This window comes from Sulfurospirillum diekertiae (genome assembly GCF_002162315.1).
Classification (GTDB): Bacteria; Campylobacterota; Campylobacteria; order Campylobacterales; family Sulfurospirillaceae; genus Sulfurospirillum.
Genome location: NZ_CP021416.1, coordinates 2646831 through 2704501 on the forward strand (window position 1 = coordinate 2646831; position 57671 = coordinate 2704501).

A 57671-nucleotide genomic window follows, 5' to 3' on the forward strand; every position below is an offset into this window, starting at 1 on the left:
AAATGAAGCGGCATCTACGCCTTTATACGAAGCTGCTGCTGCTTTGATAACATCGTATGCCATAACGGAGCAGTGCATTTTTTGAGGTGGAACCGCAGGAACATCAGGTGTATCACGCATTGCATGTTCAACATCAATATTGGTAATTTTAACCGCTTCAGAAACCGTTTTACCGATACAAAGTTCTGCCATGGTGTCTGAGCTTGCGATCGCAGTACCACAGCCAAAGCTTTTAAATTTAGCTGCCTTGATAATTTCGGTTGCTTCATCAACGATCCAGTAAAGTCTTACGGCATCGCCACAACTCTCTGCACCAAAATCAGCAATGATGAGCTTACCACCCATATTTTTTGCATCTTCTTCGGTCAACTCACCCATATTTTGTGGATGGTTCATCAAATCTTGTACTTTTTGGCTGTATTCCTCCCAGATGGAGCCGCCAATCAAACTATTTTTTGCCATTTTTTTATCCTCTATCGTTATTGAATTATAATTTACTAACGTGCCATGATGGCGCGTATGCATATGTGCTTGAAATAGCACGAAGGCGTGTTACTGCATTGTTTAAAACTTCTATTGTATAGTCTATCTCTTCCTCCGTTGTAAAACGTGAAAGAGAGAGTCTTAATGCCGTATGAGCCAAATCAGCCTCTGCTCCAATAGCTTCCATAACAGGATTAGACTCTAAGGCTTCACTTGCACACGCACTTCCTGTACTAGCAGCAATGCCACTTTTATTTAAATCCCATAACATCGCTTCACCTTCAATACCTTTGACGCTAACTAAAATGGTATTAGGAACTCTTTGCTCTTTAGTACCAATCACTAACGTTTCGGGTATAAGCGCAATGGCATCTTCAAGTTTATCGCGAAGGCGTCGGACATTATTTTTTTCAAAATCAAGGCTTTCAACAGCAAGTTCCATCGCTTTTCCCATGCCTACGATGCTTGGAACATTGAGCGTACCACTACGACGTCCGCCCATGTGCTCTCCACCATGAAAGAAAGGAGTCAGTTGTTGTCCCCCTCGAATATAAAGCCCACCAATACCTTTAGGTCCGTGGAATTTATGTGCAGAAAAACTAAGAAAATCAACATTGGCTTTTTTTACATCCACAGGAATTTTACCAACGGCTTGAACAGCATCGGTATGAAAAAGTACACCTCTTTCTTTACAAATCGCACCAATTTCTTCAATAGGGAAAATCATACCGGTTTCATTGTTTGCCCACATAATAGAAACAAGTGCTGTTTTATCAGTAATAGCATTTTTAAGGTCTTCCACATTGATAACACCATTGGTATCAACAGGTAAATAGGTGACTTTAACACCAAGCGTTTCTAAAAATTTACAGGAAGCGCCCACAGCGGGATGTTCGACTTCGCTGGTAATGATATGGTCTTTATCACCATTCAAAATATAGTCGTTATAGATACTTTTAATCACCCAGTTATTGCTTTCAGTGGCACAGGATGTCACGACGATATCATCATCGTCACTTGCATTAATGCCCGCATAAAGCTGATCCATCGCTTTGCGAAGTGCAGGATGACTCTCACTACCAAATTGGTGCAAAGAATTTGGGTTACCATACATCTGGCAAAAATAAGGAACCATCTCTGCAAAAACTTTAGGATCAACTATGGTTGTCGCGTTATTATCTAAATAGACTCTCATTGTCTTCTCTCTCCATTTCTATATAGGATAAAGTTTATCCTAATTAATTTTTGAATACTATTACTTTCTATATTAAAAAATACTAAAGAAATTTAGGCAATGATCTGTTTTAACTCAGCAACCGTTGCTTCAAACTCAAAAACCTCTTCTGGAGCTTGTTGCAAAAAGCCATTCATTTTCTCTTTTTTATTAATTGCCATATCTAACTCTTTATCGTTCCCTTTTTCGTATGCACCGATACGAATGAGAACTTCGTTCTCTTTTAAAATGGAATTAAGCCGTTTAAAACGCATTGCTGCTTTTTTATGCTCGCCATCAATGACATCACCCATAACCCTTGATGCACTGTTTTGAATGCTAATCGGCGGGTAAATACCATAATCTGTCAATTCGCGACTGAGCACAATATGCCCATCCAAAATACTTCTGGATTGATCCGCAATCGGATCACTGAGGTCATCACCCTCAACCAATACGGTAAAGAACGCTGTAATCGAACCTTTCCCCTCTTCTTTTCCCGCTCGCTCCATGAGTTGTGGCAAAAGTGCCAAAACAGATGGCGGATACCCTTTAGACGTTGGAGGTTCGCCTAAAGCAAGACCAATTTCACGCTGTGCCATCGCAAACCGTGTCACAGAATCCATCATAAACAAAACATCTCTTCCTTGATTTTTGAAATACTCGGCAATGCTCATCGCACTAAACGCACCGTATTTTCGCATCAAAGGAGAATCATCACTGGTGGCAACAACGATTACGGTATTTTCAAGATTACCCCCCAAGTTTTTTTCAATAAACTCAGGAACCTCACGTCCACGTTCCCCTATGAGTGCCACCACTTTAATTGAGGCTTCCGCACCACGAACGATCATACCCATGAGTGTGGACTTACCCACACCACTTCCTGCAAAAATACCCATTTTCTGACCCTTGCCACACGTCAAAAGACCATCAATGGTTTTTACCCCCACACGAAACGGCTCATTAATTAACCCTCTTTTCATAGGATCCAATGGAGCTTTCATAATAGGTGCCATAGACTTTGCACCTATTGTTCCTTTGCCGTCTTTTGGGCGAATAAAAGGGTCAACCACGCGTCCAAGTAACTCTTCTCCTACGGGGATCATCATGCCTTGCTCGCTAATAAACACTTTATCGCCTGTTTTAAACCCTTCAATAAAACCAAAAGGTGAGATAAAAAAGGAGTTTCGATCGACTTCAGTGACCATTCCAAGCTCACTTTTTTTACCATCTAAGGAGGCAATTTTAACAATGTCACCAATACTCGGTCTAAGTCCACACGCCTCAATGGTCGTGGAGCTAATTTTGGTGATCGTGCCAAACATGGGAGAGAGGCTTTTGCCGTGAAGTTTTTCTTTAAGGCGAGCTAATGGCATTAGTAACGATTAGCCTGTGGTGCGTTGATAATATCAAAAAACTCTTTTCTCGTGTCTGCTTTAAGAAAGAGTCCACGAAGTGCGGAGGTTGTAGTGTTGGAGTGTGTTTTTTCAACGCCTCGCATCTCCATACACATATGGCGCGCTTGAATAACGACACCTACCCCTTTGGGAGCAATCACATCATCGATCGCTTTAGCAATTTGTTCGGTCAGTTGTTCTTGAATTTGAAGACGGCGTGCAAAAATATCCACCATACGAGGAATTTTAGAAAGTCCAACAACTTTTCCATCAGGAATGTAGGCAACATGAGCTCGTCCAATAATCGGTAAAAGGTGATGTTCACACATCGAATAAAACTCTATATCTTTAATCAATACCATTTGATTATTGTCGCTCTTAAAAAGTGCTTCGCCGAGAACTTCATTTGGGCTTTGGGCATAGCCTTGCGTCATATATTCATACGCTTTAAACACACGCTCTGGTGTTTTTAAAAGTCCCTCACGCTGGGTATTTTCCCCAATAATTTCAAGCATCGTTTTGACGGCTTGTTCAAACTCTTCTCTTCGTTGCATTTTGATTCACTTCTGTTAAAATTAAGACGAGATATTTTATCTCCATTTTGCTTTTTAATGGATAAAAAGCGACTTAAAAGCAAATTTTTGCTATATTTGAGCAAAATTTTATATCGAAAAGGGATTTTATGCAAATTAAAGTTAACCGTACAAATAGTGCTAATGCTGCAGTTGAGGCAACCATTTCACCCGCGCTATTACAAAAAAAAGAAGAAAAGATGATTGCATCTGCGGCTTCAAATATGAAAGTTGATGGTTTTAGAAAAGGAAAAGTTCCTGCACATATCGTTAAAGCACGCTACGGCAAACAACTCAAAGAAGATGCACAAACAGAAGCACTGAGAGAGCTTTTCACTAAAGCATTGACTGAGCTTGACATCAAAGCTGACCTTGTCGTTGGCGAGCCAAGTTTCTCAAAATTTGAAGAGAAAGATGGCGGGCTAGAGCTTGTTATGAAACTTTCATTTAAACCAACGATTGTTGTTGAAGGATACAAAGAGTGTGTGCCTGAGTACAAAACTCCAAAAGTAACCAAAAAAGAGATTAGTGAGCGATTGGATAAAACATTAGCTCTTGTTGCAGAGCTTAAAACGGTCGAAGAAAAACGTGCTGTTAAATCAGGTGATTTTGTTGTGATTGATTTTGAAGGCTTTATCGATGGCGTCGCATTTGAAGGTGGCAAAGCAGAAGGATATACACTTGAAATTGGAAGTGGTTCATTTATCCCTGGTTTTGAAGATGGCATTATCGGACTCAAAGTCAGCAGTAAAAGCAAAGATATCGAAGTAACATTCCCAGAAACATACGGCAATAAAGACCTTGCAGGAAAACCAACGGTATTTAAAGTCACCGTTAAAGAGATTAAAGTCAAAGATATTCCGGAAACTCCAAATGAAGAGATGATCAAAAAATTGCTTCCAGGTGTTGAAAATCCAACACTTGAAACACTAGAAGGTCAAATCGAAGATGAAATCCGCAATGAGAAATTAGCAAAACTTTTCAATGAAGATGTTAAACCTAAGTTTGTTGAAAATGTTTTAGAGAAAATCACATTCGACCTTCCTGAGAATATTGTTGATCAAGAGATTGACCTACAAATGAGAAGCGTTTTTGGTAAACTCAGTGAAGATGAAATTAAAGAATATTCTACTAACCCAGAAAAAATTAAAGAAAAAAGAGAAGAGTTTAGAGCAGAGTCAGAAAAAAGTGTTAAACTCACTTTCATTGTTGATGAGTTAGCAAAGCAAGAAAGTATCAATGTGAGTGATCAAGAAGTGCTTCAAATGATCTACTTTGAAGCAATGCAACAAGGTGCAAATCCAAAAGAATACTTAGAATATTATGAGAAACAAGGTGTTCTTCCAGCGATTAAAATGTCTATTATTGAAGAGAGACTCTTCACAAAGCTTTTTACAAAAGGTAAATAATGAGCTACTATGTTCCTGTTGTTATAGAAAAAACTGGTCGTGGTGAGAGAAGTTACGATATCTACTCTCGCCTTTTAAAAGATCGTATCATTATGCTCAGCGGTGAAATTAATGATGTTGTTGCTTCTTCGATTGTAGCGCAACTACTTTTCCTTGAAGCGGAAGATCCTGAAAAAGATATCTATCTTTACATCAACTCCCCAGGTGGCGTTATTACCAGTGGTTTTAGTATCTACGATACGATGAACTATGTTAGACCCGATATTAGCACGATTTGTATTGGACAAGCAGCATCAATGGGAGCATTTTTACTCAGTTCTGGAGCCAAAGGTAAGCGTTATGCGCTTCCTAATGCACGTATTATGATTCACCAACCACTAGGTGGTGCTCAAGGACAGGCAACAGATATTGAAATTCAAGCTAAAGAGATTTTAAGAATGAAACAAGTCTTGAATGAAATTTTGGCAAAAAACTGTTCACAAAAACTTCCTAAAATCATTAAAGATACAGAGAGAGACTTTTTCATGAGTGCGGCAGAGTCCTGTGAATACGGTTTGATTGATAAAGTATTGGATAAAAGTTTTAAATAACCTATCAAAGAAGGCAAGCAATGGTTCGTTTTAATAAAGAAAAAGGAAAAACAGGAGTTTATAGTATCGATGCAAAAGATGATGTCGTCGAACCAACTCCACCTCCACCGCCTCTCAAAGAGCCTATTGTAACGCAAGCTTCCAATGTTGAGCTTGAAAAATTTGCCGCCTTAGTGTTAAAGGTGTTGGGAGATGAAAGCATCCCTCCAACACCCACTAATTTTCAAATCTATTTCGACAAACTTTTAGAAAGCAAACCTGCCTCATTGAAAAAACGTATTAATGACTTTTTAGAATTAGAAAGTACCAATAATGATGAAAATCATGCACGCATTGAACGTGAGGTCAAAGAGGGATTTTCGCAAATTAAAAACATTATGCAAGTGGTCTCAACCGTCTATCGAAACCTCAATGTCATGCAAGAGATCATTAAAAAAAGAACTTCACAATTAGAGACCAACGCTAATCCTCTCTCTATTCAAAATATTATCTCTTCACTGAGTGAAGATCTTAATAAAATGTTTGGCTTAACGACTAAACAAATTGATCTTTTAAAAGATTATTATCAAAAGACGACAACCATTTTGCAAGAGGTTGATAACCAATCTATTTTTGATGTGAAGTATGGTGTTTACAATAGGCGTTATCTTTTAAAAACACTTCAAGATGAGATTAAACTGATTAAAAATTATGCTCATTCAAGTTCTTTAGTGCTTGCCCGCGTTAAAGAGAGCTCCTTGGAAAAAGTCATTAATAAAAAAGACAAAGACACCGTTGTGCGCAATATCGCAAAATTACTGCTCAAAACATCCCGTAGAAGTGATATTGTTGCTCATTTTGGCGATGGTGTTTTTGCAATGATTTTAAAGCATACAGATATTGTTAGTGCTAAAAAAGCATGCGATCGCATCAGTGAATTGGTGTACCAAACAAGCTTTTTTGTAGGGACAGGAGAGGTAGAGACCGATATTGAACTCTCTATTGTTGCACTCGATACAGATCATAATGCCGAAGAGTTTATTGCTGCAACCCTTGAAGAATTACCACATACAGGAAAAAGGCTTGTCCCTTATATCGTTTGTGCGCCATCTCTTCCAAGCGAGGAACAATGATTTTAGAAGTATTAGTTTATCCCCATAAGCTTTTACGAGAGTCTTCAAAAGACGTCGTACACTTTGATGCACAACTCCATGCCCTTTTAGACGACATGTATGAGACCATGGTAATAAAAGAAGGTATTGGACTTGCTGCTATTCAAGTCGCTGTGCCACTGAACGTATTGGTGATTAATCTTGTCGATGAAGAAGGTGTGCAAAAAAGAGAAACTCTCTACGAAATCATCAACCCTGTCATTCTTGAAAAAGATGGTAGCACTATCTACCAAGAGGGTTGTCTGAGCGTACCTGGCTATTACGATGAAATTGAACGTGCCGAACATATCAAAATAGCCTACTATGATCGACATGGCAACCGATGTGAAGCAGAGTTTACAGATCTTATGTCCATTGCTGTTCAACATGAGATGGATCATCTCAAAGGTCGCCTCTTCATTGAGAAACTCTCTTATCTCAAACGTAAAAAATTCGAAAAAGAGTGGAAAAAAAAGCAAAAAGCAGGTAAATAATTGTGGAAGAGGCTATTGCATTATCTAAGGTCAAGCATGCCAAATGTGCAACCTTATATGGCAATAAAGCCTATGAGGTCGATGTTGAGTCAACTTTAGTGCGGGCACTCCCTGGATTTAATATTGTGGGGATTACCGACATTTCCATCCAAGAGTCGCGCGAGCGCGTAAAATCTGCTCTTGCAAGCATCGATTTTCAATTTCCTGCTCAAAAAATCACGATTAACCTCTCCCCTTCTGATCTTAAAAAAGAAGGAAGCCACTTTGATTTGGTCACGGCCCTGCTGATTGCCATACAAAAAGAACGCTTTACATGTAAAGATTTTTTCATCTTTGGTGAGCTGGGGCTTGATGGTAAAATCAAGAAAACCAACTCTATATTTCCTATTATTCTCTCCTTAGCAACCCATACACCCAATCTTCGTGTCCTTGTTCCTAACGAGCTACTGAACAAAGTGCAACAAATCCCCAATATTGAGGCTTTTGGAGTTGAAACGCTGAGTGAAGCGCTACTTTTTTTCAAAGAAAAACGATTTAACACAGAAGTACAAATTCCCCACCAAAGTTTTTGCGAAAATCACTTAGAAATTGGATCAAAAAGCTATTTTTATGCCACGCAGTTTCCCCTTGATTTTAGCGATGTTCTAGGTCAACACCGAGCCAAACGTGCGATGGTGATTGCGGCGGCGGGCATGCACAACCTTTTGATGGAAGGAAGTCCAGGGTGTGGCAAAAGTATGAGCATTAAACGACTTCGCTACATTTTGCCACCTCAAAGCATTGAGGAAATACTAGAGTCAAATGCATATCAATCACTCCAAGAAGAGGATGTTGAACTCAGCCCTCTGCGCCCGTTTAGGTCTCCCCATCACACCTCTTCGCGTCCATCCATCTTTGGCGGTGGTAGTTCGCAAAGTCGTGCGGGTGAAATTGCCCTCGCCCACAATGGCATTTTATTTTTCGACGAATTTCCCAACTTTTCTAAAACGGTTTTAGAAAGCCTTCGAGAACCTTTAGAAGATCATCGCGTCCTTATCTCACGTGTTAATACTAAAGTGAGCTACGCAACTAAATTTCTGTTTGCTGCCGCTCAAAATCCTTGCCCCTGTGGCAATCTCTTCAGTCAAACCCATGAGTGCCGCTGTAGTGAAGTAGAGATCAATCGCTATAAAAACCGCATTTCCGAGCCGATTCTGGATAGAATTGATCTTTATATCCAAATGAGTGAAGAGAGTTCGAAAGAGCAAGGACTGAGTTCTCATGAGATGTTTGAGCAAGTCTTAAAAGCCTTCATGATGCAAAAAAAACGTGGACAAAATGAGCTCAATGGCAAGCTAGATGAGCATAACACCATGCGTTTTTGTACCCTCGAAGCAAAAGCCAATGAGAGTTTAGAAATGGCACAAAGCCGTTTGGGGCTGAGTCAAAGAAGTATTCACAAAGTACTGCGCATTGCACGCTCTATTGCTGATTTGGAGCAAAGTGAATTGATCTTGCAAGAGCACCTTCTTGAAGCCCTGAGCTTCCGTAAGCGTTAGGAGAAACCGATGCATTATGTCTACGAAGAAACAAATAGTTTAGATGATCGTTGTTATACCACTTTTGGATTAACCCCTGAAATTCTAATGGAACATGCGGGGCTTGCTCTGGCTCATGCCGTCAAAAAAAAACTTACATGTAAAAAGAGTGCGCTCTTTGTATGTGGTATGGGAAACAATGGAGCCGATGGTATTGTCGCCGCACGATTATTGCATGGTGCGTACAATGTCAGTCTCTATCTGCCCTTTAAGATCAAATCTGAACTTGCAAAACTCCAACTGGAACGTGCCAAAAAAGTGGGTGTTATCGTCGTGGATGAACTGATTGATGCCGATATCTACGTTGATGCACTCTTTGGTGCAGGACTTAACCGCCCTTTAGATGATCTTACATGTAAACTGCTCGAAACACTCAATGCAAAGCAAGGCTACAAAATCGCCTGCGACATTCCCAGTGGTATTTTGAGCGATTTAACACTCAGTTCTGTCATTTTTCAAGCCAATGAAACTGTAACGATGGGCGCTTTGAAACTAGCTCTTTTAAATGACAATGTTAAAGACGCCATAGGTGATATCAAAGTTGCAAATCTAGGCATTTCCCGCAATCAGTATGAAACACCTAGCTCCCTCTTTTTACTTCATAAAAGCGATCTTAGACTACCCTTTCGCATCAAAAAAAATGCTAATAAAGGCACCTTTGGGCATGTTGCGATTGTACAAGGCTCGAAAGAGGGGGCAGCACGACTTGCGGGCATGGGAGCGTTTCATTTTGGCGCAGGACTCGTGACACTCATAGGCGAGAAACCAAAAAAATTACCTATTTATTTGATGAACAGCGAAACACTGCCTAAAAATGCCAATGTGATTGTGGCAGGGATGGGGCTTGAGATGCCTTTTGATGAAGTAGCACTCAAAACACTTTTACTCTCCAATACTTTGCCCTTAGTGATCGATGCATCCTTGTCACAGCATCCGCTTCTTTGTGAGATCATTGCATCCCAAAAACCTCTGGTTTTAACACCACATCCCAAAGAATTTAGCTCGATTTTAGAGCTTACATGTAAAGAAAAAGTGAGTGTTGAAGCGATTCAAGCTAACCGCTTTGCGTATGCCAAACGCTTTAGCCTTGCATTCCCGCATGTGGTATTGGTTCTCAAAGGTGCCAACACCATCATCGCACACAATGGTGAGCTTTTTATCAACACGTATGGTACGCCAGCTTTAGCTAAAGGCGGCAGTGGCGATGTCATGTCTGGCATGATAGGCGCCCTCATCGCGCAAGGATATACCCCAAAAGATGCTGCTATTAGCGGCTCCCTCGCGCATGCTCTCGTCTCACGAAAGTTTACATGTAATAATTTTGCGCTTACCCCGATTGATATTTGTAAAGGTCTTAAATGGTTATAAAGAAAATTGCTATTTTATTCAGTGGAGAAGGAAGTAATTTGGAAAAATTGCTCGCTGCTGTTCACAACAAAGTATTTGAGCACTGTAGAATTGAAGTTGTAACTACCATTTGCAATCGCCCCAACGCGGCAGGAATCGAAAAGTCACGAAGTTATGGCATAGAACCTCTTATCATCGATCATACGCTCTACGGAAGCCGTGAGAGCTTTGATGAAGCCCTTGTAGAGGCTATTTTAAAAAGCGGTGCGGAGCTTACCGTACTGGCTGGATTTATGCGTTTCCTCACTCCTTATTTCACAGAGCATGTTAAAGCGATCAATTTACATCCTTCACTCCTTCCACTTTTTAAGGGTGGCAGTGCTATAAAAGAGAGTTTTGATTCACCGATGAAGGTCGCAGGCATCAGCGTTCACTACGTCAGCGAAGAGCTCGATGGTGGTGAAATCATTTCCCAACGCTGTTTCGAGAAAAGTGAAGATATGAGTTTTAAAGATTTTGAAACTAAAATTCACGCCTTAGAGCACGAACTCCTTCCCGAAACCGTGAAAAATTTACTCAATAGGAACTAAAAATGAATGACACCCTCAAAGTAGGAAATATCGAATTTGCAAGCCGTTTGATCGTAGGAAGCGGTAAATACCCCGATTTTCAAACGACCAAAGACGCAACGCTCGCAAGTGGTTCTAAACTCATCACGGTTGCTGTGCGTCGTGTTAATATTACCAATCCTAATGAAGAAAATCTGATGGACTATTTCAAGGGCACAGACATCAAACTGCTTCCAAACTCTGCTGGATGTACCACCGCAGAAGATGCCATTACACTTTTTCGTATGGTCAGAGAAGCAACAGGTCTTGATCTGATTAAACTTGAAGTCATCGGCGATACGGCAAAAACACTCTACCCTGACGTGATGGAAACGCTTAAAGCGTGTGAGGTTTTAGCCAAAGATGGCTTCACGATCATGACGTACACCAATGACGACCCTATCATGGCGAAACGCTTAGAAAATGCGGGTAGTGCGGCAGTAATGCCTTTAGCATCTCCTATTGGTAGTGGTCTTGGTATCCAAAACCGTTACAATGTCCTTTTTATCAAAGAGGCTGTTAAGATTCCAGTCATCGTTGATGCAGGTATTGGTTGTGCCAGTGATGCTGCAATTGCAATGGAAATAGGCGCGGATGGTGTTCTTACAAATACTGCTATTGCGCAAGCTAAAAATCCTATCCTGATGGCAGAAGCAATGAAATACGCCGTACTGGCAGGACGTTCAAGTTTCCTTGCAGGACGTATTGCAAAGAAGCCTTTTGCAACGGCTAGCTCACCAACGGAAGGACTTATCGAGTTCCAACCAAAGGCTTAAAAAAATTTCCTTGACAAAAGGCTGGATTTTGGCTAGAATTTCAGCCTTAAAAAGACCAATAGGTTTTTTTAAATGTCGGGGCGTAGCGCAGTCTGGTCAGCGCACCTGGTTTGGGACCAGGGGGTCGAAGGTTCGAATCCTTTCGCCCCGACCACTTATTTCTCAGAATTAAATTTAGATGGTGAGTGTAGCTCAGTCGGTTAGAGCATCAGGTTGTGGTTCTGAGGGTCGTGGGTTCGATCCCCATCACTCACCCCATTGTTTTGTGTGGCGCGGTTTATGCGCTCGTAGCTCAATTGGATAGAGCAACGGACTTCGGATCCGTAGGTTGTAGGTTCGACTCCTTTCGAGCGCACCACCTAAAACCGAGAGAAGATGCGCTCTTAGCTCAGCTGGATAGAGCAACGCCCTTCTAAGGCGTAGGTCACACGTTCGAATCGTGTAGGGCGTACCACCCTTAAAGACGGAGCTTCAGCTTCGCAAAATTTACTACTGTTGTGTGCGGATATGGTGAAATTGGTAGACACGCCAGACTTAGGATCTGGTGCCGAGAGGCATGGGAGTTCGAGTCTCTTTATCCGCACCATCCCTATTTTAGGGACTTTCAAACAAACTTCTCAACTTCTTTTTTTTACTATTGCTAAAAAATATAGGATACGGCGTTAGATTTGTAATAATCAATTTTTTCTTATTATTTATCTCAAAATCAATAGCATAACAAATTTTCTTATATGTAATTAGGCATATTTCTACTTCTAAATAGTTATTTTAGTTTAAATATATTTTTCTAAATTGCCAATAAAGTATCGAAATTCTTTTTAATATACTCTGCAACGCGAAAGGCATTGGCGTAAATCGTCCATGTATAAGGGACACTTCCTCCCGTTGGCATGAAGCTACCGTCGGTTACAAAAAGATTGTGTATGTCATAGCTTTGGCAATAACGATTGAGTACGTGTTTTTTCGGATCATTTCCAAAACGACATCCTCCTGCTTGAAGATTTTGTGGAGGCAGTGGTGAGATAGCGTAGGTAATATTTTTTGCTCCCATTTTTTCAAGTACCTGTACCGCTTTTTGGGCTAAAAATTCTCCTACTATGACATCTTGAGGGTGTGCGCCTATACGAATGTTTGCAACAGGAATACCGTATTTGTCCTTGTATGCTTCATCAACAGAGACAAAACAGTTGTCATTGGGCATCCAATCATTAAAGACTTCAAAATTGAGTACCCTTTTTGTTGTTAAGGTTTGAAAAATTTTATCTTGAAGTTTTTTCCCAAAGATCAATGTCCCATCTTCTCTTTTCAGGCTGTTTGCACGTCGTATTGGATTGGCATGTTCAAATAAAAAATCAACAACGCCCCCTTTAAACTCTTTCGTAAAATACCAATCTTTGAGCGCACGATTGACAAAAAGCCCTGCTTGGAAAAGTGTCTCTTGCTTGAAATGGCTTAAATCAAACTCTCCTGAACCAATACCTCCGCCTGAAAAGACCATATTTTTTCCAACAGCCCCTGATGAGTTAGCAAGTCCTTTTGGAAAGGCCTTGTTTTTTGAATTTAATAATAAGCGAGAACTCTCCACTGCTTGTGCTGCAAGGATAAAAAGCTTAGCATTGACATACTTTTTAGTCCCTTCTTGTGTGAGGTACTGTGCTCTTTTAATGGTGCTGGTATTATCTGTTTCTAATTTCACAACAAACGCATTGGCGATAATATGCAGATTTCCCGTCGCTAAAGCGGGCTGAATAAGCGCAGCGCGTGAACTTCCTTTTGCTCCACTCGAACAGGCATATGAGCCACAGTAATTGGAGTAATAACAAGGGTTTCGCCCTTCCTTGGGCTCTGAGAGAATAGCCCTAGGCGTTTTAAACGGAGTAAAATGCAAAGCCTTACAAGCCGTGTCAAAATTTTCAACAATAGGATGTTCCGCTAAAGGAGGGTACGGATATTGCGTGGTACTGCGTGGTTCTTGGTGCGCGTACTCTGTTATCTCTCCTGAAACACCTACGATTCTCTCTGTGCGTTCATAAAAAGGTTCAAGCTCTTCATACGTAATAGGCCAATCTTCAATATTGGCTCCTTCATAATCCCCATAAAGAGATTTTAATTTAAAATCATTGGGTTTAAGGCGATGAAAAAATCCACTCATAAAGTTTGAAGAACCTCCTAAAAGGCTACCATTCCAGAAACTCCAGTTATTTTCATACGAAGGTGTTTTGACCCATTTCCCCTCTTCAAAGCTCTCAATGACATGGTATTCGTCTCTTAATTTTGGTGTAAAAACATCACGCTTGGTATAGGCTATCTCATCTTTTGAAAAATCTTTTTCACTGTAAATGTCTCCTTTTTCAAGGATCACCACTTTTTTACCCACACGAGAGAGTTCATAAGCAAGAGGTCCAGCACCTGCGCCGCTTCCTACAATACACACATCATAATTCATACTTTGCTCCCATAGGTACTTTTCGGACGAGGTTCTCCCTTTACATGTAAAACAGATTTCCATCCTATTTCCTCTGTGTTTCCCCCGTAAATTGGATCACAAAACATTGCTTCAAGCGTGTAATAAATCAGCCGTGAGAGCCATTGCTCCAAATAAGCATCTTCGCTTGCTAGCTCTACGATACGGTATTGAGCTTCTGCATTTTCTTGAAAAAAATGAGAAAATTTTTGGTTAAAAACAGAAGCCCCTTCAATCAAAAGTTCCAAATCATTTTGATCAAAATAGGGGCTGGTGCTATTGACGATTAAAAAAGAGAGGGCATTGACATTTTTTGCAGAGGGCATCTGCTCTGTTGCAGGCAATAAAACTTCTTGGACACTTTCGATGGTTTTCCACACAGAAGCAGGAACATCTTTAGCATACGCGTCTATGCTTAAAAAAAAAGGTGATGAAGCACTCAGTGCCATAAATGTACGTCTATTCATAGGGTGCATTCTAACACATGCATGTAAAACTTTTGTGTAATACGACTACATATTCACTACACAAAATGTCATTATACTGTCACTATCCAAACCCAAAAGGAGATCTACAATGCAAGTATTTTCAAACGTTAAACCTCTCGCAGCACTCTTCATCGCTGCTATGTTCGTAAGTGGCGCTATGGCAGCTGATAGTAAATGTGGTGGTGATATGAACGCTACGAAAGATGCGAAAGAGATGAAAAAACCAGCTGACGCTAAATGCGGAGGCGACAAAGCGAGTGATGCTAAAAAACCAGCTGATGCCAAATGTGGTGCTGCTAAATGCGGTGGCGAAAAGAAATAATCTGCAATGCGGTTATTTCTTGTTAACACAATGCAATCAATCGTATTGTTGAGTGTAAGAGTTATGTTGGCATATGGATTTTATGAACCATCTGTACGGAAGTGGAGCGATATTCACTCCGTTGCAGAGTGGTTTGAAACACTTAATATTCCTTTGCCTTTACTCAACGCTTACCTTTGCGCAAGCATTGAGAGCGTGGGTGTTGTTTTACTAATTTTAGGCTTATTAACCAGATGGATTTCACTACCATTAAGTGCTGTTATGGTGGTTGCAATTCTAAGCGTTCATTTAAGCAATGGCTTTAGTGCAACCGATGGAGGTTTTGAAATTCCTCTTTACTATCTGCTATTTCTTGGTGTACTATGTGCCTTTGGCGCAGGAAAAATCAGCGTAGATTATTTTCTTTTTGAGAAAAAAAAGCCATCATCGTGTATGCCATAGCTTTGCAAAAGGCTATGGTATAATTGGCTTAAAAGGAAATGGTCGATGAAAATTTTATTGCTAGAAGATGATCCAATTTTATCTGATATTCTACTCTGTCATCTGAATCGCCATCTTCATCAAACGACTCACTTTAGCGATGGGCAGTCGGCTTCTGATGCACTCAGTGCCCAAAAATTTGATCTTTTAATTCTTGATATTAATGTTCCAAAACTCAGTGGTATTGATCTTATTAAAGAAATTCGTACCTATAAAGACACGACACCTGCTATTATCATTACCGCATTTCAAGATACGGCTCATTTGAAAAAAGGATTTGAAAATGGTTGCGATGATTACATCAAAAAGCCTTTTGATCTTGAAGAGCTTGACTTGCGCATTAAAAACATTCAAAAACGATTTAACCTTATCAATGAACAAGCCATCATTATTGATTCTCATCTTTCATTAATGGCTTCTAAAAACCGCTTGTATGTCAATGAAGTACCTTACACCCTGACGCGTAAAGAGTGCAAAATCTTACTCTATTTAAGTAAGCAAAAAAGTAAGGTTGTCTCCTCAGAAGAGCTGATACAAAATTTATGGGACTATGATGAAATGCCTAGCGAAGCGACGATTAGAGTTTACATTAAAAATCTACGCAATATTATTGGAAAAGATAAAATTCAAACCGTTAGAGGGAATGGATATATTTTTGAATAAAGAAGAACAGGGCGCATTATGGCGATTTTTAATCATCTATGTCACTTCTGCACTCTTTCTCATGAGCATTATTGCTATTTTGTACTACAACAATGAAACCAATAAGCTTCATGAAAAACGTTCAATGGAAATTAAAACCGTTGTGATGAGTTACGAAAAAGAGTTGATGCAAGCGGAGATGGATAAAGTGCCGTATCTGTTTCATCCACCCAAAGAATTTTTCACGGTTGCTCTGTTAAAAGAAGATAAACAGACTCTTTTTTCAAGCTTTAAAACTCCGTTGCTTGATTTAAATACAACACCCTATGCTGTTCATCGATTAGCAACTCCTATTAATGGAGTAGCTTACATTGTTGTTGATGAAGAAATGAGCGAACGAGAGATACTCAGACTTAAATTAATTATTTTGTTTACGATGGTTATATCCGCGCTCTTTGTGGGTGTTGAAGGCTATTTTTTAAGCCGCTTGCTGCTTAAGCCTGTTCACTTGCGCATTGAAAAGCTCAATCATTTCATTAAAGACAGTTCTCATGAACTAAATACACCCGTCGCCGCTTTAATGATGAGTGTTTCAAACTTGAAGCAAAGCTCGTTTAAAGATGTACGTGTTATCAATCATATTTCCATTAGCACAAAACTCATTTCTCAAATTTACAATAGCCTTAGTTATATTGCATTTCATGATATTGATGAAGTGTTTGAAGAGTCATTTGATCTTGCCCTTTTAATTCAAGAGAGTGTTGGATTTTTTAATGAAATAGCTTCCACAAAGGACAATATAATTACGGCACAACTTCAAACAACATTTGTTTACATGGATAAATCACGTATTCAAAAAGTTATCCATAACCTTCTCTCAAATGCTATTAAATACAGTTATCCAAAAACAGCGATTTGCGTTGAGCTTTCAGAACATCTTTTAACCGTTAAAAATGAAGGTGTTGGCATTCATAAAGAGAATCAAAAGAGCATTTTTAAGCGTTTTGAGAGACGAAGCAATGCGGTGGGAGGCTTTGGTATAGGGCTGGATATTGTCAATTCTGTTTGTAAAATGTATAACATTAAAGTTTGGGTTGAATCCATTCCAAATCAAGAAACAACTTTCTTTTTACAATTTCCTTTTACTCAAATCCTCAAGCAAGAATATTAAACTTCATTCATCAGCCAAGACATAGTGTCAAACGAAGCACAGAAGTAGCCGTGCACTTTTAAAGGTCTACTTGTATTTTAGGCTTGTAAAAGAATTTCATATGCCCAAAATTGCTCTTCTTTGACAGATACCACTTTGCAACAAGTTGGTTTAGACAACAACAATACTTCTCAGGTCATTTTTTGACTCATTTCATTAAAGTTAGTTAACATTTCATTGATATAATACCTCGCAAATACCAAATGCTAATCTTTGGTTTGGTGAAAACGTGTCAAAGACTCTTTATTTCATGAAAAGGTCAATTTTATGTCATTTTCAACTCCTTCTAAAACTAAAAAATGGGCTCTCATTCTCATTGTAGGTGCTTTTATTGGCATAGCAAGTTACTTTACTGTTTTTAAAAGTCAACCTACTACAAGCAATGATCCTAAAAAAGCTTTTGCTACACGAGTAGCATCTGTTTCAACTGCCCCCGTTCAGCAAGGTGCTATTAAAATCTTTTTTCAAAGTCTTGGGACGGTAACCCCTTTGTCGAATGTTGTCGTGAAAAGTCGTGTGGATGGGCAGTTAATGGATATTTTATTCACTGAAGGGCAGATGGTTAAACAAGGCGATATTCTTGCAAAAATTGATGCAAGAAGTTTTGAAGTACAGCTCAAACAAGCGCAAGGACAACTGTTAAAAGACCAAGCACTTCTTGAAAATGCACTGATTGATTTGAAGCGTTATGAAGTGCTTTTACAACAAGATTCTATCTCCAAACAAGTTTTAGATACCCAAACAGCCCTCGTGCATCAATACCAAGGTACGATTAAAGTGGACGAAGCATCCATCGACAGTGCCAAACTACAACTAGACTACAGTACGATTACGGCACCTACGAGTGGACGTATCGGTCTTCGCTTGGTTGATAAAGGCAATATGATTCACGCGTCCGATACAACGGGCTTAGCGGTGATTGCCCAAATCAATCCGATTTCGGCTACCTTTACCTTACCCGAAGATAAAGTTCCTGCTATCACACAAGCTTTGCAAGAAAATAAAACACTCGAAGTTGAAGCGTATGATCGAAGTGATTCCATATTCATCATCAAAGGGCATCTTGCAAGTATGGACAACCAAATTGATACAACAACAGGCACGTTAAAATTCAAAGCAGAATTTAATAATCCCGAGACCAAACTCTTTCCAAATCAATTTGTGAATATTCATCTTTTAGTAACAACGAAACAAAACGCACTGTACGTTCCAAGTGCGGCCATACAACATGGCGCACAAGGCACTTTTGTATACCGTGTCAAAGAAGATCAAACGGTGAGTGTTCAACGTGTTAAAGTCAGCTCCACACAGAATGGCAATTCGATCATCGAAGAAGGCTTAAGCCTGAGTGACATCGTTGTCGTCGATGGTGTTGATAAATTGCGTGAAGGAAGCAAAGTCGACATGAACACGACGAAAGAAACTCCTTTGAAAGCTTCTCGTACTAAAAGCGATTCGCAAAAATGAATCCTTCTCGCATTTTTATTTTAAGACCTATCGCAACATCGCTTGTGATGCTTGCTCTTTTATTAGCAGGTAGCATCGGTTATAGGATGCTTTCCTTATCGGCATTGCCTGAAGTTGATTATCCGACCATTCAAGTTGTAACCCTTTACCCAGGGGCAAGTCCTGATGTCATCACCTCTTCAATTACCGCTCCATTAGAAAGACAATTTGGTCAAATGCCTGGGCTCAATCAAATGTTATCCACCAGTTCGGGTGGATCTTCTATCATTACGTTGCAATTTGATCTTAAATTGGCCTTGGATGTTGCCGAACAGGAGGTTCAAGCGGCCATTAATGCCGCCACATCTATGTTACCAACCGATCTGCCCGCTCCTCCAATTTACAATAAAGTCAACCCTGCCGATACACCGATTTTAACACTTGCCGTTACGTCAAAAACCATGCCACTGCCTGCAGTGCAAAATTTGGTCGATACACGTATTGCTCAAAAGATTTCACAATTAAGCGGTGTCGGGTTAGTCAGTTTGAGTGGGGGACAAAAACCAGCCGTTCGTATTCAAGTCAATCCAAAAGCGTTATCTGCCTATGGCATCTCTTTGGAAACGCTACGAACCATCGTTAATAGCGCTAATATTAATCAAGCTAAAGGTGGATTTGACGGCCCTAAAAATGCCTCAACCATCGATGCCAACGATCAACTAAAATCTGCCAAAGAGTATAAAGACATTATTATCGCCTATACAAATGGAAGAGCTATTCGTCTTAGCGATGTTGCAACTGTCATTGACGATGCAGAAAATGTACGTTTGGCGGCATGGAAAAATACCACTCCTGCTATTTTGATCAATATTCAACGCCAGCCCGGTTCCAACGTGATCGAAGTCGTTGATCGTGTCAAAAGTCTACTCCCCCAACTGCAAGAATCCTTACCTAATGCGGTGGAAGTTTCGTTACTCACGGATCGTACGACAACCATTCGTGCATCGGTACAAGATGTTAAACAAGAACTGATATTAGCCGTTATCTTAGTGGTTATGGTCATCTTTGTTTTTTTACGCAATATCCCTGCAACCTTGATTCCAAGTGTCGCCGTACCCCTTTCACTGATCGGAACGTTTGGCGTGATGTATTTTTTGGGCTTTAGTCTGAACAATTTAACGCTGATGGCATTAACCATAGCCACAGGATTTGTCGTCGATGATGCTATTGTTATGATTGAAAATATCGCGCGCTACATAGAAGAGGGAGAAAATCCCTTAGATGCGGCGCTCAAAGGTTCAAAACAGATTGGGTTTACGATTATCTCTTTAACCATCTCTTTGTTGGCTGTTTTAATTCCACTTGTTTTTATGCAAGATGTCGTAGGAAGACTATTTCGTGAATTTGCCATTACACTGGCGGTGGCCATCTTAATTTCGGCGTTTATTTCTCTCACATTGACACCGATGATGAGCGCTAAATTGTTGGGTAAAAAACCGATGAATGAGCAAGGGAAATTTTACCGTTACAGTGGCGCTATGATTGATGCAATGATTCAAGGTTACGCCAAGATGCTGACATGGGTACTTGATCGTCAAAAAATGATGCTTACCATCGCCGTTTTAACAATGGTCTTAAATGCCTTGTTGTACATCTATGTCCCCAAAGGATTTTTTCCTGTGCAAGATACGGGCGTTATTCAAGGCATCACCGAAGCGCCGCAATCCATCTCTTTTAGCGCTATGTCCCAAAAACAGTGTGAACTCGCTGATAAAATCCTAGAAAATCCCAACATTGAAAGCATCTCCTCGTTTATCGGTGTTGATGGGGTGAATACAACACTCAATAGTGGACGTATTCTCATCAATCTCAAACCACATGCTACACGTCAAAAAAATGCGCAAGAGGTGATTCAAGAGATTCAAGCACAACTGCATGATGTAGCGGGCATTACCCTTTACATGCAACCCATTCAAGACCTCAGCCTCGAAGATAGAGTCAGTCGAACACAATACCAATTTACCTTAGAAAGTGCTAATGCTAAGGATTTGGAAGCATGGACACCCAAAATTATTGAAGCACTCACTAAACTTCCGCAATTAAGAGATGTTGCAAGCGATCAACAAGATCAAGGGCTTCAAATTTACGTCGATATTGACCGCGCTACTGCAAGTCGCTTGGGCATTAGTGTCGCAGCCATCGATGCGGCACTCTACAATGCGTTTGGGCAACGGTTAATCTCAACCATTTACACACAAACCAGCCAATATCGCGTTATCTTAGAAGTGGCTCCTTCTTATCAGATGGGACCCAGTGCGCTTGAACATCTTTATGTGACAAGTAGCACAGGATCTGCCATTCCACTCAGTGCCATTGCCCATATTAGCGAGCGACAAACACCTTTAGTCATCAATCATCTGGATCAATTTCCGACCACAACCATTTCATTTAACCTTTCCCCCAACTCCTCTTTAGGCGATGCAACAGAAGCAATCCAACAACAAAAAGATGCCCTTGGATTACCGCCTAGTATGGAATTACGCTTTCAAGGAGCGGCTGCGGCATTTCAAAAATCACTGACCAATACACTCCTGCTCATTCTCGCTGCCATTGTGACCATGTATATTGTGTTGGGTGTTCTGTACGAAAGTTATATCCATCCGCTCACCATTCTCTCAACGCTTCCCTCCGCGGGGGTGGGTGCTCTTTTGATGCTATTATTTACTAAAAATGATCTGGATATTATCGCGATCATTGGTATTATTTTATTGATTGGTATCGTTAAAAAGAATGCCATCATGATGATCGATTTTGCCCTTGAAGCAGAACGTCATCAAGGGCAATCACCACGCGATGCCATCTATCAAGCCTGTTTATTGCGCTTTAGGCCTATTTTAATGACAACCTTAGCCGCACTTTTTGCCGCAATCCCTTTGATGGTGGGAACAGGTGTGGGCTCTGAATTAAGACATCCATTAGGTCTTGTAATGGTAGGTGGTTTAATGGTCAGCCAAGTCTTAACCCTGTTCACAACACCCGTCATTTATCTCTTTTTTGATCGTTTGGCTACGCGATTTCATTCTTTACATGTAAAGCATTAGCCATGCATCTTAGTGCTCCTTTCATCGCAAGACATGTCGCAACAACACTGTTAACCATCGGTATTGTTCTAGCGGGTGCTCTTGCGTTTGGATTACTGCCTGTCTCTCCCTTACCGCAAGTCGCATTTCCTACGATTTCCATCTCTGCCTCTTTGCCAGGTGCGAGTCCTGAGACGATGGCAGCAACGGTGGCAACGCCTTTGGAGCGTAGTCTTGGACGCATCGCTGGGGTAACGGAGATGACCTCTTCAAGCTCCATGGGCTCAACGCGTGTCACCTTGCAATTTGATTTAGATCGTAACATTGATGGGGCTGCACGCGATGTTCAAGCAGCGATTAATGCCTCTTTATCGCTCTTGCCCACAGGTATGCTCAGCAATCCTACCTACCGAAAAGTAAACCCTGCCGACGCTCCCATACTGATCCTGTCCATGACATCCGATACCCTCACACAAGCACAAATGTACGATGCGGCTTCAACGATTTTAGCGCAAAAGCTTTCACAAATTGACGGCATCGGGCAAGTCATTGTAGGTGGGAGCTCTCTGCCAGCGGTAAGGGTTGAAGTCAATCCCTCAAGCCTCAATCATTACGGCATTAGTTTTGAAACACTCCGTACAAGCATTAGTGCAACCAATGCCAATCGACCCAAGGGCAGTGTAGAAGACAATGAGCACCATTGGCAAATAGGAGCGAATGATCAAGCTAAAAAAGCGGCTGATTATAGGCCTCTTATCGTCTCGTATCACAATGGAGCGCCCATTTTGCTCAAAGATGTCGCAACCGTTGTTGATTCAAACCAAGATTTGCACAATGCGGGCTCTGCCAATGGCAAGCCTTCGGTCTTACTCATCTTATTTCGTCAACCTAATGCCAATATCATCCAAACCGTCGATGCGGTTATTAGTACACTACCATTACTCTCTTCATCCATTCCTCAAGGGATTGATTTAAAGATTGCCATGGATAGAACGCCGACCATTCGCGCATCACTTCATGAAGTCGAGCGAACGCTCATTATCTCTCTTTTGCTTGTAATTGCCGTCGTCTTTTTATTTTTGCGCAATTGGCGTGCGGCGCTAATCCCCAGTGTCGCTGTGCCTGCTTCCCTGATAGGAACGTTTGCCATCATGTATTTGCTTGGTTACAGCCTTGATAACCTCTCATTGATGGCATTAACCATCGCAACAGGATTTGTTGTGGACGATGCTATCGTTGTGTTGGAAAATATCTCCAAAAAGATGGAACAAGGGATGAGTGCTTTTGAAGCTGCTCTTGTGGGTAGTAAAGAGGTTGGCTTTACTGTTTTATCGATGAGCTTATCATTGATTGCGGTCTTTTTACCTATTTTGCTGATGGGAGGTATTATAGGACGATTATTTCGAGAATTTGCGATTGTGCTCTCCATTGCCATTATTATTTCACTGATTATTTCGCTTACGACAACACCGATGATGTGCGCCTATTTACTCAAACCTCCTGTGAAAAAACAAGGTCGGTTATCGGATCTCAACGAAAAAGTATTTACTAAAATTCTCAAAGCGTACGAGCGCTCTTTAGCATGGGCGATTCGTCATTCTAAGTTGATGCTCGCCCTCTTTTTTACCACCATTGGCATCACCATTGCTTTATACATCATCATCCCTAAAGGGTTTTTCCCCCAACAAGATACAGGACGTATTATGGGAAGTATTCAAGGGGATCAATCTATCTCGTTTCAAGCCATGTCCCAAAAACTCAATACATTTGTCTCCATTGTAAAAGCCGATCCTGCCATTGAAAATGTCATTGCGTACACAGGAGGTCAACAGGCCAATAGTGGGCGAATGTTTATTAGTCTCAAGCCTCTCTCAGAGCGTAAAATTTCGGCGGATAAGGTCATCGCTAGACTCAGAGGAAAACTCGCACATGTTCCGGGCGCTAATCTCTTTTTAGTTCCCGTACAAGATATTCGTATCGGCGGAAGGCAATCGAATGCGCAATACGAATACACCCTGCAATCGGATGACTTGAGCACCTTGCGCGAGTGGGAACCAGTGATTCGCAAAACATTTATGCAACTGCCTCAAATTATTGATGTGAGCAGTGACCAAGAGATCAAAGGTTCGCAAACGAAGCTGGTGATCAACAGAGATGCAGCTTCAAGACTAGGCATTACGGCCAGTATGATCGATGCCGTTTTAAACGACTCCTTTGGACAACGCACGATCTCTACCATCTATAACCCTCTCAACCAATACCGTGTGGTGTTAGAAGTCGATCCACAATTTTCACAGTACCCCAATGCTTTAGATTCGGTCTATATCATTACCAGTGATGGCTCGCAAGTGCCCTTATCAGCATTCAGCCATTATGAGCCTGCCCTCACCTCTTTGGGAGTCAATCACCAAGGACAATTTGCCGCAGCAACACTCTCGTTTAACCTTCCTGTTGGTGTTTCGCTCTCCCAAGCCTCCGAAGCCATCACTTCTGCGGTTGAAAAATTGAATTTACCCGTTTCCATCCATGGAAGTTTTCAAGGGAGTGCCAATGCCTTTAAAGCGTCACTTCAGAGCCAACCGCTGTTAATCTTAGCCGCCATTTTAACGGTGTACATTGTCCTTGGTATTTTGTATGAGAGTTATATTCACCCGCTTACCATTCTTTCAACACTGCCTTCCGCAGGTGTGGGCGCTCTACTCGCATTAATGGCATTTCGCACGGAATTTAATATCATCGCGCTTATTGGTGTCATTTTACTCATCGGTATCGTCAAGAAAAATGCCATTATGATGATCGACTTTGCGATTGCGGCTCAAAGAAATGAAGGGTTACCCGCGATGGATGCCATACAAAAAGCCTGTAGTTTACGTTTTAGACCTATTATGATGACAACAATGGCGGCACTTTTAGGGGCTATTCCTCTTGCCATAGGATTTGGTGATGGTGCAGAATTACGCCAAGGTCTTGGTATTTCAATCGTTGGTGGGTTAATCTTGAGTCAGCTTTTAACGCTGTACACAACACCCGTCATTTATCTGTACGGTGAAAAAATGCGTTCAAAATTTTCCAAAACACCTCAATCTATAAAAGGTTAATTGCTTATGAGATACTCTATTTTATCAATACTCCTTGTTACCAATGCATTCTTTGTGGGTTGTGCCCAACAAAATACACCGTCTGTACCCACGACTGTGACGATTCCGCAAGCCTATCATGAAGAAGGAAATTGGAAAAAAGCAACGCCTAATGATAATGCTGTTCGAGGCGCGTGGTGGGAGATGTATCACGATGCTGAACTGAACACCTTAATGGAAGCATTATCGCGCTTCAATCCATCCATCAGCAAATACGAAGCCTTGTACAAACAAGCTTTGGCTGTTGTTGAGTCTTCACAAGCATCCCTCTTTCCAACCCTTAGTGTGGGAGCAGACATATCTCGGTCACAAACCTCTGCTGGTGTCAATTCAACCAATAAACAAAAACGCTCAACGGATTATAAACTCCCCCTTCAAGCTTCATGGACACCTGATATTTGGGGCGATACACGCCATTTGGTGGACGCTTATTCACTCAGTGCGGAAGCGAGCTTGAACGATTTGGAAGCCGCAAAACTTTCAGCGCAGACACTTTTGGCACAAAATTATTTTCAGTTGAGAAATGTGGATGTACAAGAAGCCTTTTTACACCAAACGCTGGAAGCCTATGAAAAGTCCCTTAAAATTACACAAAATCAATACAATGCGGGTATCGTCACCAAAAAAGATGTCATCACCGCTCAAGCTCAAATGAAAAGTGTTGAAGCACAAAAAATTGACTTACACGCACAAAGACAACAGTTAGAACATGCGATTGCCGCATTAATTGGTAAAACACCTTCGGAATTTTCAATACAAGCCAATCCCAAACTACCGATCGTTCTGCCCGATATTCCCTATTCTTTGCCTTCGGAACTCTTGGAGCGACGACCTGACATCGCTGCGGCGGAACGAAGGATGAAGCAAACCAATATTCAAGTGGGTATTGCTCAAGATGCATGGTTTCCCACCTTCAATCTGACCGCTTCAAGTGGCTACGAAAGTAACGTGCTCTCTTCGTTGATTTCCAAACCAAACCTTATCTGGGCTGTGGGAGGAGCGCTTTCAGAGACCATTTTTGACGCAGGGCTGAGAGAAGCCAATTTGAAACAGATACAAAGTACATATGAAGCCAATATTGCGACCTATCGCCAAAGTGTCTTAACCGCTTTCCAACAAGTTGAAGATGCCCTTGCCACCCTTGAAACACTCTCAAGAGAAGTGAAAGTACAACAAGAAGCTGTTGATTTAGCGCAACAAGTATTTGACTTTAACATGTACCAATATCGACAAGGCATTGTAAACTACACAAGCGTTGTTGTGGCACAAACATCGCTTTTAAACAACCAAATCACTGTTCTTAACCTTCAAAACAGACAAGTGCTTGCAACAATTTCATTGATCTCTGCCTTAGGGGGTAATTTTCAATAATATATTAAAAAGTATTCATTTTGAATTCATCTAAATCTTCTACTATATCATCAAAGATTTTTGTTAAGAAGAACGTGACAATAACCCACTAACGTTTAGGTTAAGATCAATTTTTTGAGTATGATTTTTAGGGAGTCTGATGTGGATTGGAAACAGCTTAAACGTTTTGTTATGAGTGGTGGTGGGGCTACACTTCTTCATCTCTCCAGCATGACTTTGTTAGTCTGGTTAGGTGTCAATGCCATTTTTGCAACCGCTTTTGGAATGGTGTTAGGGGCTGTGGTTAACTACATTTTCCAATATTATTATACGTTCGATTCCAATACCAAACACCACACATCGATTTTCAAATATTGTCTGAGTGTCGCCATATCGTTTGCAAGCAATATGCTTCTTTTTACACTCTTCTATACGCTCTTACATTTTAATGCTCTTGTATCACAGCTCATGACGTCAGCTCTCGTGGCAATACAAAATTATTGCATCTACAAAAAATTTGTTTTTCTTAGGAATAGACAATGAAACTTCCATTGGTCAGCATTGTCATCTCTTTATACAATGAAGAGGGCAATCTTGTTAAATTGTTTCAAGAACTTTTCAAAGTAGAAACGGCACTTAAAGACGTGGTTACATTTGAATACATGTGTGTCAACGATGGCAGTACCGATGCAACACTTAAAACGCTCCAAACATTAACTTCAACCTATCCCAATATCAACATTTATAACTTGTATCGAAACTTTGGACATGAAGTGGCAATGAGCGCTGGTATGGATAATGCGCAAGGAGCTTGTGTTGTTTTCATGGATGGCGATTTACAACATCCTCCTTATTTGGTGGAAGAGATGATACGTTCATGGCTCAATGGTCATCAAGTCGTCTTAACTAAGAAAATCAGCAATGATGTCGAGAAATCTTACATGTATACTATTTTTTCAAAAACGTTCTATTGGGTGCTTGATAAGCTCTCCGATATTAAAATTCCCAAAAACTATCCCGATTTTAGGCTACTCAGTCGTAAACATATTGATACGCTTAAAACTATGAATGAAAACGACAGGATGTTTAGAGGGTTGCTCAATTATATTGGGTACGCAAACTGTAAAGTCCTTGAATTTGAAGTTCCAAAACGTTTTTCGGGACACACCAAATACAATTTTAAAAAATCGTTTGGACTAGCGATTGATAGTATCATGCAATTTTCCATTAAGCCGTTGCGCTTTGCCATCTATATCGGCGTGCTGACCGCTTTTATCTCAACGATGTTAGGAGCATATACTTTTTTTGATTATATGCTTTTTGATGTTAAGCGTACCGGCTATGCAACAACGTTGATTGTGACTATTTTTATGAATTCAATTCAACTCGTTGTTTTGGGAATTATTGGCGAGTACATTGGGAAAATTCATCTTGAAGTGAAAAAAAGACCCCTTTATTTTGGAGAATTAGTTGAACATCATCATTAATGCCGACGATTTTGCCAATTCTATGGCGATGAGTGAAACAATCTGTCGCTGTTTTGATGAAGGTATGCTCACATCCACCAGCATGATGATCAACACTCCCTATGTTGAGGATGCGTTAGAAAAATTACGTCAAAGACCTTCTTTGAGAACCTCTTTGCATCTGAATATTGCTGAAGGAAAACCGCTTTCAGATATTAAAAAGATAGCCTATTTAGTCGATGAAAAAGGGCTTTTTTGTAAACGCTATGAAACAATACTCATCAATTACTATTTTGGGAATCTAACCCAAAAGAAAATCATCAAAGCAGCGATCAAAGCTGAATATACTGCTCAAATCACACACTATGCAACGCTACTAAAAACACCAACGATTCATCTTGACTCCCATCAGCACTATCATACGATACCCTTTATCAGCGATATACTGATCGAATTGTCTCAGGAATTACCCTACCAAGTGACATATGTACGTGTGCCCAAAGAACCTTTTTTCTTTGAAGTTTCTTCTTTACGTGATCTGAAAAATTATTGCGGACTTAATCTCATTAAACATTTTTTGCTCAATCTATTTTCGAATCAGTTAGCGCGAAAACTTCATGAACACCACATTACATGTAATGCCTCTTTTATTGGCGTTCTGTTTACAGGAAACATGACGCTCTCTTCCATTCAACAAGCGCTGCAAAAATGTCATCAAGAGGGTTTGATTGAGATTTTGCTGCATCCTGGCTTTTTAGCAGAATCTGAAGCTAAGGTATGGACAGAATCGCCTTTTAAAACATTTTATGCTCATCCTCATCGCAAAGAGGAGATGGAAATTTTACTAAGCCCTACGTTTAAATCATTGATACAAAGCATCACAGGGAATCATTATGCAAAACACATTTAAAAACCTTATTCTGGCGTTATTTTCTCTTATAGGTGCTCGTCTTATTGTCATGTATTATTTTCCTTTAACGGACAGTACCGAAGCACGCTATGCCAATACCGCCCTCATGATGGCAAAACTGAACGATTGGATTAGCCCTTATTATGATTATGGTGTTCCATTTTGGGGAAAACCACCTTTGTCATTTTGGGCAGAAGCACTCTCCTACAAGCTTTTAGGCATCAGCGATTTTGCACCACGCCTGCCCTCCTTGTTAATAAGTTTAGCAACCGCTTGGTTGATGTATCACCTTGTCAAAACATTAACAAACGCAAAGAGTGCTTTGTGGTCCGTTGTCATCTATTTTGGCATGCTCCTTTCCTTCCAACTCAGTGGTGCTGTATTAACTGATCCGTTTTTGAGTTTTAGCACAACCTTATCCTTGGTTGCCTTTATGATGTTTACCCTTACAGGAAAGTGTTCTTGGGGGTATCTTTTTTTTTATTGGCCTAGGATTGGGACTTCTTGCCAAAGGTCCTTTGGCAGTGGTTATTGTAGGTGGCATTCTATTTTATGGATGTTACCTTCCGTTAAAACGCGTTTTAGGCTGTTGAAACCACTTCCGTGGATGAAAGGTACGCTTTTAATGTTAATCATTAGCGTCCCTTGGTATATTATTGCTGAAATGAAGACACCTGGATTTTTGAATTATTTTATCATTGGAGAACATTTTGGTCGCTTTTTAGATTCAGGATGGCATGGTGATAAATATGGCTATGTGCATAAAAATCCACACGGTGCTATTTGGTTGATGTGGTTAGCTGCCTCTTTACCATGGGGTATCAGCGCTTTTTTCTTTGGTTATCAAAGCCTTTATCAGCACACTAAACGAGAGATGTTTTTAAAACTATTCAAAGATCCTATTATGTGTTTACTAGTGATTTGGGCACTCTTTTTAATCCTGTTTTTTACGTTGGCGAGTAATGTCATTTGGACCTATGTCTTGCCATCACTCCCTGCCTTTGCTATTCTTCTTGCCCTGTTGTTAAATCAAAATGAGGGTAGTTTGATTCAAAACTATCCTAAAATGATTGCTTTTAACATCTGGTTTGTGCCTGTTGTATCATTGATTGGGTTGGTTATTGTCTTATGGTTTCCCACCCTTGTGATGAGCGAAAAATACCTTATTGAGTTTTATCACCATCACGCTTCTTCACAAGAACCTATTTACTTTTTTAGAAAAGAAATCCTTTTCTTCTATGTATTATATGAATGAACCCATTCAAACAACCTCTCTTGAAGCGTTTAATGATCTCAATCTCTCTAATGAATCGCATTATTTTGTCGTTGTGAACAAAGGAGATGAAAAACATATCACCCATCAAGCAGACTTGCATAAACTTTATAGCAGTAAGAGTTATGTTCTCTATGAAGGGAAAAGCGCTTCTTCAAATATAGAAAAATAGAGAACTTAACATAACAAAAATATGAATGAAAGTGAGTGATTCAGTACGATGATTTCAAATTTGGAAACAATAAATTTAATATGGTTTCAGAGTATAAACGCTTCTGCAAATGCCTCTGAATTGATTGTTGGTATTGCAAAATTTTTTGCGCAGTATCTGTTATATGCTCTCCCTATTTTTTTCATACTTCTTTGGCTCTTTGGGAATGAGGCTCAAAAAGAAATGGTTCTAAAATCAATTTTTGTCATTATAATTTCCCTTTGCATTGGGCAACTCATAAGCATACTCTTTCCACATTCAAGACCTTTCATGATGGGGGTTGGAAGAACATTGATTTATCACGCTTCAAACGCTTCATTCCCCAGCCATCATATGATATTTTTTAGTGCTGTATTCATCAGTATTTTTTTGGCAAAAGAGTATAAACTAAGCATGATTTTTTTTTATTTTAATGCTTCTTGTTGCATGGTCTAGAATTTATTTGGGTGTACATTTCCCTTTTGATATGATTGGAGCATTTTTAATATCGTTATGCGTTTCACTGTTGTTTGAGCCTATTTGGGTACATATAAGAGATGTTATCATAGATTTTTTGATAAGATTCAAGCTCATCCAAAAGTAATATTAAAGACTAGAATAAGCTTTGCGCGTTCTTAACATGTTAAAATTCAAAATGATTGAACCTTTTTCACGCTAAAGGAAATTCTGATGCAAAAAATTTATCTTGCAGGTCCTGAAGTCTTTTTACCCAATGCTCTTGAAATGGGTAAAGCGCATAAACGTCTGTGTCAACATTATGGTTATGAAGGACTTTTTCCACTTGATAACACCATTTCAGGGAATAATCCCAAGGAGATAGCAGAAGCGATTCGGCAGGCTAATCAAGCAATGATACGCATGTGTGACATCGTCATCGCCAATCTCTCTCCATTTCGTGGTCCAGAACCCGACAGTGGCACGGTTTGGGAAGTAGGTTACGCACAAGGGTTAGGTAAAAATGTGGTGGCGTATTCGACGGACATGCGAACGCTCAAAGATAAAACGCAATCCATTCTTCATTTAGGGGATGCCCCCTGTGATGCTTTGGGTATGTCAATTGAAGATTTTGGACTAACTCACAATCTCATGTTTTCACCTATCGTCATTGCAAATAGCTTTGAAGCTTCTCTTCAGTACCTTGCACTAAATCACTTATAGATATTTAATCCAACCTAAAAAAATAGTTAGTTGCCACTTTGTCTTTGTTGTTAAAGCTAGCTGCTATAGAGTTACTCAAGAGATAATTATTATCTTTTAATTCTATTATTAATAAAGGTGCAAAAATGGCATATTCAAGACCTACATATAAACCTCGTTATGAGAACTTTATCGGCGGCGAGTGGGTTGCTCCACTTAGCGGTGAATATTTCGACAATCTTTCCCCTGTTGATGGCGAATTTTTAACTAAAATCCCTCGCTCCTCTGAAGCAGATGTTGATGCAGCAGTTGCAGCTGGCGTTAAAGCGTTTGAAACCTATAAACATACCTCCGTTATTGAACGAAGCACATTACTTAACAAAATTGCTGACGCTATCGAAGCCAATTTAGAAGCTCTTGCTATTGCAGAAACACTCGACAATGGTAAAGCGATTCGTGAAACTCTCAATGCAGACGTTCCTTTAGTTGTGGATCACTTTAGATATTTCGCTTCTGTTATTCGAGCAGAATCAGGAACCGTTTCAGATTTGGATGAAAACACAATTTCCCAAGAAATTCATGAACCACTCGGTGTTGTTGCGCAAATCATTCCATGGAACTTCCCACTCTTGATGGCAGCATGGAAAATCGCTCCTGCTATTGCTGCTGGTAATTGCGTTGTTTTGAAACCAGCAAGTGCGACACCAATGTCTATTTTAATTTTGATGGAAACCATTCAAAATATATTGCCAAAAGGCGTTGTTAACATTATCAATGGTGCAGGTGGAAAGATTGGTAAACACCTTGCAACGCATCCTGACATCAAAAAAGTAGGCTTTACCGGTGAAACGACGACAGGTCAGCTTATCATGCAATACGCTACTGAAAACATCATCCCTTCGACATTGGAACTCGGTGGTAAATCGCCTAACGTTTTCTTTGAATCTATCATGGCAAAAGACGATGAATTTTTTGACAAAGCGATTGAAGGACTTGTTTTATTTGCCTTTAATAGTGGTGAAGTCTGCACATGCCCATCACGTGCCCTCATCCAAGAGTCTATTTATGAGCCGTTTATGAAACGTGTTTTAGAGCGTGTAAAAGCAATCACTCAAGAAAATCCTCTTGATCCAGCAACTAAAATGGGAGCACAAGCTTCTGTCAATCAAAAAGAGAAAATCTTAGATTACATCCGCATTGGTAAAGAAGAAGGTGCAGAGTGCCTCATCGGTGGTGCAGAATACAAAAACAAAACCTTCCCAAAAGGAAATTACATTCAACCTACTATCTTCAAAGGTCACAACAAAATGCGTATCTTCCAAGAAGAGATTTTTGGACCCGTACTATGTGTCACAACCTTTAAAGATGAAGCGGAAGCACTTGCCATTGCCAATGACACAATTTATGGTCTAGGCTCAGGCGTTTGGTCAAGGGATGCGCATCAACTTCATAGCATGTCACGCGGCATTGAAGCGGGACGTGTATGGGTAAACTGCTACCATCTCTACCCATCTCATGCCTCTTTTGGTGGTTATAAAAAATCAGGTATCGGACGTGAAACACACATGATGATGCTTAACGCTTATAGACACACCAAAAATATCTTGACATCATTCAATAAAAATAAACTCGGATTTTTCTAAACCGCAAGAACGCATGGGCTTTTACGCCCATGCACTTTTTTTAAAGGAGCCTTCATGACTATTCATCGACTTACTGCAACCTCTGAAGCTCTCAAAGTTATCGAAATGCTTAAAAATGAATATGGCGAACTCGTTTTCAACCAAAGTGGTGGCTGTTGCGATGGCACAGCACCGATGTGTTATGAAAAAAAAGACTTTCATGTTCCCTCACGCAATATTAAAATGGGCGAAGTCGGAGGATGTGAGTTTTTTATCGATAAAGACCAATTCGAATACTTTCGTTATTCTCAAATTGTCCTAGATGTGAAAGAAGAAAAAGCCGCTTTTGGAAACTCCTTTTCATTGGAAATTGATGAAGGGTATCAGTTTATTACACGTTCGCGTATCTTTAGTGATGAAGAAAACAAACTTTTAGCAGAACAAGAGAAGTGAAATTCACTTCTCTTACATGTTAGAGTTTATCTTTAAAATCAATAGCCGTAACATTGAGATTATTAAGTGTAATGATGGTGATTTGATCCTCTTTTTTAGGAAAATACGCCACATCTTTTTCATTTTCTAAAAGTCCAATAGCATAAGAATATTTTTTAAATTTTGGTAGCATAAACATACTCATCACCATGCTAGGAACTGCTGTTGCATCCATCAAATAAAGTGCACTGTTCTCGCTTAAATAGTTTGGATTTGCTTCCAAAAAGCTCTTTAACAGATCCCCTTGAGCTTTAGTATATGCGATGATAATCTGCTTGGTTTGAGGTGTAATGTCCACCGTTTTTTCAAACTGGTCTTTAATAACAGGTGCTTGTATTGTCGTACCCTCTTTCAGCGTATCGGCAAAGAGTCCAAACGGTAGAAGAAGCATTACTGCAAAAAAAAGTTGTTTCATAGAGTTCCTTTATTGATAATAATTATCTGATTGTATCTTTTCAAAGTAAATAGCAGATTAACAAAAATTGATCAATCTTCTCAATAAAGTTTCTCAAAAGCATGCTATACTTTTTAAAAAGATGTTTTACATGTAAAAGGAAATTTCATGAAAATTGCTGTTATCACACCCCTCTTTTCTCGCTCATCCGAACTCATGAATGAACTTACATTTCATTTTCCAGATGTTAAAAACAACGCCGACAACAGACTGAAAACCAAAAAAGATATCATCGCTTTTTTGCAAGACATGGATGGTGCCATTGTTGGTCGTGAAGAGATAGACGATGAGATATTAAGCGCTTGTCCAAAACTCACAATACTCTCCCGTTATGGTGTAGGACTGGACAATTTAGATCTTGATACAATGAAAAAAAGAGGTGTCAAACTCGGTTGGAGTGGTGGAACAAACAGTAACTCAGTTGCAGAAATTACTTTGAGTCTCATGCTCTCGCTCATTCGAAACTTACATATAGCCACAACACTTCTTAAACAGCATGTTTGGAAAGTTAACGGAGGCAGCGAGCTTACAGGAAAGACTATTGGCCTTTTTGGCTTTGGCAACATTGCAAAGCGTGTCATAGAGCTTTTAGCCCCTTTTCACTGTACCATTTTGGTCTTTAATCGTACTCAAGATGAAGCAGAAGCCCAAAAATATGGCATTACCTTTGCCAGTAAAGAACGCATCTTAGAAGAAGCAGACATCATCTCCATTCATCTGCCACTTACATCGGAGAGTAAAAATCTCTTCTCAACAGCCGAATTTAAAGCGATGAAAAAGAGTGCGTTTATTATCAACACAGCCCGTGGCGGTATCATCGATGAAGAAGCCCTCAAAGTGGCACTCAAAGGTGGTGAAATTGCAGGCGCTGGCCTGGAAGCCTTTTTGGCTGAACCAACACAAGATTGGGAACTGATCGATCTACCTAATCTTGTCTGCACTCCCCATCTTGGAGGTAACTCAAAAGAGAGTATCTTGGCAATGGGATATAGTTGTATTGAACATCTTAAAGCCCATTTTGCACATTAAATGTCACCAAAATTTTATTATTTTCAGGTACAATGAAACCGATTTTACACAGATAGGGAAGTTATGGAAGAGTCATCATTTAGTCTTGTTGAAAAAACAATTGAAAAATTTTTTGAAAATTTTGAGCCGAAAGAGTATTTATATCTGGATGTGTTGTACCGTTTTGAAGAAGAAAATATTGAAGAGATTCTTACCAATGCGCGCAGTTGTAAGCTACCCAAAAAATACCATTCATACAAAGACCTTTTACAAGAGCAGATCGCTAAAAAACTCTCGTTAACCAACAATGATCTCTTTTTATATACGGAAAATGTCATTTATGTCAAACGGTTTTTTCAAGTGGAAACCCCTGCAGATGGACCCGATAGAAGAGCATGTGGTATTCCTCCTGAAATGTTACAAGAGTATAAAAAACGTTTTTTCCCGAACGATGAGTACAAAGCACGTATGTTGGAACTGCTCACTTTTGCACTTGATAGTACCTTGAATATTAAAAAAATAAATCCGTCTGAATTTCGTGCTCTTTTTATCCCAGTCTTTGTTAACATCTCCGATATTGTTGTAATTGAGTCCAGCGAACTTGAAGATTTGCGGGAAATTCGAGGACTAAGCTACTTTTTACTGCGTGAGATGTTTGAAAAAATGATGCTTAGCATCGCTGAAATTATTTTATTTCACTTTTCAAATCAAGAGAAAAAAGCCATTGAATTTTTAAGTCACTATGGTATTCATGAGACCATCGACGCCAAAGGCAATCATTACAAACCAAACCCTATTTTAGACGAAAGCAATCGTGCATGGAATATGACAACCATTCGCTCTACAATGATTCAGCACAAAAAATCCAAACAAACACTTTACGATAAAACGAAAACGATATTATCGCTATTAAAAAAGAAACTCAACACTTACCGAAATGAACACAAAGAGCTTACAAAACACCTTTATAAAGAACATAAGGAATTTGAGAAAGTTGAAGAGAAGCTAGATCATATCCATCAAACACTTGATAGACTTGAATATACCGATGCTAAAGAGGTAAAATTTTTAGAAAATGGCGAAGAAAAGTTGTATGAGCGTAAACCCTTAATCACACATCTTTTCAAAAGTGAAGACCTACTGCTAAACCAAAAAGCCCAGCTTCATAAATCCACCAAAGAGCTCGAACTTGCTCTTTCAAATAAACAAAAAGAGATTTACGTATGGGAGAAGAAACTGGCAGAAAGCGAAAGCGCCCTTAAAAATCTTGAATCACATGGACACCCCATAGATTCACAGTATGAGAGAATTCAGCGAGCACTGGCTAAAACTCTCTCACAGAGATAATACTTAAGCGTTAAGCTTCTCTTTGATCTTCTCAAAAGCCTCTTCGTCAATCTCACCACGGGCAAAACGCTTACGGGCGATTTCTAACGCTTCGTCTTCCTTTTCATGATGATGACACGATGCTCTACCGCCTCGCATCACCATAAAAAACACTAAAAGTATTATGGGAAATATAATCATCCACGGCATAAAAAACCCATGTCCCATCCATTCATATCCATACATTGTGACTCCTTTGAATCAGATTACACTATTGTAACCCTTTTGTGTGAACAGCATGTTAATTAAAAGAATTTAGCTAAAATAGCGCTACTTTTAAGATAGGAACTTTCGATGCCTCAACATTTTGTTCACATATATTCCAGGACTATCGCACATGACTGATATCGCCTCAATCCTTCAAAACAGTTCAGGTAACGCATGGCTTTTTCTACCTAGCGCTATTCTTCTTGGTGCCCTGCATGGCTTAGAACCAGGTCACTCCAAAACGATGATGGCGGCGTTTATTATCGCGATTAAAGGAACGGTGAAACAGTCTATCATGCTCGGACTTGCTGCGACACTTTCACATACTGCGGTAGTTTGGGCTATCGCGCTTTTGGGTATGCATTTTGGTGCTCGCTTTGCAACCGAAGCAGTAGAGCCGTATCTTGAAATTGTTTCAGGTTGTATCATGACGTTTATCGCACTTTGGACGCTTTGGCAAACACGAAAAAATGAACGTGCCTGCTTCACCACACATGAACATGACGACCATCATCATTCGCATGACCACGATGAGCACCATCATCACGAGCACCACCACAGCACAGAAGAGATCATCTTTGAAGAACTTGGAAGTTGCAGTGATCCCCATGAACTCGCACACGCCAAAGATATTAAAAAGCGCTTTTCAAACAAAGAGGTTACCAACGGACAGATTTTGCTTTTTGGACTAACGGGCGGACTTATCCCCTGCCCTGCGTCGATCACGGTGCTTCTCATCTGTCTACAACTCAAACAGTTTACACTCGGTGTTGCGCTTGTGTTAGCCTTTAGCATTGGTCTTGCACTTACGTTGGTAACATCAGGTGTCATCGCCGCGTTGAGTATGCGCCATCTCTCAAAAAGATGGAATGGCTTTGGGGAATTTGCCAAAAAAGCGCCTTATTTCTCAGGCGGCCTTATTTTGCTTGTGGGCTTGTATATTGGGTATCAAGGCTTGCACCATTTTTTCTAAGGGATCTTTACATGTAAAGTATTTCATGTCGAGTTATTTACTTGATTAATAAATAGGCAAATAGCGTTTTTATTCACATCAAAATATTTCAAAATTGATTATTTATTAATCAGCCAAGGATGACCTAGCATTTATTTCTCCTGTAAAATACGGCGTAGCATTTGAAATTTTACAAAGGATCTTTAATGTTTAAGTCCATCACCATAAAACTGCGGCTTTGGGGTATTGCAATTGTCTTTATCTCAGGCTCATTTTTATTTGCATTTTTTGCCTATACAACCATTCATGAAGTTAAAATCAATGGTAAACTTTACAATGAAATTATCCTCGCCAAAGATTTGGTTGCTGATATCCTACCACCACCTGAATATATTATTGAAACGCGTCTGGTTAGCTTAGAGATGTTACGCACCGAGAACAGCGCTGAACTTGCCACTTTTATCGCAAAAATCAAAACATTAAAGCAAGAATACGAAGAAAGACATGCCTTTTGGGTCAAAAACCTTCACCATGAGAAAATAAAACCGTTGATGGTTGAAAAAGCATATGCTCCAGCGATGCGCTATTTCACACTTTTGGAGACAGAGTTTATCCCTGCTGTGCAAGCAGGAGACTTCAAACAAGCATCTCTCTTAGCCTCTGGAAAACTGAAAGATGCCTATGTAGAACATCGAAATATTGTTGATCAAATTGTTGTATTAGCCAATGAATATGCCAGTGCCAATGAAACCAATGCCAGTGATCTTTTGCGCAATGAAAGTATCATGCTTAGTTTTATATTCGCGTTTATCTTTCTTGCGACCATTACTTTAATTTATCTCTCCATTAAAGTTATTTTGCACCGTATTAAAGCCATTTCCTTCTTAGCTCAAGAGTTCCAACAAGGCAACCTTCTTTACCAAGTGACCTTAGATGGAAACGATGAAATTTCAAATGCTACCGACAATTTTAACCATTCCATTGCCAAAATGCAGAGCATTATGCACAATGTCAAAGAGGCTTCTGAAAAAAATGCCCTCACGGCTGCAGAGCTGAGTCAAACGTCCCATACCATTGGCATGCATATTGAAGATAATGCCAAAGAGATCAATCTCAATCAAGTAGAATTACTCAAACTTGAAGAGGTCATAGAAGCAACAACAGAGCAATCCGTCATGATGGTTCAAGAGATTGATAATGCGAACACCATGTTGCAAGAAGCAAAAACTAAAATCAGTCGCATGGAAGCGGACATCCAACAAAGTTCAGAATCCGAAAATGCCCTTGCTGGCGACTTAGAGAGGCTTTCACAAGAGACGGAACAAGTACAATCCATCTTAACCATGATTAGCGATATTGCCGATCAAACCAATCTTTTAGCGCTCAATGCCGCCATCGAAGCGGCGCGCGCGGGTGAACATGGGCGTGGATTTGCCGTGGTAGCCGATGAAGTACGAAAACTCGCAGAACGAACCCAAAAAAGCTTACTGGAAATCAACGCGACCATTCAGGTCATCGTCCAGTCGATCAATAGCGTCAGCGAAAAGATGAGCGTCAATGCTCGTTTTATTCAAGAGAGCTCAGAATCTTCTAAAACGGTTCAAAAGGTCATTACCTTAACAGTCGATACGATGTCAAAAGCGAAAGCCAAAGTCGAAGTCACTGCCAATAATTCTACACAGATCAAACTTGGCATCCACAATATCTTAGCACTCTTTGAAAAGATCAATACTTCTGCTGCCTCAAATGTTGTAAGCATCGAACAGATCGCTGCAACTTCGCATGATCTTGATGCCATGAGTGAAGCACTCAACGCTCAACTCAAACAGTTTAAAGCCTAAAAAACGAAATGGAGCTACCGACCTACGGTAGCTCTTTAAGACTAAGACTCACTTTGCCTTTTTCTTTATCCACTTCAAGGACGCGAATACGTGTGAGTTGTTGGTTGATGCTGAGCACTTCCAAAGGATGAGCGATGCGTTTGTCGCTCATTTGCGAGATATGAATGAGTCCGTCGTTTTTAAGCCCAATGTCCACAAATGCCCCAAAATCAGCAATGTTTCGTACCACACCTGAGACGATAGAACCCTCACTCAGCTCGCTGATGTCGGTCAAATCCGAGCGAAAGGCAATCGGCGGCAAGCTCTCTCTAGGGTCAAACCCTGGTTTTAAAAGCTCGGCAATGATGTCTTGAAGCGTTGCTTCGCCAATGCCCTGCTCTTTGGCTAAAGCGATAATCTGTTCTTTGGAAAGTGTTGCCAAATCAGCACGCGCCAAAAGCTTTTGTGCAATGGCATAACTCTCAGGGTGAACGCCTGTGTTATCAAGAACACTTTTCCCCTCACGAATACGAAAAAACCCCGCACACTGCTCGTACGCTTTCGCCCCTAAACCTTTTACATGTAAAAGTTCAGACTTACATGTAAACGCCCCTTTACTCTCACGGTGCTCGACTATGGCTTTGGCAAGTTTCGCGCCAACGCCTGCCACGTAGGAGAGTAGTGAAATCGAAGCGCTGTTAGGATCAACCCCGATGCGATTTACCAAATCTTCGATCACTTCATTCAGTTTCTTCTCGAGCTGTTTTTGATCGACATCGTGTTGGTACTGACCAATGCCAAGCGATTTTGGGTCGATCTTGACGAGTGCTGCCATCGGGTCACGTAGACGTTGCGCGATGGAGATCGCTCCCCTGATCGTCACGTCAAGGTTCGGGTACTCTTCGGTGGCAATTTTCGACGCGGAGTAGATCGAAGCCCCTGCTTCGGAAACGACGGTATAGGCAAGATTCAATCCCTCTTCACAATTCAGGCGCGCGAAAAATTCTTGGCTTTCGCGCGAACCCGTACCGTTGCCAATCGCCACGGCGGTGATGTGGTACTTTTGTGTAAACTCTTTAATAACTTTGGCAGATTTTTCATAGTCACTTTGGGGTGGTGTCGGGTAGATAACAGCATGCGTCAGGTATGTGCCATGCTCATCCACGACGGCGAGTTTACACCCAGTGCGATATGCGGGGTCAACGCCCAAAATCACGCGCTTGGTAACGGGTGGTGTGTTGAGCAGTTGCGAGAGATTTTTACCAAACGTCGCAATCGCTTGTGTATCGGCTTTCTCTTTGATAAGTGCGTGAATTTCGCGCTCTAACGAAGGAAAGAGAAGCCTTTTAAACCCGTCAAAATAGGCTTCCAAAAGATAGCTTTTCGAGCTTTTGGCGTTACGAGGAATGCGGTAACGCTCTATCGCACTCTCCACCCTTTCCATGTCATGCAATATCTTTACATGTAACTCTTTTTCCGCAACACCTCGCATCATCGCAAGGTAACGATGCGAAGGAATGGAGGCGATTTTCTCGGCTTTGCCTGCGAGCTTGGCGTAAAGTCCATCAGGCTTGAGCGTTTTAGTAGCTTTGATCTCAAATGAAGCGTAGTCATGCAGTTGCGCTCTCCAATACTCACGCTCTTTCGCATCATCACTGTAACGCTCCGCGATGATGTCCTGCGCCCCTATGATTGCTTCTTTCACGCTTTTAACCGTGTCATTCACAAAACTCTGCGCCCTCTTTTCAAACGCTTCGAGTTCTAACTCTGCCCTCTCCAAAACATCCGCCAATGGTGTAAGCCCTGCCGCAATAGCCAACGCCGCACGGGTATTTTTCTTCTCTTTGTACGGTCTGTAAATGTCTTCCAACTCTTGAAGTGTTTGCGCTTTTTCCACCGCTTTTTTTACCTCATCGCTTAACTGGGCTTTTTCAGCGATGAGGCGTAAAATCTCCTCTTTGCGCTCATGCAGTTTTTTTTGCATACGCATAAATGCTATCAAACTCCCGAAGCTGCTCATCGCTCGCCCCACCTGTCATCTCCTTGCGATACCGTGCGATAAAAGGGATGGTCGAGCCTTCATCTAACAGCTTTAAAATGTTGATAATGTTCTCTTTGGCAATGCCAGTTTTTTTGCACTAAAATGGGAATAAGTGGGTTCATACTTTCTGCTTTCCTAGGTTTTACATGTAAAGATTTTTTGGAGAAGTATTTTAGCGGAAATGAGCCAACAAATTGGACATAGGGTAATTTGTTGGCTTCAATGTTTTGTTATAACTTAGTGCTAATATCATCCATAGTTAAATCCAGTTCCTCTATTAGTCTAAAATATTGGTTTAGGACAGCTTCCCATTTTCATCCAAAAACGCTTCAAGCTCCTCATCTGGTAAAGGACGACTAAACAAATATCCTTGAAAGAATTGGCATCCATTGGCAAGGAGAAACTCTTTTTGTACTTGTGTTTCCACGCCCTCGGCAATAACATTTATCTCCATTCCTTCTCCCATGGCGATGATGGTTCGTGTTACCATCTCATTGTTTTTTTCCCCAGGAATATTATCGATAAAAGATTTGTCGATTTTAAGTTGGCTGAGTGGAAGTTGTGTAAGATAGGAGAGTGATGAATACCCCGTTCCAAAATCATCCATTGAAAACGTCACTCCCAATTTTTTGAGTTCATACATCTTTTCAATGCTACCTACACTATCTTCCAACACAAGGCTTTCGGTTAATTCAAATTTTAGCAGTGCTGGATTGACGCCGCTTTTTTTGAGTACTTCTTCTACTTCAGATACATAGTTTGGCTGTCGAAATTGTCTGGAGCTTACATTGATAGCCATTTTAAATGTTTGTCTGTTTGGGTGTTTTTCCCACTGCTTAAGCTTAGCACATGCGCTCTCGAGTACCCACAGACCAATAGGCAAAATCAATCCTGTATCTTCAGCAAGTGATATAAAACTCAAAGGCGACACAAATCCTCATTTTGGATGGTTCCATCGTATAAGAGCTTCAACACCAGTGCAATGACCCACTTTATCAACTTGGGGTTGATAATAGAGACAAAATTCTTGAAATGCGATAGCAGAATGAAGGTCTGACTCTAAAGTTGTGCGTAGATTTATCGCTTCTTGCATTTTAGGGTCAAAGAAACGGAGTGTATTTCGACCTGCCTCTTTAGCATGGTAAAGCGCAATATCTACATATTTGAACAGTTCTTCAATACTACTGTCTTTTTGAAATAAGGAGATACCTGTACTGATTTTACAATTATATTCAAATCCATTCAAGTCAAAAGGTTTTTCAAATATTTCATATATTTTTCGACCAAATTGCAATGCCATGGCTGCCGCCTCTGTACTTTCCACACTCAGATTGCTTAAGAGGATAATAAACTCATCGCCCCCTTGACGTCCCACTGTATCGCCAAAACGTATATTTGAACGCAAACGATTCGCTATTTCGATGAGGAGCAAATCTCCAACATCATGACCTCTCGTATCGTTAAGTGACTTGAAGTAATCTACATCTATAAAAAGAAGTGCCCCATAAAGTCCACTGCGCGCTACAGCACCGATGGCTTGAACTAAGCGGTCTTGCACTAAACGACGATTGGGTAATTGAGTGAGCACATCATAGTAAGCAAGAGTATAGACGGTGGCTTCAAACTCAATTTGAGCTTCTTTTTGCGAGGAGATGTCACTTAGCATAAGGTGCAATGCCACGACGCCATGCACATCATGCTGAATAGATACATCCAAATGAGCCCAAAATAGCGTACCATCTCCTTTGGCCATCTGCAACTCACAGGGCTCTGTTTTGTGCGTTTTAAGAAGTTTCTGGAGGTATAGATACCACGTATCTTGATTTTCACGAGAAATAAAGGTCTTGATAGACTGTCCCAACAGTTTGCCTCTAGGCAAAACAAGCAATGTTGCCATCGTAAGGTTTGCTTGAAGAATTTTTCCCTCTTCGCTGAGCGTACAATAGCCAATAGGAGCTTGTTCATACAGATCAAAATAGCGTTCTTTTACACTGTAAAGCTCTTCTTTACTCTGTAGCAACTCCTCATTTTGCATCTCAAGTTCGATTTGATGAATACATAATTCTTGAAGAACTTTTTGAATCATTTCAAGAGAGTTTTCTTTTTTTTGTAAATTAACCTTCTTAAAAAAAAGATATTCTGCCTTTTCGCGCAATGTGGGTTGTAACGCTTCTAGATTACTCATTTCTTTCATTGGGATACACCTCTAAGGTAGGATCAAACAAGCGCTCTGTAGTCGCTACTGCATACATTTTACCCGTCTCATCAACCAGTGCCGTTGCGGTAATCCAAACATCTTTTATCGACCCATCTTTGGCGAGGCGTTGTGTAAGATAGGGCGCTAAAATCTCATGACGACTGAGCTGAATAATTTTTTTCAGCGCTTCTTTGCGTGTGGACTCAGGGACATGGTCGTTCATCATTAACGTTAACGCCTCTGTTTCGCTCCAACCGTACATCTGCGTTGCACTTTTATTCCAAGCAAGGATATTTCCTTCTAAATCATGCATAATGATGGCATCATTGGCATCATTCACAATCACCGCCAAACGACGCAGAGCTTTAATCTCCGTGATATCAACAAAACTCACCACCACGCCCTCAACGATATTTTCAAGGGTTCGATAGGGAATGATGTGCATCATATACCACTTATCTGTCGTCGAGCATACTCTTATCTCTGTGGGGATGAGCGTATCCAGTACGCCTTGGGCATCCGCTTGTAAAGTGGTGTAATTAATGAGGTTGGGGACGATATGCCCAATGGGTCTGCCAATATCACCCGTAATAAGATTGATGATGAGCGCACACGAAGGAGTAAAGCGCATCACATTAAGCTTTTTGTCTAAAAAGAGTGTCGCAACACCTGTGCCTGAGAGTAAATTGTTCATGTCATTGTTGGCTTGGGAAAGAGCGATAATTTTTGTTTGAAGTTCGGAATTGACCGTGGAAAGCTCTTCATTGAGCGATTGCATCTCTTCTTTGGAGGTTTCTAGCTCTTCATTGGTTGATTGAAGCTCTTCGTTGATGGATTGTAACTCTTCATTGAGCGATTGCAACTCTTCTATGGCTGTTTCTCCATTTTTCAAAGGAGAACTTTTTGGCGCTAATCCTGCCTCGCTATAAAGATAAAGCTTATCGCCTCCAGCGTTAACAAAGACATTGGCTAAAGGTTGCTTGTTTTGTTCACGCACCAATGGAATGTTAGAGGAAGAAAAGCGTCTGCTTTCCAAAGTAGGAAGAGGCAGAACATGCTCCATCAGCTTTCGTCTTGAATCATCTGGGTTGACAACACAGCGATAGAGTTTTGCTTTTTGGTCGATGACGGAGAAAAGATGTTCAAATTCGCCAACACCCTCAGAATTACCTAAAAAAAGCACGCCGCTAGGATTGAGGGCATACTGAAATAAGGGAATGATTTTTTTCTGCAAAGAGGGATTCATGTAAATCAAAAGATTGCGACAGCAGATGAGATCAAGTTTGGAAAAAGGTGGGTCTCTGGTGATATTTTGTTCAGAAAAGATGACCATATCGCGAATATTTTTATTGATGCGGTATGTTTTACCATCAGACCCTAGCGTGAAATAAGACGCAAGTCGTTTGGGTGAAACATCCTCTGCGATATCCGAAGTATAAAGACCTGAACGCGCGTTTGCAATGGCTCGCTCATCAATGTCGGTCGCAAAGATTTGAATCGCAAAAGAGAGTTTAGATACCTCTTTGTATTCGGCTAAAAGTATTGCCAAAGAATACGCCTCCTCGCCACTCGAACAACCACAAGACCAAGCTCGAAAAGGGTTGCTCATAGACTTGCTCCTTAAAAGTTCAGGAATGATTTTTTCCAATGCTTCAAAGGCGCTTTTGTCACGAAAAAAATGCGTGACGCCTATGAGGACATCTTGAAACAACGCCTCAACTTCATCAGGTGTTGTTTGCAGATAAGTAAGATAATTTTTCAATGACTCAATGCCTACAACATCCATCCTTCTCGCAATGCGGCGATGAATGGTATTGGGTTTGTACTGTGAAAAATCATGCCCTGTTTGTTCACGAAGAAGAATAAAAATATTTTTAAGAACATTTTCATGTTTGAGTGCAAAATCAAAAGGAGCCTCCGTTAAAAGTGTGCCCCATGTAGACTTGATGTAATTCATAAGCACAACACCCATCTCTTCAGGTGGCAGGGTATGATCAACCAGACCCGTCCCTATAGCACTACTTGGCATACCGTCATATTGGGCAGAAGCGATACTTTGCGCCATAACCATACCGCCATTTTCCTTGATACTCAAAATGCCTTTTGTGCCATCGCTTCCTGTACCTGAGAGCACGATACCAATGGCATTTTGGTGTTGGTCTTTGGCTAAAGCATTAAAAAGAAGTTGATGGGGAGGTGTAGACCTTTTTTTTTTGGTGCGATTTAACAGCTCAAATACTCCCTTCATAAGGGCAATATCGTGCGCTGGGGGGATGATGTAAACACAATTGGGTTTTACCACCATGCCGTCCGTTATCTCAAAAACGCTCCTGGGGGTATATTTTCCGATAATCTCGACAAGGCTACTTTCAAAATCAGGAGAGAGATGCTGAATTAATACAAAAGCACAAGGAACAGGTTCCAGTGGCATACGAGAAAAAAAAGCTTCAAATGCCGCTAATCCACCAGCAGAAGCCCCAATACTAACAATGGGAAACGTTTTTGTGTGTGTCTCTTTTGGCAGAGTATGGTTCCCCTTTTGTTGCATCACGGTATCTCCCATGTAAAAATATAAGCATTACCTTAGAGTATACTCCGATATAACCTCTAAAGAGGGAGGTGTTAGGAAATCGTGCGAAATTTCAAAAAACATTTGAGTTTTTATAGGGTTTTGCAGGAATGTACCGCACGGTCTAATTGATTATTCCACGACTATTGAAAACAATGCCCATATCGAAGCTTCCCTCTTGTATGTGCACCTCGTTATCTGTTTTCAATCGCACCAGTGGAAGATGGCACTCCATATTTTGACAATATTACAAAGCCATATGAGGATTTAATCCTTAAAGCCATCTAAATTGCAAGGCGTGAACCTTATTGTGACAAAGTCACTGATGCAGATTTGAGTTCTTCAGAAGGAACAAAAGAAAATCCTGTAATCTTTGTAAGATATATACGAAGTGATGGGTTCACAAGAAATTTTTTTATATCAAAAAATGAAATATTAACTTGGGAAATAGAAAATTAAAAAAGTCTATTTTTTCACTCCCATCATCTTTACATGTAAAGCTAAATTATACTTCACACCAAACCATGAAAACTAAAAAATCATTTCTGAATTGTAGTAGTATCTTGTGCCAAGGGGACTCTTCGTATCACGAAGCCTGTTGGGGTTTTATAGATTTCAAAGACTTGATTAAGTGTGATTTCTTGGTAGACGGAGCTTCCATATTCAATGTCGACAAAGGGGTTCCATCCCAGCAGGGTGAAACGATCTAATAAGGTGTTTTCGCCAAGATCGTACGAGAGGTTTTGATGGCTGTTTTGGTCTTCACTCTTTTTATAACGCCCTTCAAAGCGCTCTAAAACGTAGCGTGAGTCCAGTTTTAAAAGATTGGACCAGTATTTCATTTTCATAAATTTAGCATCGATGCGCCACTGTTCACCATAGATCTTAAAATCTCCAACCACTTTGCCATTTTCGCCATTCAAATGCGCGACATGAAAACCACCGCTATCGTAGGGTTTTGTAAAGTAAACCGTTGCGACGAGTGTCTCTTGCGTGAGGGCGGTATAGGTCCATGAAAACATCACCACCAAAACAGCATTTAATACAAGACTTGCGAGGATCAGCCCAAAAGAGATTCGCATCAAAAATCGTCTCATTTTTTCTCCCTTAGCACGTTTATCTTTCCTCTATCATAACTCAATTATTCCATACAATGCTAAAAATTATGCTCGCTCTGAACCCTATGATAAACTTTTCTACTCGATTTCCAACGAAAAAAGTTTATTGATATCTCTCTTTATTATTTTAATTTTACGTCATAAAATTACTCATAAATTATAAGATGATGTAATAGTTTGGTAATTTCCACTCAGTATCATTGCATGAAAAATTGCACGATTGAGTCAAATAAAGGAACAATATGCATCTCGGATTTAAGCAAAAAATCATTGTATCAGCAGGCCTATTTTTAGGAGCATCTCTCTTTATTTTTGGAATGTTAAGTTTTATCAATCTTAAACAAGACCTACGGCAAGAGATAGAACAGACGCAATTAGCCAAAGCACATGCGTTAAAACTGGAGATTGATTCGTGGTTTGATGCTCAAAAACTCGTCCTAGAGACAACCGCGGAAGACATTGCCCACTTGCCAGAATTTACAGATGTTACGATGAAACCTTATCTCCAAACAGCGTTTAAAAAGACTAAAGCTGCCGTAGCATACATGGGTGTAGAAGAGAGTGGTTTGATGATCTACAGTGACCAAACGAAACAAAAAGAGGGGTACGACCCTAGAAAACGACCGTGGTACATCAAGGCAAAAGCGGAAGGAAAATCTGTCGTCACCGATGTTTACACCGATGCCACCACAGGACAACCCACCATTTCTATCGCCACGCCTGTATTTGTGAATGGTGTATTCACAGGTGTTGTTTCCAATGATGTTTATTTAACCCAAGTGATTGAGAAAATTAATGCAAAAAAATTTGAAGGTGGTTATGCCTTTGCAACCGATGCTATGGGGAAAAGAAATGTTCATCCTGATCCAAAATTAATTGGGAAAGTGCTGTATGACGCCAATGAGTCGCTTAAGCATCTTGAGCTTCTTGTCAAAAATAACCCTGAAGGCATTTATGACTATCAAGCAAGCGACGGAAAAGATAAAGTATTAGTTTTCAATAAGCTAGAAAATAGCTGGATTATTTTTGTGACCATAGACAAAGACGTTGCTTTCAAAGCTATCGATCACATGTTCATCACGTTAACTATCTCTGGAAATATCCTGCTTGGTCTTTCACTGATTCTGTTGTGGTTCATTCTCAATGCGCAGTTTAAGCCTCTGGAGAGACTCAATGATGTCATCAAAAACCTTTCTAGCAATGATGGTGATTTGACACAACGCCTTACGATACATTCAAGAGATGAGTTAGGCAAGATGAGTCAAAACATCAATCTCTTCATCGATAAAATTCATACCATCATTACAACGGCAAAAACAAACAGTGCGGAAAATGCTTCCGTGGCACATGAACTCTCTATCTCTGCGATTGATGTGGGTAAACGTGCTGAAGAAGAGGCGCTTATCGTGACTAAAACCACCACAGAAGCGACTTCATTAAAAGCCTATTTGAGAGAATCTAGGCATAGTGCAGAAAGCTCTAAAAATGAATTACATGAGGTCACACAAAGCCTTAAAAGAGTCGAAGAAAATGTCTCTAACCTCTCAAGTCTTCTTCAAAATACCGCCCACAACGAAATCGAACTTGCGAACAAACTCACTCTTGTGAGTGATAATACCAATGAAGTGAAAAACGTCCTTAATGTCATCAATGACATCGCCGATCAAACCAATCTCCTCGCACTCAATGCCGCCATTGAAGCAGCAAGGGCAGGAGAACATGGAAGAGGATTTGCAGTCGTTGCGGATGAAGTACGCAAACTAGCTGAGCGTACGCAAAAATCCTTGGTCGAGATCAATGCGACCATCAATGTTGTCACACAATCCATCAATGGTGTCAGTGTTGAGATGAATACCAACTCTGAAAATATCACTAAAATCTCTGGCATTTCCATCAATGTCCAGTCCAATGTTTCAGAAGTGGCAACCGTTCTCTCACGTACCATCACCAACACGCAAAAAACCGTTCAAGACTATATCGATACATCCAATCAGATTGATGCCATTACCAAAGATATCGAAGCAATTAGTACATTGACCCATACCAATACACGTAGTGTCGAAGAGATCGCGGGAGCGAGTGAGCACCTTCATGAACTCACGGAAACACTCAATCATGAATTGTCGAAGTTTAAATCGTAGTTTTTTTAGGGGCAACCAAGTAGTTGCCCACACACGATTTATATATACTTAACGCGATTTCCGTCTAAAAAATACCATAGCTACACTCATAGAAATAATGCCTAATCCAAACATAGGCGCAATCAGTGGCCATGCAACGCTCCATGTGATATTTTTTAAGAAAACCCCTTTGATCAGAATAAGGTAGTATTTAAGGGGAATAAACTCGGTCAGCGGTTGAAGCCATAAAGGCATATTTTCCACAGGTGTCGCGAAGCCTGAGAGTAACAACGAGGGAAGTAAAAAGACAAATGCCCCTAAAATAGCTTGCTGTTGAGTATTGCAGATTGCCGAGATAAACAAACCGACTCCTGATATGGAAAATAAAAAGACAACCACACTGGCATAAAGAATGGCTAAAGAGCCCATAAGTGGGACACCAAAAAAATAAATGGCAGACAGTAAGATTAAGGTTGATTCAAAAATGCTGATCACTAAGGCAGGGATGAGTTTACCTAAAAGAATTTCAAAAGGGCGCAACGGTGAGACCAAGATCTGATCAAATGTGCCAAGTTCTCGCTCTCTGGCAATGGAAAGCGATGTTAAAAGCATGGCAACCACCATCGTGATGGAGCCAAAAAGGTTAGGGACAATCCACCAAAAATTGCTAATATTGGGATTGTATAAAAATCGAGTGTTGATCGTGACATTGAGTGTTACATGTGATTGGGCGAGAAAAAATGTCTGCACAATGCTACTGATGTAACCCTCCGCGATTTGTGCTGTATTGGAACGCCTACCATCTAACAATAACTGCACCGTTGCTTTTTCATTTTGAATTTGTTTGCTAAAGCTTTGAGGTATGACAAGAACTGCTAAAACTTTTTGGGTATTGAGAAGTTCTGCCACGTCATGCTCACTCTTAATCTGCACAAGGTTTTTAATGTACGAAGAGCCTTTAAAGTCTTGAATCAGAGCTTGACTTGCCTGTGAGCCATCGTGATCAAACACCGCTAAATCAATATTTTTTACCTCCAATGTCGCGGCAAAAGAAAATATTAACACTTGTATTAAAGGTGGTACGATCACCACAAAAAGACTTTTTTTGTCATTTTTTATGGCTAACGCTTCTTTACGAATGAGGGCCCATAACCGTGTAATCATTCCAATCCCTTTTTACTTTTCTTGACAACCAGTAAGAAAAAGAAAAGCCCGACAAGAAACATACACACCATGTCTTTGATAAAAATAGAAGGTATATCTCCCACAAGAAAAATTGTCTGCAAGGACTCAACAAAATAACGCGCAGGAATGATGTGTGTAAAAATTTGCAACCAGTAAGGCATATTGTTGATCTCAAATAAAAAACCCGATAATAAAAATGCCGGTAGATAGCCTGCAACGATTGAAACTTGTGCAGCAACAAATTGGTTTTTTGCAACCGTGGAAATCAGTAAGCCAATGCTAAGCGAAGGAAAAAGGTAAAAAGCACTTAAAAGAAATAAGATCCAGATACTGCCTTCAAAAGGAATCTCATACCAAAAATAAGCCACACCAAAACAGAGCACCATCGAGCCCATACCTAAACAAAAATACGGTATTAATTTGCCAAGTATAATCTCCATCATCGAAGCGGGTGTTGCCATCAATGCTTCCATCGTACCTCGTTCCCACTCACGCGCGATCACCAAAGCCGTCAGCAAAGTACCGATCAATGTCATGATAACCGCGATGGAGCCTGGAAGTAAAAAATAACGACTCGAAAGTGGCGGATTGAACCAATAGCGTGGAATAACACTAATACCTGTTGAGGGCATTATTCCTTCTTGTACCGCCCATTTTTGGATAATCTTCGAAGCATAATTTTGAATTAAACCTCCTGTGTTAGGCTCTGTCGCATCGATTAAAAGTTGTATCGCGTAGGTATTGTTTTTTCCGAAATTGCCAGAGACTTCCATCACGCCCTTAAGATGGCCATCTTGAAGCGATTGGATTAATTTTTGTTTATCATACTGTATTGATGTGTCGAAAAAAGGCGATCCAACAAAAGAAGTTACTAGTTCATGAGCCTCTTTCGTATTACTTTTAGGAAATATTCCCAAAGGAATATGTTTCGCATCTAATGAAACAGCATATCCCATCAAAAAAAGTAAAATAAGGGGCAAAATAACGGCAATTAAAATGGCACTTGGATCACGTATGATTTGAAGGCTTTCTTTGATCAAAAGGGCAACAAGACGTTTACTTTTCATCTATAAGCCTTTGATCATATGCTTGTATCAAATGAATAAAAGCCTCTTCCATCGTCGCATCCAAAGAGACAAGATGTTTAAGCTCATCGGGTGTTCCCGAAGCAATGGCTTTGCCTTTATAAATCAACATAATCCGATCACAATACTCCGCTTCATCCATAAAATGCGTGCTCACCATTACAGAAACACCTTTTTTGACAATGCCGTTGATGTGTGTCCAAAACTCTTTGCGAGTGATGGGATCAACTCCGCTGGTCGGTTCATCTAAGAACAGAACCAAAGGCTCATGCATTAAGGCACACGAAAGCGCTAAACGCTGTTTAATGCCTAGAGGTAAGAGATCTGCTTGGGTTTGAAGATGCGGTTTGAATTCAAATGTTTGAATGATATCTTTTATTTTTTGCGCGCATTTTTGACCAGATAAGCCATACACGCCTGCAAAAAAATCTAAGTTATCTTGAACACTTAAACTCCCGTATAATGAAAATTTTTGTGCCATATAGCCTATATGTGTTCGCGCATTTGCCCCAGCAACATACAGGTCTTCACCCATCACTTTCGCAGTACCTTGTGTTGGAATAAGCAATCCGCAAAGCATTTTAAAAGTGGTTGATTTTCCAGCACCATTAGGTCCTAAAAAGCCAAATATTTCCCCTCGTCCAATTTCAAAATCAATACGATCTGTTGCTGTAAAATTACCAAATTTTTTGGTTAAATTCTTGGCTTCTATCAGAAGTGAATGGCTCATTGGAGTCGTAGCCATTTTTGTGGCTAAGAGTGATTCAGGTTCGGTTTTAACTCCCAATAAACGGACAAAAGCATCTTCAAAGGTGGGATCACACACCACCGCTTTTGCTTTGGCATCATAGGCATATAACGCATCAAAGGGGAAAGAGGCATTTTCTTTCAGGTTAACGCGTATCGCTTCACCCACTAACACTGCGTCCATGACGTCTTCTAAATGCAACAACGCCGTTAAGAGTGCTCGCTTATCACTGCTTATGTTTTCAATACGGTACACATAGCCAATCAACGGCGCTTTCATAATTGTAGGCGTGCCTTGGTACAAGGCATTACCTTCATTGAGCAATATCACAGAATCACATTTATCGGCTTCATCTAAATACGATGTTCCCCACAAAACTGCAATATCTTCTTTCAGAAGACTCTGAATCATTTCCCAAAGATTTTTACGCGAGATTGGGTCAACTCCAACACCTGGTTCATCTAACAGTAATAGTTTTGGTTTTTTAATCAACGCGCAGGCTAGACCTAGTTTTTGCTTCATCCCGCCTGAAAGTGCTCCTGCCTTACGTGTATAAAAAGCCGAAAGATCGGTAAAATCTAAGAGCTCTTTGATGCGTTTTTTAGGTTCTTCAACGTCTTGCAAAGTCGCATAAAGTCGCATATTTTCTGCGACACTCAAGTCTTCATATAAACCAAATTTTTGAGGCATATAACCAATTTGCTGTAAAAAGTCACTTTGAGAACAAGGCATGGTCGTACCTAAAATTTCCAACGATCCACTACTGGATTTTAGCAGCCCTGCTAAGATACGAATCAGTGTTGTTTTTCCAGCACCATCAGGCCCCACCAGTCCTGTAATCTTTCCACTCTCGATATTAAAATTTAACGCATCGAAAGCTGGTTTCTGACTATTTGCAAATGTTTTAGAGAGGTTTTGAGCCGTTACAATCGTCATGGTTACTGATCTTTTTGACATGTAATCGTAACAGGCATTCCTTGTTTGAGATGTGAATCAGGCTCTGCAATAATGACGCGAAAACGATACACAAGATCGGGACGAAGCTGTGTTGTTTCAATATTTTTAGGGGTAAACTCCGCAACAGGAGAGATAAATCCAATGTGACCTTCATACGGTTTTTTGCGTGAGTCAACATACACAAGCATCTTTTCACCTTGCGTGATTGAGCCAAGGTCTGGTTCATCAACATAAGCTTGAACCCAATATTCATCTTCTAACGCGATTTGTAAGATACTCTGCCCAGCAGACACAATCGAAGAAGGCTCTTTGTGACGAGCAAGGATAGTTCCTTTGGTTGGTGCATAAATCGTCGCATCTTTAATGTCATATTCAAGGCTTTTGGCTTTAGCTTCAAGTGCCAATACTTTGGCTTTTTGCACCTCAACATCTTCTACTTGATACCCACTTTGAAGGAGTGCATAATTGCTCTTTGCTTTATCGTATGTGGCTTTTGCTTTATCGTATTGTGTCTTTGCTGCGATATAGTCTTGCTCTGTTGTAGCATCCAAATCAAACAGTTTTTTTTGTCTATTATAGATATCTTGTACCCCCAAAAATGCTGCATAGCTTTCTTGCACACTGGCTTGTGCTTGAGCAATATCTTCTGTACGATACCCTTTCATCAGCCTCTTTAGCGTTGCCTTTTCAGCTATGATTTGCGCATTGATATTTTCCAATTCATACCGCAATAATGTAGTATCTAGCGTAACAAGCATTTCGCCTTTTTCGATAGACTGACCTTCATCTTTTGCAATTGTTTCGATCTTGCCAAGAAAACGAAACGCCAGATCTTGTGTACGATTTTCGATATTTCCATAAAAATGTAGTGTCTTATCCAATACTTTGACATAGTTCTGATAATAGTACCATCCACCACTTCCTAAAAGTGCCAATGCAATCACTATTGCTATCTTCTTCATCGCTATTTCCTTTGTCTGCTCAACTCTTGTAAGACATACTCTGTATTTTCTAAAATTGTACGAATAATAATTTCCATGTTTGTATCCACATCTTCCCCTAAAAAAGGGATACGCTGTGAAATGGTACTTTGTTGAACACTAAATACGATGATCGAGCCAAGAAGGGCATGAGTGCGTGCTTTTACTTCGATGGTAGCGCTATCTTGGTGCATGATATGTGCCACCAAGCTATCTAATGTATTCAGCATTGGCTCAAGTCCCTTGGTATAGAGAAGCTCAAAACCATTGGAAGGTGTCATCTGCTCACGTATTAAAATACGATGCAGATAATTATTGGTTTTCAGTTTACCAAGCATCGTTCGAGCCAATGTTTCGATAAGATATTTTACCCACATTATATAAAATGCATCAGAAGGTATTGATGTTTTGAGCGCTGTTTCATAGGCAAGTGTAAACGCACTGTATTTTTCAGCCATGAGTTCTGTAATATTGGTCACAACAGCAAGATATAATGCTTCTTTACTTCCATAATAATAGTGAATTGAAGCAATATTGACCCCTGCTTCTTTGGCAAGCTCTCGGATAGAAACATCTTCTGGAGAACGCTCTCCAAAAAGACGATAAGCCGTTTCTAAGATCTTTGCTTTGGATTGGTTGATTGTTTTTGCTTTGCTAGGAATCTTGAACACTGTCTTCCTTTATGAAATATATGAGTCAAATGCTATCACAAAACAGATGTTTATGTCAAACGTTTGTTTTAATTTTAATAGTGACTCTTTACATGTAAAAGAAGAGAAAAGGAATGCCTTGGCATTCCTCTGTTTGAAAGGCTATTCGTCCTTAAACGCAAACCCTTGTGCCATTAAAACTTTGCCTGTCTTTCGGTAGTAAATACTCGAATACGCATTTGAGGTAATCTCTGCGTAAGTAGGCATTGAACCGCTTCCTGTCGCATCTCTGAAAGCTTTAAAGGTCTTATTATATTCCAATACCCCTTTTTTCACTTTTTCACTATCGTAGGTATCTTGCATTGCGAAGCTCTCGAGTGCAACACGTGGTTTCAAAGGAGCATTTTTGGCTTCTTTGGTTGGAACACCGATGGTACACCCTACCGCTAAGAACGTTTTGGGAGGAAGGTTGAAAAGTTTTATCATCGTGTCAGAATTTTCACGCACCGCACCGATAGATGTTGTGCCATACCCCAAAGCTTCAGCAGCCACTTGAAGCTGAATAAGCATAATCCCCGCATCCACAGCTCCCACCATAATGCCCTCCGCACTCTGCTCGATGACGTGTTTTTTTCCCATGCTCTCGGTAATGATGTTTGTACGATTGAAGTCAATAACAATGCCCACAAACACGTCCGCAGTGGCAATATGCGCTTGATGGTTGCACAACTCGGAAATCTGTTTGAGTTTGGCTTTATCGCGTGTGTAAACGAGGCTTATTTGTTGCGCATTGATGGAAGTTGGTGCGCGTTGCGCTGTTTTAAAGATAAGCTCTAAGTGCTCATCGTTGATCACTTCACCCGTGAATTGACGGATGGATTTTCGATTTTGCAGTTGTTTGATTGTTGGATTTTCCATAGTGTCTCCTATAAGATTTTTTCCAATTTTTGGAGCGTTATGCTCTTTAGTTTATCACCCATAAATGCTTTATACACTTTATAGTGCTCTTTTTCCATATGTGCCGCCAAAAGCGCTTCGCTCCCCCACGTCTCAATAAAAACATAGGTATTTTCTTTTTCGATGTCTTGATGAACATCATACTGCAAACAGCCCTTATCGTCTTGATGGGTTGCTTTATGCAACGTGGTTAACGCCTCCAAAACACCTTCACGTGAGTCTTTCAATACAAGGGTTGCGATTAAAACGATTTTTTTCATCTGCTCTCTTTTTTAAGTTATCTGCAAAGTATAGAAGTTATGCACTTAAAATACTCTTACGATACTTTTGGAATGTAAGAGAAAAATAGCATTTCACCTTTACATGTAAACCTCATCTACTTTGTTATAATGTCGTATCGACGTAAAGGAGACGGTGGAAGTGTTGATAGAATGGTATATTTTTGCTGTCTTTATCCTTTCAAGCTTTTTACAAACCACGACTGGATTTGGCTATGCGATCATAACAGCGCCGCTTTTAGCCCTTGTGTTAGACCCCAAAGATACGGTGATGATCACCATGCTCACCGGTCTTATCATACGACTGATGATGATGAAAACAACGCATCATGACGGTAGTTTCAAAGCGATCTCACCTTTTCTGATCACGAGTATTTTAGGGGCAATGATTGGGGCGTATTGTCTGCGTGTCATCAATGTGGATCTGCTGAAACTCTTTATGGGCGGAATCTTACTTATTTTTACATTCCTTTTGTGGAAAAACTATCACGTCACGATTCGTCATCATACCTTTGCAAAAGCCATTGCAGGCGGATTAAGTGGTTTTTTGGCGACGACCACGAGTATCAATGGGCCACCGATTATTTTATATTATCTCAACGCCAAAGCAGAAGAACATGCACGTGTTCTCAGAGGAAATCTGACGCGGTATTTTTTACTGATCAATCTCGTGTCTATCATTTTGTCGTACATGGCAGGCACCCTCAAAGTAAAAGAACTCTGGGTCATCTTGCTTTTTTCTATTCCGGCATTGGCTATAGGATTTTATCTGGGGGAAAAGTTGTTTCACCGTATTAATGCGGAGATTTTCAAAAAAATAGCATTGTGCATGGTTGTGGTGAGCAGTGTCGTGCTGATCTTTAAAGCAGTCAGCTAAAGAAGCCCTAGATAACTAGGACTTCTTCGCTTTTTTTTTCTTCGCGTTTCTCTTTGAGCGACTTCTCGGGTTTCTTCTTGACTTCTTTTTTCATATCTTTACTTTTTGCCATGGTCTCTCCTTTTTGAAGTTGGTTACTACGCATTTATTGTACAAAGGTTATGCTTAATTTGGATCAATATTGATATTCGTCAAGGACATAATTTTCTATTTATTATATATTTTTAAAAATTCATTCCAAAAGGGAAAATCGTGAAAAAAATTCTTTTAAGTTTACTCATTGCCTCTGTTTCAACTTTATTTGCAGCCGATGGTGCTGAAATTTATAAGGCGAAGTGCTTCTCTTGTCATGGGGAAAAAGCAGCTAAGGTAGCATTGAACAAGTCTCAAATTATTGCAGGCTGGGATGCAGACAAAATCATTGCCTCTGTCAATGGTTATAAAAATGGCGAAGGTGGCGCAATGAAAGGCGTTATGAAACCTATCGCTGTGGGATTAAATGACGATGATTTAAAAGCAGTTGCAGCGACCATCGCTTCTTACAAATAGTCACACGTACCGATAACGCTCACACTTGCAAAATTGATACGAATCAAGTAAAGACTCACGTGGACATAGTACAATACGTTACCGTATAGGAGCGCTTATGATGACACTACTGCGAACTGTTATTTTAATTTTTTTGGCACTGCAAACACTTTTTGCGAAAACACTTTCACTGCAAGAAGCCATTGACGCCACGCTTATATCGCA

At 40.3% G+C, this 57671-nt stretch carries 54 protein-coding genes and 5 tRNA genes (2 of these 59 cut by a window edge); 38 read left to right on the forward strand and 21 right to left on the reverse strand.

Annotation, left to right across the window (positions count from 1 at the left end; translation table 11 throughout):
- From Sdiek1_RS13560 to folE, 4 genes are all read right to left on the reverse strand, one after another.
- Positions 1-462: the 5' end (the start) of an iron-sulfur cluster assembly scaffold protein gene (locus Sdiek1_RS13560; RefSeq protein WP_087439590.1), read on the reverse strand. The gene continues 528 nt to the left of window position 1, outside the view; only the first 462 of its 990 coding nucleotides appear in the window; its start codon is at positions 460-462; its stop codon lies off the left edge, out of view.
- Between the two features lie 25 nt (positions 463-487).
- Positions 488-1678: a NifS family cysteine desulfurase gene (locus tag Sdiek1_RS13565; protein ID WP_087439591.1), complete on the reverse strand. Its 1191-nt coding sequence runs from the start codon at positions 1676-1678 to the stop codon at positions 488-490.
- A 92-nt stretch (positions 1679-1770) separates the two neighbouring features.
- Positions 1771-3075: a flagellar protein export ATPase FliI gene (gene fliI / locus Sdiek1_RS13570; protein ID WP_087439592.1), complete on the reverse strand. Its 1305-nt coding sequence runs from the start codon at positions 3073-3075 to the stop codon at positions 1771-1773.
- A complete protein-coding gene (gene folE / locus Sdiek1_RS13575; protein WP_087439593.1) occupies positions 3075-3650 on the reverse strand; it encodes a GTP cyclohydrolase I FolE in 576 nt (191 codons plus the stop codon). The genes fliI and folE overlap by 1 nt, the downstream gene beginning before the upstream one ends.
- Positions 3651-3778: 128 nt before the next feature.
- Here folE and tig point away from each other — a divergent pair, with 128 nt between their 5' ends.
- The 13 genes from tig (at position 3779) to Sdiek1_RS13640 (ending at position 12185) form a co-directional block, all read left to right on the forward strand.
- Positions 3779-5077, forward strand: a complete 1299-nt coding sequence (tig, locus tag Sdiek1_RS13580; protein ID WP_087439594.1) for a trigger factor — start codon at positions 3779-3781, stop codon at positions 5075-5077.
- Positions 5077-5667, forward strand: coding sequence for an ATP-dependent Clp endopeptidase proteolytic subunit ClpP (gene clpP / locus Sdiek1_RS13585; RefSeq protein WP_087439595.1), 591 nt, complete (start codon positions 5077-5079; stop codon positions 5665-5667). The genes tig and clpP overlap by 1 nt, the downstream gene beginning before the upstream one ends.
- A 20-nt stretch (positions 5668-5687) precedes the next feature.
- Positions 5688-6779 (forward strand): GGDEF domain-containing protein, encoded by a 1092-nt coding sequence (locus tag Sdiek1_RS13590; protein WP_087439596.1) that lies wholly within the window; start codon positions 5688-5690, stop codon positions 6777-6779.
- Positions 6776-7291, forward strand: a complete 516-nt coding sequence (gene def / locus Sdiek1_RS13595) for a peptide deformylase (protein WP_087439597.1) — start codon at positions 6776-6778, stop codon at positions 7289-7291. The genes Sdiek1_RS13590 and def overlap by 4 nt, the downstream gene beginning before the upstream one ends.
- A 2-nt stretch (positions 7292-7293) precedes the next feature.
- Positions 7294-8829: a YifB family Mg chelatase-like AAA ATPase gene (locus Sdiek1_RS13600; protein ID WP_087439598.1), complete on the forward strand. Its 1536-nt coding sequence runs from the start codon at positions 7294-7296 to the stop codon at positions 8827-8829.
- A 9-nt stretch (positions 8830-8838) separates the two neighbouring features.
- Positions 8839-10236: an NAD(P)H-hydrate dehydratase gene (locus Sdiek1_RS13605; RefSeq protein ID WP_087439599.1), complete on the forward strand. Its 1398-nt coding sequence runs from the start codon at positions 8839-8841 to the stop codon at positions 10234-10236.
- Positions 10227-10805: a phosphoribosylglycinamide formyltransferase gene (gene purN / locus Sdiek1_RS13610; RefSeq protein ID WP_087439600.1), complete on the forward strand. Its 579-nt coding sequence runs from the start codon at positions 10227-10229 to the stop codon at positions 10803-10805. The genes Sdiek1_RS13605 and purN overlap by 10 nt, the downstream gene beginning before the upstream one ends.
- 2 nt (positions 10806-10807) lie before the next feature.
- Positions 10808-11599: a thiazole synthase gene (locus Sdiek1_RS13615; RefSeq protein WP_087439601.1), complete on the forward strand. Its 792-nt coding sequence runs from the start codon at positions 10808-10810 to the stop codon at positions 11597-11599.
- Between the two features lie 76 nt (positions 11600-11675).
- Positions 11676-11753, forward strand: a tRNA-Pro gene (locus tag Sdiek1_RS13620).
- 27 nt (positions 11754-11780) lie between these two features.
- Positions 11781-11857, forward strand: a tRNA-His gene (locus Sdiek1_RS13625).
- A 23-nt stretch (positions 11858-11880) separates the two neighbouring features.
- Positions 11881-11957: transfer RNA gene (locus tag Sdiek1_RS13630), tRNA-Arg, on the forward strand.
- Between the two features lie 19 nt (positions 11958-11976).
- Positions 11977-12053 (forward strand) — tRNA-Arg (locus Sdiek1_RS13635).
- Between the two features lie 47 nt (positions 12054-12100).
- A tRNA-Leu gene (locus Sdiek1_RS13640) sits at positions 12101-12185 on the forward strand.
- Positions 12186-12386: 201 nt separating this feature from the next.
- On the opposite strand, the gene Sdiek1_RS13645 is transcribed toward Sdiek1_RS13640, so the two are convergent.
- Positions 12387-14045 (reverse strand): GMC family oxidoreductase, encoded by a 1659-nt coding sequence (locus Sdiek1_RS13645; protein WP_087439602.1) that lies wholly within the window; start codon positions 14043-14045, stop codon positions 12387-12389.
- The gene (locus Sdiek1_RS13650) at positions 14042-14530 is read right to left on the reverse strand and encodes a gluconate 2-dehydrogenase subunit 3 family protein (RefSeq protein WP_161492052.1); all 489 of its coding nucleotides are present in this window, start codon (positions 14528-14530) and stop codon (positions 14042-14044) included. Before Sdiek1_RS13650 ends, Sdiek1_RS13645 begins: the two co-directional genes overlap by 4 nt.
- 109 nt (positions 14531-14639) lie before the next feature.
- Here Sdiek1_RS13650 and Sdiek1_RS13655 point away from each other — a divergent pair, with 109 nt between their 5' ends.
- From Sdiek1_RS13655 to Sdiek1_RS13740, 17 genes are all read left to right on the forward strand, one after another.
- A complete protein-coding gene (locus Sdiek1_RS13655; protein WP_087439604.1) occupies positions 14640-14873 on the forward strand; it encodes a hypothetical protein in 234 nt (77 codons plus the stop codon).
- 63 nt (positions 14874-14936) lie between these two features.
- Positions 14937-15314, forward strand: coding sequence for an HvfX family Cu-binding RiPP maturation protein (locus Sdiek1_RS13660; RefSeq protein ID WP_238099322.1), 378 nt, complete (start codon positions 14937-14939; stop codon positions 15312-15314).
- Between the two features lie 45 nt (positions 15315-15359).
- Positions 15360-16016: a response regulator transcription factor gene (locus tag Sdiek1_RS13665; protein ID WP_087439606.1), complete on the forward strand. Its 657-nt coding sequence runs from the start codon at positions 15360-15362 to the stop codon at positions 16014-16016.
- Positions 16009-17166 carry a sensor histidine kinase gene (locus tag Sdiek1_RS13670; RefSeq protein ID WP_161492053.1) on the forward strand — a complete coding sequence of 386 codons (1158 nt, stop codon included), beginning with the start codon at positions 16009-16011 and terminating at the stop codon, positions 17164-17166. Before Sdiek1_RS13665 ends, Sdiek1_RS13670 begins: the two co-directional genes overlap by 8 nt.
- Before the next feature lie 306 nt (positions 17167-17472).
- A complete protein-coding gene (locus tag Sdiek1_RS13675; protein WP_087439608.1) occupies positions 17473-18672 on the forward strand; it encodes an MdtA/MuxA family multidrug efflux RND transporter periplasmic adaptor subunit in 1200 nt (399 codons plus the stop codon).
- Entirely contained in the window at positions 18669-21752 is a 3084-nt protein-coding gene (locus tag Sdiek1_RS13680; protein ID WP_087439609.1) for an MdtB/MuxB family multidrug efflux RND transporter permease subunit, read from the forward strand. Before Sdiek1_RS13675 ends, Sdiek1_RS13680 begins: the two co-directional genes overlap by 4 nt.
- A gap of 2 nt (positions 21753-21754) precedes the next feature.
- Positions 21755-24829, forward strand: a complete 3075-nt coding sequence (locus Sdiek1_RS13685) for a multidrug efflux RND transporter permease subunit (protein WP_087439610.1) — start codon at positions 21755-21757, stop codon at positions 24827-24829.
- 6 nt (positions 24830-24835) lie between these two features.
- Positions 24836-26239, forward strand: a complete 1404-nt coding sequence (locus Sdiek1_RS13690) for an efflux transporter outer membrane subunit (RefSeq protein WP_087439611.1) — start codon at positions 24836-24838, stop codon at positions 26237-26239.
- Between the two features lie 141 nt (positions 26240-26380).
- On the forward strand, positions 26381-26761 hold the full coding sequence (locus Sdiek1_RS13695) for a GtrA family protein (RefSeq protein WP_088437512.1): 381 nt from the start codon (positions 26381-26383) through the stop codon (positions 26759-26761).
- Positions 26758-27705: a glycosyltransferase family 2 protein gene (locus tag Sdiek1_RS13700; protein WP_087439613.1), complete on the forward strand. Its 948-nt coding sequence runs from the start codon at positions 26758-26760 to the stop codon at positions 27703-27705. The genes Sdiek1_RS13695 and Sdiek1_RS13700 overlap by 4 nt, the downstream gene beginning before the upstream one ends.
- Complete coding sequence (locus tag Sdiek1_RS13705; RefSeq protein ID WP_087439614.1) at positions 27689-28594, forward strand: carbohydrate deacetylase; 906 nt, start codon at positions 27689-27691, stop codon at positions 28592-28594. Before Sdiek1_RS13700 ends, Sdiek1_RS13705 begins: the two co-directional genes overlap by 17 nt.
- On the forward strand, positions 28578-29849 hold the full coding sequence (locus tag Sdiek1_RS13710; protein ID WP_087439615.1) for an ArnT family glycosyltransferase: 1272 nt from the start codon (positions 28578-28580) through the stop codon (positions 29847-29849). Before Sdiek1_RS13705 ends, Sdiek1_RS13710 begins: the two co-directional genes overlap by 17 nt.
- Entirely contained in the window at positions 29842-30039 is a 198-nt protein-coding gene (locus tag Sdiek1_RS13715) for a hypothetical protein (RefSeq protein ID WP_087439616.1), read from the forward strand. The genes Sdiek1_RS13710 and Sdiek1_RS13715 overlap by 8 nt, the downstream gene beginning before the upstream one ends.
- A 451-nt stretch (positions 30040-30490) precedes the next feature.
- A complete protein-coding gene (locus Sdiek1_RS15630) occupies positions 30491-30661 on the forward strand; it encodes a phosphatase PAP2 family protein (RefSeq protein ID WP_087439618.1) in 171 nt (56 codons plus the stop codon).
- 86 nt (positions 30662-30747) lie between these two features.
- Entirely contained in the window at positions 30748-31236 is a 489-nt protein-coding gene (locus Sdiek1_RS13730) for a nucleoside 2-deoxyribosyltransferase (protein ID WP_087439619.1), read from the forward strand.
- Between the two features lie 125 nt (positions 31237-31361).
- Positions 31362-32858, forward strand: a complete 1497-nt coding sequence (locus Sdiek1_RS13735; protein WP_087439620.1) for an aldehyde dehydrogenase family protein — start codon at positions 31362-31364, stop codon at positions 32856-32858.
- Between the two features lie 54 nt (positions 32859-32912).
- Positions 32913-33290 carry a DUF779 domain-containing protein gene (locus Sdiek1_RS13740; protein ID WP_087439621.1) on the forward strand — a complete coding sequence of 126 codons (378 nt, stop codon included), beginning with the start codon at positions 32913-32915 and terminating at the stop codon, positions 33288-33290.
- 19 nt (positions 33291-33309) lie between these two features.
- On the opposite strand, the gene Sdiek1_RS13745 is transcribed toward Sdiek1_RS13740, so the two are convergent.
- Positions 33310-33744 (reverse strand): hypothetical protein, encoded by a 435-nt coding sequence (locus tag Sdiek1_RS13745; RefSeq protein ID WP_087439622.1) that lies wholly within the window; start codon positions 33742-33744, stop codon positions 33310-33312.
- Between the two features lie 147 nt (positions 33745-33891).
- Between Sdiek1_RS13745 and Sdiek1_RS13750 the strand changes: the two genes are divergently transcribed.
- Both Sdiek1_RS13750 and Sdiek1_RS13755 read left to right on the forward strand, forming a co-directional pair.
- Positions 33892-34812: a phosphoglycerate dehydrogenase gene (locus tag Sdiek1_RS13750; protein ID WP_087439623.1), complete on the forward strand. Its 921-nt coding sequence runs from the start codon at positions 33892-33894 to the stop codon at positions 34810-34812.
- A gap of 63 nt (positions 34813-34875) precedes the next feature.
- Complete coding sequence (locus tag Sdiek1_RS13755; protein ID WP_087439624.1) at positions 34876-36138, forward strand: hypothetical protein; 1263 nt, start codon at positions 34876-34878, stop codon at positions 36136-36138.
- Between the two features lie 3 nt (positions 36139-36141).
- Here the strand turns inward: Sdiek1_RS13755 and Sdiek1_RS13760 are convergent, their stop codons facing one another.
- Positions 36142-36363 (reverse strand): SHOCT domain-containing protein, encoded by a 222-nt coding sequence (locus Sdiek1_RS13760; RefSeq protein ID WP_087439625.1) that lies wholly within the window; start codon positions 36361-36363, stop codon positions 36142-36144.
- 151 nt (positions 36364-36514) lie between these two features.
- Here Sdiek1_RS13760 and Sdiek1_RS13765 point away from each other — a divergent pair, with 151 nt between their 5' ends.
- Positions 36515-37357 carry a nickel/cobalt efflux transporter gene (locus tag Sdiek1_RS13765; RefSeq protein WP_087439626.1) on the forward strand — a complete coding sequence of 281 codons (843 nt, stop codon included), beginning with the start codon at positions 36515-36517 and terminating at the stop codon, positions 37355-37357.
- A 185-nt stretch (positions 37358-37542) separates the two neighbouring features.
- Positions 37543-39177, forward strand: coding sequence for a methyl-accepting chemotaxis protein (locus tag Sdiek1_RS15520; protein ID WP_087439627.1), 1635 nt, complete (start codon positions 37543-37545; stop codon positions 39175-39177).
- A gap of 22 nt (positions 39178-39199) precedes the next feature.
- Here the strand turns inward: Sdiek1_RS15520 and Sdiek1_RS13775 are convergent, their stop codons facing one another.
- The 6 genes from Sdiek1_RS13775 to Sdiek1_RS13795 all read right to left on the reverse strand — a co-directional run bounded on the left by Sdiek1_RS13775 (position 39200) and on the right by Sdiek1_RS13795 (position 47060).
- On the reverse strand, positions 39200-41188 hold the full coding sequence (locus Sdiek1_RS13775; protein WP_369688471.1) for a helix-hairpin-helix domain-containing protein: 1989 nt from the start codon (positions 41186-41188) through the stop codon (positions 39200-39202).
- Positions 41121-41279 (reverse strand): Tex-like N-terminal domain-containing protein, encoded by a 159-nt coding sequence (locus Sdiek1_RS15635; protein WP_369688509.1) that lies wholly within the window; start codon positions 41277-41279, stop codon positions 41121-41123. Before Sdiek1_RS15635 ends, Sdiek1_RS13775 begins: the two co-directional genes overlap by 68 nt.
- Before the next feature lie 213 nt (positions 41280-41492).
- Positions 41493-42128, reverse strand: coding sequence for a putative bifunctional diguanylate cyclase/phosphodiesterase (locus tag Sdiek1_RS13780; RefSeq protein ID WP_087439628.1), 636 nt, complete (start codon positions 42126-42128; stop codon positions 41493-41495).
- A gap of 6 nt (positions 42129-42134) precedes the next feature.
- A complete protein-coding gene (locus Sdiek1_RS13785; protein WP_087439629.1) occupies positions 42135-43391 on the reverse strand; it encodes a sensor domain-containing diguanylate cyclase in 1257 nt (418 codons plus the stop codon).
- Entirely contained in the window at positions 43375-45942 is a 2568-nt protein-coding gene (locus tag Sdiek1_RS13790; protein ID WP_087439916.1) for a CheR family methyltransferase, read from the reverse strand. The genes Sdiek1_RS13785 and Sdiek1_RS13790 overlap by 17 nt, the downstream gene beginning before the upstream one ends.
- 560 nt (positions 45943-46502) lie before the next feature.
- Positions 46503-47060, reverse strand: coding sequence for a hypothetical protein (locus Sdiek1_RS13795; RefSeq protein WP_087439630.1), 558 nt, complete (start codon positions 47058-47060; stop codon positions 46503-46505).
- A gap of 263 nt (positions 47061-47323) precedes the next feature.
- On the opposite strand from Sdiek1_RS13795, the gene Sdiek1_RS13800 reads away from it, so the two are divergent.
- Entirely contained in the window at positions 47324-49222 is a 1899-nt protein-coding gene (locus Sdiek1_RS13800) for a methyl-accepting chemotaxis protein (protein ID WP_087439631.1), read from the forward strand.
- A gap of 48 nt (positions 49223-49270) precedes the next feature.
- Here the strand turns inward: Sdiek1_RS13800 and Sdiek1_RS13805 are convergent, their stop codons facing one another.
- The 7 genes from Sdiek1_RS13805 to Sdiek1_RS13835 form a co-directional block, all read right to left on the reverse strand.
- Positions 49271-50365, reverse strand: a complete 1095-nt coding sequence (locus tag Sdiek1_RS13805; protein ID WP_087439632.1) for an ABC transporter permease — start codon at positions 50363-50365, stop codon at positions 49271-49273.
- Positions 50362-51453 (reverse strand): ABC transporter permease, encoded by a 1092-nt coding sequence (locus Sdiek1_RS13810; protein WP_087439633.1) that lies wholly within the window; start codon positions 51451-51453, stop codon positions 50362-50364. Before Sdiek1_RS13810 ends, Sdiek1_RS13805 begins: the two co-directional genes overlap by 4 nt.
- Positions 51443-53155: an ATP-binding cassette domain-containing protein gene (locus Sdiek1_RS13815; RefSeq protein WP_087439634.1), complete on the reverse strand. Its 1713-nt coding sequence runs from the start codon at positions 53153-53155 to the stop codon at positions 51443-51445. Before Sdiek1_RS13815 ends, Sdiek1_RS13810 begins: the two co-directional genes overlap by 11 nt.
- A 2-nt stretch (positions 53156-53157) precedes the next feature.
- Entirely contained in the window at positions 53158-54138 is a 981-nt protein-coding gene (locus Sdiek1_RS13820; protein WP_087439635.1) for an HlyD family secretion protein, read from the reverse strand.
- 2 nt (positions 54139-54140) lie between these two features.
- Positions 54141-54827, reverse strand: coding sequence for a CerR family C-terminal domain-containing protein (locus Sdiek1_RS13825; RefSeq protein ID WP_087439636.1), 687 nt, complete (start codon positions 54825-54827; stop codon positions 54141-54143).
- A gap of 141 nt (positions 54828-54968) precedes the next feature.
- The gene (locus tag Sdiek1_RS13830; RefSeq protein WP_087439637.1) at positions 54969-55724 is read right to left on the reverse strand and encodes a nitroreductase family protein; all 756 of its coding nucleotides are present in this window, start codon (positions 55722-55724) and stop codon (positions 54969-54971) included.
- Between the two features lie 8 nt (positions 55725-55732).
- Positions 55733-56023 carry a putative quinol monooxygenase gene (locus Sdiek1_RS13835; protein WP_087439638.1) on the reverse strand — a complete coding sequence of 97 codons (291 nt, stop codon included), beginning with the start codon at positions 56021-56023 and terminating at the stop codon, positions 55733-55735.
- Between the two features lie 154 nt (positions 56024-56177).
- Between Sdiek1_RS13835 and Sdiek1_RS13840 the strand changes: the two genes are divergently transcribed.
- From Sdiek1_RS13840 to Sdiek1_RS13850, 3 genes are all read left to right on the forward strand, one after another.
- Entirely contained in the window at positions 56178-56918 is a 741-nt protein-coding gene (locus Sdiek1_RS13840) for a sulfite exporter TauE/SafE family protein (protein WP_161492054.1), read from the forward strand.
- Positions 56919-57170: 252 nt separating this feature from the next.
- Positions 57171-57467, forward strand: a complete 297-nt coding sequence (locus Sdiek1_RS13845; RefSeq protein ID WP_087439640.1) for a c-type cytochrome — start codon at positions 57171-57173, stop codon at positions 57465-57467.
- Positions 57468-57564: 97 nt separating this feature from the next.
- Positions 57565-57671, forward strand: the 5' end (the start) of a protein-coding gene (locus Sdiek1_RS13850; RefSeq protein ID WP_087439641.1) for a TolC family protein. It continues 1171 nt past the right edge of the window; 107 of the gene's 1278 nt are visible here — the first part of the coding sequence; its start codon is at positions 57565-57567; the stop codon falls past the right edge of the window.

Coding starts and splice junctions, on each gene's coding strand:
- Sdiek1_RS13565 (WP_087439591.1), bottom strand. CDS start 1,678: ATGAGAGTCTATTTAGATAATAACGCGACAACCATAGTTGATCCTAAA.
- fliI (WP_087439592.1), bottom strand. CDS start 3,075: ATGCCATTAGCTCGCCTTAAAGAAAAACTTCACGGCAAAAGCCTCTCT.
- folE (WP_087439593.1), bottom strand. CDS start 3,650: ATGCAACGAAGAGAAGAGTTTGAACAAGCCGTCAAAACGATGCTTGAA.
- tig (WP_087439594.1), top strand. CDS start 3,779: ATGCAAATTAAAGTTAACCGTACAAATAGTGCTAATGCTGCAGTTGAG.
- clpP (WP_087439595.1), top strand. CDS start 5,077: ATGAGCTACTATGTTCCTGTTGTTATAGAAAAAACTGGTCGTGGTGAG.
- Sdiek1_RS13590 (WP_087439596.1), top strand. CDS start 5,688: ATGGTTCGTTTTAATAAAGAAAAAGGAAAAACAGGAGTTTATAGTATC.
- def (WP_087439597.1), top strand. CDS start 6,776: ATGATTTTAGAAGTATTAGTTTATCCCCATAAGCTTTTACGAGAGTCT.
- Sdiek1_RS13605 (WP_087439599.1), top strand. CDS start 8,839: ATGCATTATGTCTACGAAGAAACAAATAGTTTAGATGATCGTTGTTAT.
- purN (WP_087439600.1), top strand. CDS start 10,227: ATGGTTATAAAGAAAATTGCTATTTTATTCAGTGGAGAAGGAAGTAAT.
- Sdiek1_RS13615 (WP_087439601.1), top strand. CDS start 10,808: ATGAATGACACCCTCAAAGTAGGAAATATCGAATTTGCAAGCCGTTTG.
- Sdiek1_RS13645 (WP_087439602.1), bottom strand. CDS start 14,045: ATGAATTATGATGTGTGTATTGTAGGAAGCGGCGCAGGTGCTGGACCT.
- Sdiek1_RS13650 (WP_161492052.1), bottom strand. CDS start 14,530: ATGAATAGACGTACATTTATGGCACTGAGTGCTTCATCACCTTTTTTT.
- Sdiek1_RS13655 (WP_087439604.1), top strand. CDS start 14,640: ATGCAAGTATTTTCAAACGTTAAACCTCTCGCAGCACTCTTCATCGCT.
- Sdiek1_RS13660 (WP_238099322.1), top strand. CDS start 14,937: ATGTTGGCATATGGATTTTATGAACCATCTGTACGGAAGTGGAGCGAT.
- Sdiek1_RS13665 (WP_087439606.1), top strand. CDS start 15,360: ATGAAAATTTTATTGCTAGAAGATGATCCAATTTTATCTGATATTCTA.
- Sdiek1_RS13675 (WP_087439608.1), top strand. CDS start 17,473: ATGTCATTTTCAACTCCTTCTAAAACTAAAAAATGGGCTCTCATTCTC.
- Sdiek1_RS13680 (WP_087439609.1), top strand. CDS start 18,669: ATGAATCCTTCTCGCATTTTTATTTTAAGACCTATCGCAACATCGCTT.
- Sdiek1_RS13685 (WP_087439610.1), top strand. CDS start 21,755: ATGCATCTTAGTGCTCCTTTCATCGCAAGACATGTCGCAACAACACTG.
- Sdiek1_RS13690 (WP_087439611.1), top strand. CDS start 24,836: ATGAGATACTCTATTTTATCAATACTCCTTGTTACCAATGCATTCTTT.
- Sdiek1_RS13700 (WP_087439613.1), top strand. CDS start 26,758: ATGAAACTTCCATTGGTCAGCATTGTCATCTCTTTATACAATGAAGAG.
- Sdiek1_RS13710 (WP_087439615.1), top strand. CDS start 28,578: ATGCAAAACACATTTAAAAACCTTATTCTGGCGTTATTTTCTCTTATA.
- Sdiek1_RS13715 (WP_087439616.1), top strand. CDS start 29,842: ATGAATGAACCCATTCAAACAACCTCTCTTGAAGCGTTTAATGATCTC.
- Sdiek1_RS15630 (WP_087439618.1), top strand. CDS start 30,491: ATGCTTCTTGTTGCATGGTCTAGAATTTATTTGGGTGTACATTTCCCT.
- Sdiek1_RS13730 (WP_087439619.1), top strand. CDS start 30,748: ATGCAAAAAATTTATCTTGCAGGTCCTGAAGTCTTTTTACCCAATGCT.
- Sdiek1_RS13735 (WP_087439620.1), top strand. CDS start 31,362: ATGGCATATTCAAGACCTACATATAAACCTCGTTATGAGAACTTTATC.
- Sdiek1_RS13740 (WP_087439621.1), top strand. CDS start 32,913: ATGACTATTCATCGACTTACTGCAACCTCTGAAGCTCTCAAAGTTATC.
- Sdiek1_RS13745 (WP_087439622.1), bottom strand. CDS start 33,744: ATGAAACAACTTTTTTTTGCAGTAATGCTTCTTCTACCGTTTGGACTC.
- Sdiek1_RS13750 (WP_087439623.1), top strand. CDS start 33,892: ATGAAAATTGCTGTTATCACACCCCTCTTTTCTCGCTCATCCGAACTC.
- Sdiek1_RS13755 (WP_087439624.1), top strand. CDS start 34,876: ATGGAAGAGTCATCATTTAGTCTTGTTGAAAAAACAATTGAAAAATTT.
- Sdiek1_RS13760 (WP_087439625.1), bottom strand. CDS start 36,363: ATGTATGGATATGAATGGATGGGACATGGGTTTTTTATGCCGTGGATG.
- Sdiek1_RS13765 (WP_087439626.1), top strand. CDS start 36,515: ATGACTGATATCGCCTCAATCCTTCAAAACAGTTCAGGTAACGCATGG.
- Sdiek1_RS15520 (WP_087439627.1), top strand. CDS start 37,543: ATGTTTAAGTCCATCACCATAAAACTGCGGCTTTGGGGTATTGCAATT.
- Sdiek1_RS13785 (WP_087439629.1), bottom strand. CDS start 43,391: ATGAAAGAAATGAGTAATCTAGAAGCGTTACAACCCACATTGCGCGAA.
- Sdiek1_RS13790 (WP_087439916.1), bottom strand. CDS start 45,942: ATGCAACAAAAGGGGAACCATACTCTGCCAAAAGAGACACACACAAAA.
- Sdiek1_RS13795 (WP_087439630.1), bottom strand. CDS start 47,060: ATGAGACGATTTTTGATGCGAATCTCTTTTGGGCTGATCCTCGCAAGT.
- Sdiek1_RS13800 (WP_087439631.1), top strand. CDS start 47,324: ATGCATCTCGGATTTAAGCAAAAAATCATTGTATCAGCAGGCCTATTT.
- Sdiek1_RS13805 (WP_087439632.1), bottom strand. CDS start 50,365: ATGATTACACGGTTATGGGCCCTCATTCGTAAAGAAGCGTTAGCCATA.
- Sdiek1_RS13810 (WP_087439633.1), bottom strand. CDS start 51,453: ATGAAAAGTAAACGTCTTGTTGCCCTTTTGATCAAAGAAAGCCTTCAA.
- Sdiek1_RS13815 (WP_087439634.1), bottom strand. CDS start 53,155: ATGACGATTGTAACGGCTCAAAACCTCTCTAAAACATTTGCAAATAGT.
- Sdiek1_RS13820 (WP_087439635.1), bottom strand. CDS start 54,138: ATGAAGAAGATAGCAATAGTGATTGCATTGGCACTTTTAGGAAGTGGT.
- Sdiek1_RS13830 (WP_087439637.1), bottom strand. CDS start 55,724: ATGGAAAATCCAACAATCAAACAACTGCAAAATCGAAAATCCATCCGT.
- Sdiek1_RS13835 (WP_087439638.1), bottom strand. CDS start 56,023: ATGAAAAAAATCGTTTTAATCGCAACCCTTGTATTGAAAGACTCACGT.